The organism is Pseudomonas sp. QS1027 (assembly GCF_002814235.1).
GTDB lineage: Bacteria > Pseudomonadota > Gammaproteobacteria > Pseudomonadales > Pseudomonadaceae > Aquipseudomonas.
The window spans coordinates 1-56858 of sequence record NZ_PHSU01000042.1 but is presented as its reverse complement, the minus strand read 5'-3'; the positions used below and the strand labels follow the sequence as shown (position 1 = coordinate 56858).

Annotated in this window: 52 protein-coding genes (1 of these 52 running past the window's edge); 16 read left to right on the top strand and 36 right to left on the bottom strand. The window is 63.1% G+C overall.

Annotated elements, in window-relative coordinates; all coding sequences use genetic code 11:
- From CWE01_RS31520 to CWE01_RS31510, 3 genes are all read right to left on the bottom strand, one after another.
- Positions 1 to 384 carry the start of an ABC transporter ATP-binding protein gene (locus CWE01_RS31520; RefSeq protein ID WP_100944461.1) on the bottom strand. 396 nt of this gene lie to the left of the window's left edge, so 384 of the gene's 780 nt are visible here — the first part of the coding sequence; it begins with the start codon at positions 382 to 384; the stop codon falls past the left edge of the window.
- The gene (locus tag CWE01_RS31515; RefSeq protein ID WP_177143383.1) at positions 381 to 1454 is read right to left on the bottom strand and encodes an iron ABC transporter permease; all 1074 of its coding nucleotides are present in this window, start codon (positions 1452 to 1454) and stop codon (positions 381 to 383) included. Before CWE01_RS31515 ends, CWE01_RS31520 begins: the two co-directional genes overlap by 4 nt.
- 155 nt (positions 1455 to 1609) lie before the next feature.
- Complete coding sequence (locus CWE01_RS31510; RefSeq protein ID WP_100944459.1) at positions 1610 to 2728, bottom strand: ABC transporter substrate-binding protein; 1119 nt, start codon at positions 2726 to 2728, stop codon at positions 1610 to 1612.
- A gap of 236 nt (positions 2729 to 2964) precedes the next feature.
- Here CWE01_RS31510 and CWE01_RS31505 point away from each other — a divergent pair, with 236 nt between their 5' ends.
- The gene (locus tag CWE01_RS31505) at positions 2965 to 3675 is read left to right on the top strand and encodes a response regulator (RefSeq protein ID WP_100944458.1); all 711 of its coding nucleotides are present in this window, start codon (positions 2965 to 2967) and stop codon (positions 3673 to 3675) included.
- Positions 3672 to 5060, top strand: coding sequence for an ATP-binding protein (locus tag CWE01_RS31500; RefSeq protein ID WP_100944457.1), 1389 nt, complete (start codon positions 3672 to 3674; stop codon positions 5058 to 5060). The genes CWE01_RS31505 and CWE01_RS31500 overlap by 4 nt, the downstream gene beginning before the upstream one ends.
- 170 nt (positions 5061 to 5230) lie before the next feature.
- On the opposite strand, the gene CWE01_RS31490 is transcribed toward CWE01_RS31500, so the two are convergent.
- The 8 genes from CWE01_RS31490 to CWE01_RS31455 all read right to left on the bottom strand — a co-directional run bounded on the left by CWE01_RS31490 (position 5231) and on the right by CWE01_RS31455 (position 14640).
- Positions 5231 to 6328, bottom strand: a complete 1098-nt coding sequence (locus CWE01_RS31490) for a DUF1513 domain-containing protein (protein ID WP_100944561.1) — start codon at positions 6326 to 6328, stop codon at positions 5231 to 5233.
- 2 nt (positions 6329 to 6330) lie between these two features.
- A complete protein-coding gene (locus CWE01_RS31485) occupies positions 6331 to 7395 on the bottom strand; it encodes an imelysin family protein (protein WP_100944456.1) in 1065 nt (354 codons plus the stop codon).
- Between the two features lie 12 nt (positions 7396 to 7407).
- Positions 7408 to 8829, bottom strand: a complete 1422-nt coding sequence (locus CWE01_RS31480; protein WP_100944455.1) for a di-heme oxidoredictase family protein — start codon at positions 8827 to 8829, stop codon at positions 7408 to 7410.
- 173 nt (positions 8830 to 9002) lie between these two features.
- Positions 9003 to 10343 (bottom strand): imelysin family protein, encoded by a 1341-nt coding sequence (locus CWE01_RS31475; protein WP_100944454.1) that lies wholly within the window; start codon positions 10341 to 10343, stop codon positions 9003 to 9005.
- Positions 10344 to 10515: 172 nt separating this feature from the next.
- Positions 10516 to 12567, bottom strand: coding sequence for a bifunctional diguanylate cyclase/phosphodiesterase (locus tag CWE01_RS31470; RefSeq protein WP_100944453.1), 2052 nt, complete (start codon positions 12565 to 12567; stop codon positions 10516 to 10518).
- Between the two features lie 287 nt (positions 12568 to 12854).
- The gene (locus CWE01_RS31465) at positions 12855 to 13451 is read right to left on the bottom strand and encodes a superoxide dismutase (protein WP_100944452.1); all 597 of its coding nucleotides are present in this window, start codon (positions 13449 to 13451) and stop codon (positions 12855 to 12857) included.
- Positions 13452 to 13630: 179 nt separating this feature from the next.
- Positions 13631 to 14233 carry a LysE/ArgO family amino acid transporter gene (locus CWE01_RS31460; RefSeq protein WP_100944451.1) on the bottom strand — a complete coding sequence of 201 codons (603 nt, stop codon included), beginning with the start codon at positions 14231 to 14233 and terminating at the stop codon, positions 13631 to 13633.
- A 5-nt stretch (positions 14234 to 14238) separates the two neighbouring features.
- The gene (locus CWE01_RS31455) at positions 14239 to 14640 is read right to left on the bottom strand and encodes an ACT domain-containing protein (RefSeq protein WP_100944560.1); all 402 of its coding nucleotides are present in this window, start codon (positions 14638 to 14640) and stop codon (positions 14239 to 14241) included.
- A gap of 95 nt (positions 14641 to 14735) precedes the next feature.
- On the opposite strand from CWE01_RS31455, the gene CWE01_RS31450 reads away from it, so the two are divergent.
- The 4 genes from CWE01_RS31450 to CWE01_RS31435 all read left to right on the top strand — a co-directional run bounded on the left by CWE01_RS31450 (position 14736) and on the right by CWE01_RS31435 (position 18054).
- A complete protein-coding gene (locus CWE01_RS31450; RefSeq protein ID WP_100944450.1) occupies positions 14736 to 15629 on the top strand; it encodes a LysR family transcriptional regulator ArgP in 894 nt (297 codons plus the stop codon).
- A 52-nt stretch (positions 15630 to 15681) separates the two neighbouring features.
- Positions 15682 to 16680 (top strand): NAD(P)-dependent oxidoreductase, encoded by a 999-nt coding sequence (locus CWE01_RS31445; protein ID WP_100944449.1) that lies wholly within the window; start codon positions 15682 to 15684, stop codon positions 16678 to 16680.
- A gap of 114 nt (positions 16681 to 16794) precedes the next feature.
- The gene (locus CWE01_RS31440; RefSeq protein ID WP_100944448.1) at positions 16795 to 17643 is read left to right on the top strand and encodes an ATPase; all 849 of its coding nucleotides are present in this window, start codon (positions 16795 to 16797) and stop codon (positions 17641 to 17643) included.
- Positions 17644 to 17793: 150 nt separating this feature from the next.
- Complete coding sequence (locus tag CWE01_RS31435) at positions 17794 to 18054, top strand: hypothetical protein (protein ID WP_100944559.1); 261 nt, start codon at positions 17794 to 17796, stop codon at positions 18052 to 18054.
- A 23-nt stretch (positions 18055 to 18077) separates the two neighbouring features.
- Here CWE01_RS31435 and CWE01_RS31430 read toward each other — a convergent pair whose 3' ends face one another.
- Positions 18078 to 19196: an enoyl-CoA hydratase/isomerase family protein gene (locus CWE01_RS31430; RefSeq protein ID WP_100944447.1), complete on the bottom strand. Its 1119-nt coding sequence runs from the start codon at positions 19194 to 19196 to the stop codon at positions 18078 to 18080.
- 130 nt (positions 19197 to 19326) lie between these two features.
- Here CWE01_RS31430 and ung point away from each other — a divergent pair, with 130 nt between their 5' ends.
- Entirely contained in the window at positions 19327 to 20019 is a 693-nt protein-coding gene (gene ung, locus CWE01_RS31425) for a uracil-DNA glycosylase (RefSeq protein ID WP_100944446.1), read from the top strand.
- A gap of 44 nt (positions 20020 to 20063) precedes the next feature.
- Here the strand turns inward: ung and CWE01_RS31420 are convergent, their stop codons facing one another.
- The 3 genes from CWE01_RS31420 to CWE01_RS31410 are packed head-to-tail and all read right to left on the bottom strand — an operon-like array spanning position 20064 to position 23073.
- Complete coding sequence (locus CWE01_RS31420) at positions 20064 to 21578, bottom strand: tripartite tricarboxylate transporter permease (protein ID WP_100944445.1); 1515 nt, start codon at positions 21576 to 21578, stop codon at positions 20064 to 20066.
- 1 nt (position 21579) lies between these two features.
- Positions 21580 to 22038, bottom strand: coding sequence for a tripartite tricarboxylate transporter TctB family protein (locus tag CWE01_RS31415; protein WP_100944444.1), 459 nt, complete (start codon positions 22036 to 22038; stop codon positions 21580 to 21582).
- Positions 22039 to 22095: 57 nt separating this feature from the next.
- Complete coding sequence (locus CWE01_RS31410; protein WP_100944443.1) at positions 22096 to 23073, bottom strand: tripartite tricarboxylate transporter substrate binding protein; 978 nt, start codon at positions 23071 to 23073, stop codon at positions 22096 to 22098.
- Positions 23074 to 23319: 246 nt separating this feature from the next.
- Here CWE01_RS31410 and CWE01_RS31405 point away from each other — a divergent pair, with 246 nt between their 5' ends.
- On the top strand, positions 23320 to 23991 hold the full coding sequence (locus CWE01_RS31405; protein ID WP_100944442.1) for a response regulator: 672 nt from the start codon (positions 23320 to 23322) through the stop codon (positions 23989 to 23991).
- Positions 23984 to 25369: a sensor histidine kinase gene (locus CWE01_RS31400; protein WP_100944441.1), complete on the top strand. Its 1386-nt coding sequence runs from the start codon at positions 23984 to 23986 to the stop codon at positions 25367 to 25369. Before CWE01_RS31405 ends, CWE01_RS31400 begins: the two co-directional genes overlap by 8 nt.
- Before the next feature lie 3 nt (positions 25370 to 25372).
- On the opposite strand, the gene CWE01_RS31395 is transcribed toward CWE01_RS31400, so the two are convergent.
- A complete protein-coding gene (locus CWE01_RS31395; RefSeq protein WP_100944440.1) occupies positions 25373 to 26194 on the bottom strand; it encodes an HDOD domain-containing protein in 822 nt (273 codons plus the stop codon).
- A gap of 23 nt (positions 26195 to 26217) precedes the next feature.
- Entirely contained in the window at positions 26218 to 27159 is a 942-nt protein-coding gene (locus CWE01_RS31390; protein WP_100944439.1) for a folate-binding protein YgfZ, read from the bottom strand.
- A gap of 150 nt (positions 27160 to 27309) precedes the next feature.
- On the opposite strand from CWE01_RS31390, the gene CWE01_RS31385 reads away from it, so the two are divergent.
- Both CWE01_RS31385 and CWE01_RS31380 read left to right on the top strand, forming a co-directional pair.
- Positions 27310 to 27564 carry a succinate dehydrogenase assembly factor 2 gene (locus CWE01_RS31385; RefSeq protein WP_100944438.1) on the top strand — a complete coding sequence of 85 codons (255 nt, stop codon included), beginning with the start codon at positions 27310 to 27312 and terminating at the stop codon, positions 27562 to 27564.
- Positions 27548 to 28000, top strand: coding sequence for a protein YgfX (locus CWE01_RS31380; protein WP_100944437.1), 453 nt, complete (start codon positions 27548 to 27550; stop codon positions 27998 to 28000). Before CWE01_RS31385 ends, CWE01_RS31380 begins: the two co-directional genes overlap by 17 nt.
- On the opposite strand, the gene nadB is transcribed toward CWE01_RS31380, so the two are convergent.
- Complete coding sequence (gene nadB, locus CWE01_RS31375) at positions 27969 to 29585, bottom strand: L-aspartate oxidase (protein ID WP_100944436.1); 1617 nt, start codon at positions 29583 to 29585, stop codon at positions 27969 to 27971. The two genes, CWE01_RS31380 and nadB, sit on opposite strands and share 32 nt — an antisense overlap.
- A gap of 542 nt (positions 29586 to 30127) precedes the next feature.
- Here nadB and rpoE point away from each other — a divergent pair.
- The 4 genes from rpoE (at position 30128) to CWE01_RS31355 (ending at position 33960) form a co-directional block, all read left to right on the top strand.
- Positions 30128 to 30709, top strand: a complete 582-nt coding sequence (gene rpoE, locus CWE01_RS31370; protein WP_017127586.1) for an RNA polymerase sigma factor RpoE — start codon at positions 30128 to 30130, stop codon at positions 30707 to 30709.
- 31 nt (positions 30710 to 30740) lie between these two features.
- Entirely contained in the window at positions 30741 to 31334 is a 594-nt protein-coding gene (locus CWE01_RS31365; protein ID WP_100944435.1) for a sigma-E factor negative regulatory protein, read from the top strand.
- A gap of 8 nt (positions 31335 to 31342) precedes the next feature.
- Positions 31343 to 32320 carry a MucB/RseB C-terminal domain-containing protein gene (locus tag CWE01_RS31360; protein WP_100944434.1) on the top strand — a complete coding sequence of 326 codons (978 nt, stop codon included), beginning with the start codon at positions 31343 to 31345 and terminating at the stop codon, positions 32318 to 32320.
- A 206-nt stretch (positions 32321 to 32526) separates the two neighbouring features.
- The gene (locus CWE01_RS31355) at positions 32527 to 33960 is read left to right on the top strand and encodes a DegQ family serine endoprotease (protein WP_100944433.1); all 1434 of its coding nucleotides are present in this window, start codon (positions 32527 to 32529) and stop codon (positions 33958 to 33960) included.
- A 63-nt stretch (positions 33961 to 34023) separates the two neighbouring features.
- Here CWE01_RS31355 and CWE01_RS31350 read toward each other — a convergent pair whose 3' ends face one another.
- From CWE01_RS31350 to CWE01_RS31265, 18 genes are all read right to left on the bottom strand, one after another.
- Positions 34024 to 34509 (bottom strand): RDD family protein, encoded by a 486-nt coding sequence (locus CWE01_RS31350; protein WP_100944432.1) that lies wholly within the window; start codon positions 34507 to 34509, stop codon positions 34024 to 34026.
- 114 nt (positions 34510 to 34623) lie between these two features.
- Complete coding sequence (locus tag CWE01_RS31345; protein ID WP_003175786.1) at positions 34624 to 34836, bottom strand: cold-shock protein; 213 nt, start codon at positions 34834 to 34836, stop codon at positions 34624 to 34626.
- 424 nt (positions 34837 to 35260) lie between these two features.
- A complete protein-coding gene (gene gcvT / locus CWE01_RS31340) occupies positions 35261 to 36385 on the bottom strand; it encodes a glycine cleavage system aminomethyltransferase GcvT (protein ID WP_100944431.1) in 1125 nt (374 codons plus the stop codon).
- A 57-nt stretch (positions 36386 to 36442) separates the two neighbouring features.
- On the bottom strand, positions 36443 to 37819 hold the full coding sequence (locus tag CWE01_RS31335) for an L-serine ammonia-lyase (protein ID WP_100944430.1): 1377 nt from the start codon (positions 37817 to 37819) through the stop codon (positions 36443 to 36445).
- Positions 37820 to 37985: 166 nt separating this feature from the next.
- Positions 37986 to 40835 carry an aminomethyl-transferring glycine dehydrogenase gene (gene gcvP, locus CWE01_RS31330; protein WP_100944429.1) on the bottom strand — a complete coding sequence of 950 codons (2850 nt, stop codon included), beginning with the start codon at positions 40833 to 40835 and terminating at the stop codon, positions 37986 to 37988.
- A gap of 9 nt (positions 40836 to 40844) precedes the next feature.
- Entirely contained in the window at positions 40845 to 41222 is a 378-nt protein-coding gene (gene gcvH / locus CWE01_RS31325; protein WP_100944428.1) for a glycine cleavage system protein GcvH, read from the bottom strand.
- A gap of 310 nt (positions 41223 to 41532) precedes the next feature.
- Complete coding sequence (locus CWE01_RS31320) at positions 41533 to 43041, bottom strand: sigma-54-dependent transcriptional regulator (RefSeq protein ID WP_100944427.1); 1509 nt, start codon at positions 43039 to 43041, stop codon at positions 41533 to 41535.
- Between the two features lie 55 nt (positions 43042 to 43096).
- Positions 43097 to 43456 carry a DUF5064 family protein gene (locus CWE01_RS31315; RefSeq protein WP_100944426.1) on the bottom strand — a complete coding sequence of 120 codons (360 nt, stop codon included), beginning with the start codon at positions 43454 to 43456 and terminating at the stop codon, positions 43097 to 43099.
- 55 nt (positions 43457 to 43511) lie between these two features.
- Positions 43512 to 44441 carry a carbamate kinase gene (arcC, locus tag CWE01_RS31310; protein WP_100944425.1) on the bottom strand — a complete coding sequence of 310 codons (930 nt, stop codon included), beginning with the start codon at positions 44439 to 44441 and terminating at the stop codon, positions 43512 to 43514.
- Between the two features lie 67 nt (positions 44442 to 44508).
- Positions 44509 to 45519: an ornithine carbamoyltransferase gene (locus CWE01_RS31305; RefSeq protein ID WP_100944424.1), complete on the bottom strand. Its 1011-nt coding sequence runs from the start codon at positions 45517 to 45519 to the stop codon at positions 44509 to 44511.
- A gap of 74 nt (positions 45520 to 45593) precedes the next feature.
- Positions 45594 to 46850, bottom strand: a complete 1257-nt coding sequence (gene arcA, locus CWE01_RS31300; RefSeq protein WP_100944423.1) for an arginine deiminase — start codon at positions 46848 to 46850, stop codon at positions 45594 to 45596.
- Between the two features lie 34 nt (positions 46851 to 46884).
- Positions 46885 to 48312 (bottom strand): arginine-ornithine antiporter, encoded by a 1428-nt coding sequence (arcD, locus tag CWE01_RS31295; protein WP_100944422.1) that lies wholly within the window; start codon positions 48310 to 48312, stop codon positions 46885 to 46887.
- Positions 48313 to 48977: 665 nt separating this feature from the next.
- Positions 48978 to 50330, bottom strand: a complete 1353-nt coding sequence (locus tag CWE01_RS31290) for a CoA transferase (protein ID WP_100944421.1) — start codon at positions 50328 to 50330, stop codon at positions 48978 to 48980.
- 268 nt (positions 50331 to 50598) lie between these two features.
- The gene (locus tag CWE01_RS31285; RefSeq protein WP_100944420.1) at positions 50599 to 51006 is read right to left on the bottom strand and encodes a YbaN family protein; all 408 of its coding nucleotides are present in this window, start codon (positions 51004 to 51006) and stop codon (positions 50599 to 50601) included.
- A gap of 71 nt (positions 51007 to 51077) precedes the next feature.
- A complete protein-coding gene (locus CWE01_RS31280) occupies positions 51078 to 51686 on the bottom strand; it encodes a biliverdin-producing heme oxygenase (RefSeq protein WP_100944419.1) in 609 nt (202 codons plus the stop codon).
- A 115-nt stretch (positions 51687 to 51801) separates the two neighbouring features.
- Positions 51802 to 54387 carry a TonB-dependent receptor gene (locus CWE01_RS31275; protein ID WP_100944418.1) on the bottom strand — a complete coding sequence of 862 codons (2586 nt, stop codon included), beginning with the start codon at positions 54385 to 54387 and terminating at the stop codon, positions 51802 to 51804.
- A gap of 118 nt (positions 54388 to 54505) precedes the next feature.
- Positions 54506 to 55465: a FecR domain-containing protein gene (locus CWE01_RS31270; protein WP_371917168.1), complete on the bottom strand. Its 960-nt coding sequence runs from the start codon at positions 55463 to 55465 to the stop codon at positions 54506 to 54508.
- Between the two features lie 110 nt (positions 55466 to 55575).
- Positions 55576 to 56094 carry an RNA polymerase sigma factor gene (locus tag CWE01_RS31265; RefSeq protein WP_100944416.1) on the bottom strand — a complete coding sequence of 173 codons (519 nt, stop codon included), beginning with the start codon at positions 56092 to 56094 and terminating at the stop codon, positions 55576 to 55578.
- Positions 56095 to 56465: 371 nt separating this feature from the next.
- Here CWE01_RS31265 and CWE01_RS31260 point away from each other — a divergent pair.
- Positions 56466 to 56858, top strand: a 393-nt coding sequence (locus tag CWE01_RS31260) for a contractile injection system protein, VgrG/Pvc8 family (protein ID WP_256579438.1), incomplete at its 3' end; no start/stop codon positions are given.

Here is a 56858-nt window from a genome sequence, read left to right as displayed (position 1 = left end):
GCCGATCCGTTGCAGGGCCTTGAACGCTTCCTCCAGGCACTGCGCATTGGACAGTTGCCCGACCCGCAATGCCGCGACCACGCTTTCCATCACGCTCAGGCTCAGGCCCGGCGGCAGGTTCTGCGGCATATAGGTCACCCGGCGCGCCCGTTCGGCCACCGACAACTTCGCCAGATCGTCGCCGGCCAGGTGCACCGCCCCGTGCATGTTCTCCAGCCCGGCCACGCCACGCAGCAAGGTCGATTTGCCGGCTCCATTGGGGCCGATCAATGCCGTCAGCGTGCCGGGTTGCAGCGCGGGCAGCGTCACATCGCGAACCACCTCCCGTCGTCCATAGCCGATCACCGCGTGTTCGATTCGCAAGCCATCGTACGGAGCCGTCATAGCTGCCTCCCGCGTTTGAATACCAGCAAGACGAAGATCGGTACCCCCACCAGGGCAGTGACGATGCCCACCGGCACGATCACTCCGGGCAGGATCAGCTTGCTGGCAATCGACGACAGCGACAGCAGCAACGCCCCCACCAACGCACTGGCCGGCAGCAGGAAACGCTGGTCCTCGCCTACCAGGATCCGGGCGATATGCGGCCCGACCAGGCCGATAAAGCCGATGGTGCCGACAAAGGCCACCGCCGTGGCCGACAACAGGCTGATGCGCAGCAACGAGGCAAAACGCAAACGGCGGACGTCGACGCCAAAACTCTTGGCGCGGTCTTCGCCCATGCGCAGCAAGGTCAGGCGCGGCGCGGCGGCGAGGGAAAACGGCAGCACCAGCACGATCACCAGGGCAAGAATGCCGAGCTTGTCCCAGTTGGCCCGGGTCACGCTGCCCAAGGTCCAGAACACCAGTTGTTGCAGCACGTCCTCGGTGGCCGCCAGTTGCAGCAGGGCGACCACCGCGTTGCAACTGAACACCAGGGCGATGCCGAACAGCACCAGGCTTTCCACCCCGGCGCCACGCAGTCGCGACATGGCTTGCAGCAGGAACACCGAGGCGGCGGCGAAGATGAATGCCGAGAGCGAGATGGCGCTGTTGTTCGACAGCCAGGCGCTGGAGATCGGGAAGACGATCACCAGGGAGGCGCCCAGCGCCGCCGCCGATGAGACGCCAAGGGTGAAGGGACTGGCCAACGGGTTATTGAGGATCGCCTGCATTTCCGCGCCGGCCAGGGACAGCGCGCAACCCACCAGCACCGCCATCAGCGCGTAGGGCAGGCGCACGTTCCAGATGATCACCTGGTCGGTGAGGCTCAGGTGGGCCGGATGCAGCAGGCCGTCGAGCAAGGCTGGCAGGCCCATGCCGGACGGGCCGCTGGCGAGGTCGACGAGAATCGCGCAAAGCAAGGCGCCGCCCAGCAGAAGCAGCAGCCACAAGCGGCGCAGCAGCAGGCGGCGATAGCCCTGGCTGGCTTCGGCCAGGTCCAGGGCTGGAGAAGAACTTATGGATGTGTTCATCGTCATGCAGGCTTACCGCAGCCCTTGCAGGCGCCGGATATCCCTGTAGGAGCCGGCTTGCTGGCGATTCGATCTCAGGGTCGACATCTATGTCGCCTGATACACCGCAATCGCCAGCAAGCCGGCTCCTACAAGGGGGCGTTCGCCTTGGGTCCTCAGTTGTGAGTGGCAGCATCGATCCAGTACGCGCCCTTGAGCGGCGTACCGAGGAACTGCTGGTTGATCTCATCCATCGTCTTCTGAGGATCGATCCCGGCGAACAATTCCGGATGTACCCACTTGGCCAGGGCCTCGATGGCCAACAGGTTGTACGGCGAGTTGTAGAAGTCATGCCACAGGCCGTGGGCATTACCGCCACGGATGGCCCGCAGGTTCTTGAATTCGGGACGCGCAAGCACCGTATTGAAGGCCTCTTGAGCTTCAGCCGGACTCACCTCTGCACCGAGGATCAAACCCGGCTTGTGGTTGCCGGTGGCGATATACACATCCGGGTCAGCCTTGAGGGCGAACTCGACGCTGATATCCCCCAGTGCGCCAGGCACTACGCCTTCGGCGATATTCACCCCGCCGACGGTACGAATCACTTCACCCATGCCGCCCTTGCCGGTGGTATGCCCCGGTGCCTGCCAGGCTCCGGCCAGCAGTTCGAGGAAGACCTTCGGCCGCTGGTTAGCCGCCAGGCCCGCGACCTTGTCGGTGATGGCTTTCACATGCTGGTCATAGAAGTCGAGGTAGGCCTGGGCCTCCTTTTCCCGGCCGAGGGCCTGGCCCAGGGCATCGAGACTCACATGAGTACCCTTGATCGGATTGATCCGGAAGTCGACGAACAACACCGCGATCCCGGCCTTGGCCAGCACATCGGCCACCGGGCTGTGTTCGGTCGGGCCGTGGCCGGAGATGCTGAACACCGCCAGGTCCGGCTTGAGGCTGAGGATCTCCTCGGCACTGACGCTCTGCTCCGAGGCCTGGCCGATCAGCGGGATGTCCTTCACCGTCGGGAACTTCGCCGCATAGGCGGCATAGGTGTGCGGGTCGAGCAGGCGCAGGTCGTTCTGCCAGCCGACGATGCGCTGGAACGGCGCGTCGCGGTCGAGCAGGGCGAAGGCCGAGATCAACCGGCCTTCACCCAGCACCACACGCTGGACATGGTCCGGCACCTCGACCTTGCGACCGAGCACATCGGTGACTTCATGGGCCGCCGCGGCGGCGACATGGCCGAACAGCAGGGCACCGAACAGGGCACTCAGGCGCAGGAGCGCGCGGGGTTTGATCATCGGGGAGCTCCGGGAAGACAGGCTACGCATCAGAAGTGACTCGATGTGGAGCGTTATAAATTACAATCAATCTTATTTCGATTTCCCAGTCTAAAGAGCCGGTTGCCCGTGGCGGAGGTCGCTTTGTATCGGAACTGCACGCAAGCGCGCTTCAAAATATTCCATTACATTTCCCTGCAACGTGCCGTGTGCTTTCGGCTATCTCCTAGATTTTTTTCGGACGCTGACTTTCTGCCATGCCCAAGCCAGATCACCTGCTGATCGTCGATGACGATCCGGAAATCCGTCAGTTGCTCTCCGAGTACCTGACGAATGCCGGCTACCAGACGTCCACCGCCTGTGACGGCAAGGAAATGCGCCGTCGCCTTGAATTGAATGTGATCGACCTGATCGTCCTCGACCTGATGTTGCCGGGGGAGGATGGCCTGAGCCTGTGCCGTGAGCTGCGGGTGACGTCGAACACCCCGGTGATCATGCTGACCGCCCGTGGCACCCTGGTGGACCGCATCCTCGGCCTGGAACTGGGCGCCGACGATTACCTGCCCAAACCCTTCGACCCGCGCGAGCTGCTGGTGCGGATCAAGGTGGTGTTGCGTCGGGCCCAGAGCTTTCCCGAACGGGCGCGGATCGACGAGGTGCCGACCCTGCGTTTCGACGGTTGGCAACTGGATACCCGGGCCCGCCAGGTGTTGTCGCCGGCGGGCCTGGTGATCAGCCTGGGCAACACCGATTACCGGGTGTTGCGCCTGTTGCTGCAACACCCGAACCGGCCGTTGAGCCGGGACTTCCTGCTCAACCACGTGTTCGAGAAGGACAGCACGCCTTTCGACCGCTCCATCGACGTCTGCATCAGCCGCCTGCGCCAGCAACTGGAACCGGGGCTGATCAAGACCGTGCGCAACGAAGGCTATATGTTGACCGCCGTCGTTGTGGACCAGCCGGAGTGAAGTTACTGCCGCGTTCGCTGTTCGGGCGGGTGGTGATCATCCTCGTGGCCGGCATGCTCGCGGCCCAGGTTCTGACCAGCAGCATCTGGTATGACGTGCGTCACAGCCAGGTGCTGGAGATTCCGACTCGGCTGATTGCCACGCGACTGGCGGATATCGTGCGCCTGTCCCATGGTGACGCGCGCCAGGCCGATGGGTTGATCGCGTTGCTCGACACCCCGCGTTTCCACCTGACCTTGAGCGACCAGGCCAGTGACCAGGCCGATACCCTGGACGATTCGGACCGGGGCACCGAACGGCTGCTCAACAAGGTGCTGTCGGAGAAATCCGGGTACGCCGAGACCTTGCGCCTGCTGCAACTGTCCGTGGTGAATGATCAGGAGCAGGACCTCGGTTGGCTGGCCTTGTTCGGCAGCCGCCCGGCCATCGGCCATTTTCTGATCGACCTGCGCCTGCCCGACGGTCGCTGGCTGCGGGTGGATGCCCGCGAAGAGCAGGGCTGGACCAGCAATGCGCCGCTGGATGTGCTGTTCGACTATGTGATGCGCATTTATCTGCTGCGTATCGCGGTGCTGGTGGTCATCGCCTTGCTCGCCGTGCGCCTGGCGATCCGTCCGTTGAACGCCCTGGCCAAGGCGGCCGAAGCCCTGGGCCGGGATATTCGCCGCGAACCCTTGTCACTGGACGGCCCCACTGAAGTGCGACGGGCGGCCCAGGCATTCAATGTCATGCAGCAGCGCTTGATCGCCAGCATTGCCGAGCGCACGCGGTTCCTCGCGGCGATTTCCCATGATCTGCGTTCGCCCATCACCCGCTTGCGATTGCGCACCGAACTGCTGGAAGACACGCCGATCAAGGAACGTTTTCGCCACGACCTGGAAGACATGGAACACATGGTTTCCAGCACCCTGGATTTCGTCAGCAGCGGCGAGGTCAGCGAGGCGCGGCAGAGCATCGACATCAATGCCTTGCTGAGCAGCCTGCAAGCCGATTTGCAGGATATCGGTGAATCGGTGGCCATCGAGGGCCGGGCGTTGCGGCCGTTGCCGGGGTATGCCCGCAGCCTCAAGCGCTGTGTGCAGAATGTGCTGGAAAATGCCGTGCGTTATGGTTGCGAGGTGGTGATCCGGGTCGATGACCAACCGCTGCAATTGCGCATCCTGATCAGCGACCGTGGACCGGGAATTCCCCAGGCGTTGCTGGACCAGGTGGTGGAGCCGTTCTATCGGGTGGAGTCGTCGCGCAATGCCGGGACCGGCGGCTACGGCTTGGGCCTGAGCATCGCCCAGACCATTGCCGCGGCCCATGACGGTAGCCTGATGTTGCGCAATCGTGAAGGCGGCGGGTTGGAAGTGACGTTGACGTTCGAGCGCCAGCCCGACTAAGCACGGCAAACGTGCAAACACCGCGAACCTGTAGGAGCCGGCTTGCTGGCGATGGGGCCCGTGAGCCTTGCATTGCCCTGTCGGCCGCCATCGCCAGCAAGCCGGCTCCTACAGGTGGTGCGGTGGCTGTGGATATTGAGTACGGCCGTAAGACAGCCGGCGTGGCGGACTCAGACCAGATGCAGATGGTTGTCCCACAGCCCGGCCGGTAGCTCCAGCGGCTGGGCTGTCAATTCCTTCTGGCGGCAGTCATAGAAGCGGCAGCGACCCTGTCCGGAAGTAACGACAAAGCCGTCCGCCACCGCGCCGACGCCCGCACAGTCCGGTAACGGTGCATCCAGGCGCACGGCGCCGCTGTCCAGATCCCAGATAAAGAAGCGATTGCCCCGTGGCGCGGTCAACGCCACCAGGCGCAATTCGCTGTGCACCGCAACACTGGCGGTGTAATGCCCCATGGCCTGCAACTGTTGCTCGGCCACCGGGAAAGCGACAAAGGGCTGGCCGGGACGCTTGATCGCCAGCAACTCGGACGACTCGTGGGACGGGCCCATGAACTGCTGGCCGGCGACGATGGTGCCGTCGCTGGCCACGCTCAGGTGGCGCACGCTATTCATCTGCTGGGGCAGGGTTTCCTTGCTCAGCAGGGTGCCATCGCGCCGCATCAGCACCAGGCTCGGCTCCATGGCATCAAGGTTCATCTCCACCCGGCTTTCAGCCTCGGTGCGAATCCCGCCGTTGGCGACGATCAGGGTTTCGCCATCGGGCATCCATGACACCTGGTGCGGGCCGATACCGTGGGTCGAAATCTCGCCGTCATGCACTAGGCGCTCGCCTTCGAAACGGTACACCCCGAGCAGGCCCCGGCCCGGATCGGTGGTGTCATTCTCGGTGGCGTACAGCCAGTCGCCGCTCTTGTGGATCACCGCATGGCCATAGAAATGCCGGTTCGGCTGCGAGGTGATGGTCTGCAGCAGGCGACCGTCACGCAGGTCGACCAGGTAACTCTCGGTGCCGGGACGTCGCGCGACGAACAGCGCCAGGGGCTGGGTCGGGTGGTTGATGATGTCGTGGCAACGCTGGCCGACCTGGGTGGCGAAGACCTGTGTACCGTCCAGCCGATAGCCCACGGCATAGTGCCTGCCGTCGCTGTCGTCACGGGCGGAGAGCAGCAGCGGGCTTTTGCCTTTTTGCCGGAACAGGCTCCAGCCGCCCAGCGTCAATGCGCTGAGCAGCAGGCTGCCGAGGGTCAGGGCCTGGCGTCGCAACATCATCAGTCCCCGTCGTTGGCGTTGAAGCCCAGTTGGATGCCCAGCGCCTTGGCCAGCTCGCCTTCGTGCAGGCGATGGACGACGTTGAGGCTGTCATAGAGGTCGTTGAGCTGCTGGCGCCCGGCGTCGTCGCCGAGCAGGTCGGTCAGCGAACGCTGGGTGCTGTCGAACAGTTTCAGGGACGCGGCATAGGCGGCGTCGATCTTGTCTGCCAACGGCTTCTGTTCCGCCGGTAGCAGGTTGCGCAGGCCCTTGTTGTCGACACCGACCCAGACGGTCCGGGCGGCGGCCAGGCTGGCGCGCATGCCTTGCAGCGACGACTGGCTGCGCCAGGCATCGGCCTGGAAGGGTTGCGGGATGCCCTTGGTCTGGCGGCCCATGGGCGTGCCGAGTTTTTTCTTCAGGGTGTCGAGGGCGGTGACCTGGACCCGCAGCAGATCGGCGATGGCTTCGTGGGAGTCGGCGTAGCGCTGGTTGGGGAACTTGCTCATCTGCGCGAGCATGCCGTCGCTGGTTTCCCAGCGCGAGAGGATCTCTTCGGCGAGGATTTTCTGGCGCTTGCCGATGGCCGTCAGCAGTGGGCAGTAGCGGGCTTTCTGGGCGCTGTCGGCGAGGTCGATCTTGCTGTCGTAGAGGATGTATTCGTAGGCCGAGAGCCCCTGGACCACAACGCTGGATTTGGCCAGGGCGTCAGCATCGATCTGCGGCTGGGCCGTGACCAGTTGCTCGACCTGGCGACCCACCAGGTTTTTCTTGTCCGGCCAGAACTGCACCTGCCAGGAACGATTGCCTTCGGCCAATGGCCCGATCAGCAGCGGCTGCAACTCGGCCCAGGCTTTTTGCGCGTGGAGGAAGTCGGCGCGGGCGGTTTCCAGGCTTTCCTTGCCTTCGCAGAAGGCCAGGGCGCTGATCGCCAGCTGGCGGTCGGCGTCGACCCAGCGGCTGTAGGTCGGCAGGATCACCTGCTTGGCGATCGCGGCCGAGGTCACCGCCTGCGGGTCCTGGGGCGAGCAGGCGCCGAGGGCGAGCGCGGCCAGGCTGGTGAACAACAGTTTGGGGCGGAACATTTCCGTGTCCTTTTATAAAGAATTCAGGAACGCGAGCAACGCGGCGCGTTGTTCGGCATTGAAAGACAGCACCTGTTGTTGTGCCGGCAAGGCCTCGCCGCCATGCCAGAGCACGGCTTCGAGCAGGTTGCGGGCACGGCCGTCATGCAGCAGTTGGGTGTGGCCGCTGACGGTTTGCGTCAGGCCGATGCCCCACAGCGGCGGGGTGCGCCAGTCATTGCCGTCGGCGAGGAACTCGCTGCGCTGGTCGGCGAGGCCTGGGCCCATGTCATGCAACAGCAGGTCGCTGTAGGGGCGGATCAGCTGGTTGGCCAGCTCGGGTTCGGCGGCCGTGGCCGAGGTGGTGAACTGCGGGGTATGACAGGCCTGGCAACCGACCTGGTAGAACAGGTTCTTGCCGGCCAGCACCTGCGCCGCGCCGACGTCACGTCGGGACGGTACCGCGAGGTTGCGGGTATAGAAGGTCACCAGGCGCAGGATGTTGTCGCTGACTTCCGGCTCGCCATCCGGACCGCCGCCGTGGGGCGCTTGCAGGCAGTCGGTCTGGGTCGGGGTGCAGTCGTCGAAGGGGCGCAGGCTGGTGGTCAGGCCCATGTCGCTGGAAAACGCGTGGACGTTCTGCTGATTGATATTCGGTTGCCCGGCCTTCCAGCCGAAGCGGCCGAGGACGGTCTTGCGCTGGGCATCGTCCCAGACCCGGTTCGGGCGGCCGTTGACCCCCAGGCGTTGCTGCTGTCGGGCGTTGGCCAGGATGGCTTCCTCGGGAATCGCCTCGAGCAGGCCGAGGCCGATCATCGGCGGGGCGATACGCGCGGAAAACAAGGTCTGCGGGTGCATCGGGCCGTAGCCCAGTTGGGTGATGCGCAGCGTTGGGCGGCGCAGTTCGACGGTGGTGCCGTCCTTGAAACGTACCGGCATGTTTTCGTAGTCGACCCGCACTTTGCCTTCCGGGGCGACGCCGGGGATGGCCATGTCCTGCAATTGCCCGCCATAAACCGGTTCCGGGACCACGCCCTGGCGTTCGATCAGATTGGCGTACATCGGGCTGTTGGGAATCGACAGGCGCACCAGCATCGACACCGCGTTATCCGCGCCGGGTGCCGGTGGATGGCCGCGGCCGTCCTTGATATGGCAGTTCTGGCAGGCGTTGGTATTGAACAACGGGCCGAGGCCGTCGCGGGCAGTGGTGGTCGATGGGGCGATGACCCAGGGGCTGCGGAAGAAACTGTTGCCGACGCTGAAGTCCAGGCGCCGCTCCAGGGAGAGGTTGGCCGAGGGTTGCGAGAAGGCGTTGCGATCCTCTTTGCCCACCGTGGCAGTACCGCCGGATCGAGCTTCGCCGGGTTCGGGCTTGGTAAAGCGCGGGGCGTCGTCGCAGGCGGCCAGGCCAAGGGCCAGGAGCAGCGTCGACAGGCGAAGGGGCAGCGAGGGCATCGGTGTCCAGGGGGTGAGAGGGATCGGGCGCGAGTTTATCAGTCTCGATACATTTGAATAAGAGGGATTAGCATTTACTTGATTTATGACACTGCGCGGCTTTGTGGGGGCTGGCTTGCCCTCATGTAGGAGCGAGCAAGCTCGCTCCTACATGAGGGGGGGACAAGGGCCGATCAGAAATCGTGATCGGCGTTATCCGGGTTCAGGTCGCTGATGCCCAGTTTGGCCGCCGCCTGCTCGATGGAACCGGTCTGCTTGACCAGCGCCGAGATGGCGTCACGCACGATCTTGTTACCGGGTTCGTTGCCGGCCGCGATCAACTGGTCGTAATGCTCACCCTTGTTGGCGTGGTCGACCATGATCTGGATCTTCGCTTCGGTGGCTTGCAGGTCGTTCTTCAGCGCTTCGTCGGTCGCCGGGTCGGCCTTGGCCACCAGGGAGGACAGGCTCGGGCCGGTCAGCTTGGTGCCGTCGACACGGGTGTATTCACCCAAATAGACGTTGCGGATGCCCTTGGCATCGTAGAAGTGCGAGTTGTGGGTGTTGTCGCTGAAGCAGTCCTGCTCGTCTTCCGGCGAGTTGGCTTCCAGCGAAACCTTCATGCGCTCGCCCGCCAGTTCACCGAGGGACAGGCTGCCCATGCCGAAGAGTATCTTGCGCAGGCCACTTTCTGCCGGTTCGGCTTCCAGGCTGGCGCGATAGTTGTCGGCCACATCCGGTTTCCAGTTGCCGACCATTTCTTCCAGGTCGTTGACCAGCAGTTGGGTCACGGCCTTGAGGTAGGCACGCCGACGGTCGTTGTGACCACCGGTGGCGCCAGCGCCTTCCAGGTAGTCCGAGGCCGGACGGTTGCCGGCGCCAGGGCCGGTGCCGTTCAGGTCCTGGCCCCAGAGCAGGAATTCGATGGCGTGGTAGCCGGTGGCAACGTTGGCTTCGGAACCGCCCAGTTCGTTCAGGCTGGCGAGTTTTTCCGGGGTGATCTCGCTGACATCGACCTTGTCTTCGCCGACCTGGATCTGCGGGTTGGCGATGATATTGGCGGTCGCGGCCGGGTTGCCCAGGGCGTGCTCGTAAGAGCTGTCGACGTAGTCGATCAGGCCTTCATCCAGCGGCCAGGCGTTCACCTGACCTTCCCAGTCGTCGATGATGGTGTTGCCGAAGCGGAACACTTCGCTTTGCAGGTAGGGCACGCGGGCGGCGATCCAGGCGGTGCGGGCGGCCTTGAGGGTCTCTTCGTTCGGCTTGGCGAGGAAGGCGTCGATGGCGGCCTGCAGGTCCTTCGCGGTGGATTCGGCATCGCTGAACACCGCGAAGACGATCTCGGTGTAGTGGGCGACCACGGCCTTGGCGGCGGCTTCATCGACCTTGGCGGCGGCATCGTCAGCGGGCGCCTGGGCCGCTGCGGCAGGGGCCTGGGTAGCCGCTGTGGAGTTTTCCTTGTCCTTGTCGCCACAACCGGCGAGGGCGATGGCGATGGCCAACAGACTGGCGGTGGCCAGAGGCATGCGAATCATGGCGAACATCCTGCTTCGAGAGGGGGGATGGGGGCGCACGGCCCCGCAAAACCGGCACATGATGCGAAGGATTTGCATTCTGTGTAAAGGGCTTAGTGATTGAAATATTTGGTATTAAAACCCGGGTTGATCCCGGCGAATTTTGCAGGGGCGAGCTTGTTGGCCCTGGGCCTTACAAGATCGCCGCATTGCTGCGCTGTGCCTGCTTGAGATACGCCGCCAACTCACGGGCCGGCAACGGCTTGCTGTAGTGGTAGCCCTGGCCTTCGTGGCAACCTTCGGAAATGATGTAGGCCTCCTGCTCGACGGTCTCCACGCCTTCGGCGATGACCTGCATGCCGAGGCTCTTGCCCAGCTGGATGATCGCCCGGACGATGGTTGCATCGTCGTCGTCATCGAGCAGGTCCTGGACGAAGCTCTTGTCGATCTTGATCTTGTCCAGCGGCAGGCTCTTGAGATAGCTCAGCGACGAGTAGCCGGTGCCGAAGTCATCGATGGCGATCAGCGCGCCGGAGCGGCGCAGGCTCAGCAGGTGCTGGGCGGCGGTGCTGATGTCTTCCATCAGGCCGGTCTCGGTGACTTCCAGCTCCAGGCTGCGCGGCGGCAGGCGGTACATCTGCAGGAGGTTGTTGACCACCCGCGGCAGTTCGGCGTGGTGCAGTTGCACGGTGGACAGGTTGACCGCCATGCGCAGGTCGCTGAAGCCCTGGTCGTGCCATTCGCGCAACTGGCGGCAGGCCTGGTCCAGCACCCATTCGCCGATGGCGATGATGGTGCCGTTCTGTTCGGCCAGGGGGATGAACAGGTCCGGCGGCACCAGGCCGTGTTCCGGGTGCTGCCAGCGGATCAGCGCCTCGACGCCCACCACCCGATGGTCGCGGTAGCTGATCTGCGGCTGGTAGACCAGGTAGAACTGATTGCGGTTGAGGGCTTCGCGCAGGTCCTTTTCCAGCTCGCGGCGGCGGCGCATTTCGCTGTCGACGCTGGCGATATAGAACTGGTAGCGGTTGCGTGAGCGGGTCTTGGCCAGGGTCATGGTCTGTTCGGCTTTCTGCAACAGCTTCTCGGTGCTGTCGCCGTCTTCCGGGAACAAGGTGATGCCAATGGTGGCGCGTAGGCGGATTTCCTGGTGATCGAGGGCAAACGCCGCTTCCAGATCGTCGAGGATGCTCTGGGCCAACTCGGCCGCCTCATAGGGTTGTTCGATATCGGCCTGGACCAGGGCGAACTGGTCGCCACCCAGCCGGGCCAAGGCGCCGAGGCGGCCGCTGTGGGCGCGCAGGCGGTCGGCCAGGGCCAGCAGCAACTGGTCGCCGACCTGGTAGCTGAATTGTTCGTTGATGCCCTTGAAGTCGTCCAGGCCCACGCAAAGTACCGCGACCCGGCGTTGCAGGCGCCCGGCGTCGACCAGGATCTTGTCCAGTTGCTGCTGCAACTGCTGGCGATTGGGCAGACCGGTGAGGAAGTCGTACTGGGCCATGCGCAGCAGGCTGTTTTCCGCTTCGTGGCGCAGGTGGGTATTACGCTCGATGGAGGCCAGCAACTGGTTGGCGGTGTTGACCCAGATGCCCAACTCGTTCTTTTCATGACCCTTGAGTTGCGGCAACAGGTGTTCGCTGGGGCGGTCCGGGTTGACGGTGCTCAGATGCTCGATGATCCGCGACAGCGGTTTGGTCAGCAGCCAGTGATAGACCAGATACAGCACCAGGCCGAGGAACAGCGCCCGCAGCACGCCGGAGATAAAGATGATCACCGAGTTGACCAGGAACCCCTGGCCGTAGGTGGCCGTGTCGAGGGTGATGCTCAGGTCGCCGTAATACTCGCTGTAGGGGCCGCGACCGACCAGTTGCGTGCTGAAGGTGCTTTCCTGGCCGAGGATCGGGTCGGTCAGCCAGCGGCTGGAGGTTTTTTGCAGGTCGCGGGATTTTTCCGCGAGCATGGCCTCGTTGGGATGGCCGATGGAAGCCATCCGCACGGCGTCATCCTGGAACAGCCCCTCGATCACTTGCATGCCCATCTCGCGGTCGAGGCTGTAGACGGCCTGGGTCGAGGGGTCGCGGAACATGTCGAGAATGCGCTGGGCATCGCCGGCCACGGCTTGTCGAGTCTTGTAAGCATCAAAAACGATCTGCGCACAGCTCAGTACAGCGCCGACAATCAGCGCCGATAGCAGCACGACCCGGAGCAACTTCACCGACAAGCTGTTCTTGAATTCCAGCTTCAAAGGGCTATTCCTTGTTCCGTGCGGATGGCATCAAGTTGCCATGAGTATTGGCAATCCGGCCCGGTCAGTCAAAGGGACAATGCAAGCGCCGAGAACCCGTGCTCATGCTGGGTCGATCAGGCGCTTCCCGGACCCTTCAGGCCATGGAGACTGTGTCGGTCGCTCAAGCCGTCTACTTGAGGGCGTAGCGCGTGATTTTCCCGGATTATTCAGGTTAGTTCCTGGCGGCGCGACAGGCATAAAAAAACCCGGCGAGGCCGGGCTTTTTTTGCGAAGCGGGTTCAGTCTCAAGCGGTGAAGGCTTTGCCTTCGAACTGCTCGGCGACGAATTTCCAGTTCACCAGGTTCCAGAACGCCTCGACATACTTCGGACGGACGTTGCGGTAGTCGATGTAGTAGGCGTGTTCCCAGACGTCGCAGGTCAGCAGCGGGGTGTCGCCGCTGGTCAGCGGGTTGCCGGCGCCGATGGTGCTGGCCAGGGCCAGGGAACCGTCAGCCTTTTTCACCAGCCAGCCCCAACCGGAACCGAAGGTGCCGACGGAAGTCTTGGTGAACTCTTCCTTGAACTTGTCGAAGGAACCGAACGCGGCGTTGATGGCTTCAGCCAGCTTGCCGGTAGGTTGACCGCCGGCGTTTGGCGCCAGGCAGTTCCAGTAGAAAGTGTGGTTCCAGACTTGAGCGGCGTTGTTGAAGATGCCGCCGGAGGAAGACTTGACGATTTCTTCCAGGGTCTTGCCTTCGAACTCGGTGCCTGGCACCAGGTTGTTCAGGTTCACGACATAGGTGTTGTGGTGCTTGTCGTGGTGGAACTCCAGGGTTTCCTTGGAGATGTGCGGCTGCAGGGCATCATGTGCATAAGGCAGCGGAGGCAATTCGAAAGCCATGGTGATTCTCCTAATCAGGTCAGTTGCGGTGAGCGCAAGGCCGATCACGGCGGCCATACAGGCGTGCGCCGAGGAGTTTGTACTCTTTGCGGCGCAAGACTCGGATCATAGCACCGGGGTGACGGCTTAACCACGCAACAACTGTGTGGGATAGAGGTTCCAGAGCCTTTTGGAATAAGTCAGCGCGCGCCGATCAACTGGGCGGCGACGCTGAACATCATCACCGCCACCAGCAGGTCGAGCAGGCGCCAGGTGGCCGGGCGCGCCAGCCACGGGGCCAGCCACGCCGCGCCCAGGGCCAGGCTGAAGAACCACAGCAGCGAGGCACTGGCGGCGCCCATCACGTAGGCGCCGGGCTCGGTCTGCTGGGCACCGAGGGAGCCGATCAGCAACACGGTGTCGAGGTAGACGTGGGGGTTGAGCAGGGTCACCGCCAGGGCACTGAGCAGCACGGCGCGCAGTGAACGCACGGTCTGGCCATCGCCTTGTTGCAGGCTCTGACGGGAAAAAGCCCGGCGCAGCGCCAGGCTGCCGTACCAGAGCAGGAAGGCCGCGCCACCCCAGCGGGCGAACGCCAGCAGCGTCGGGTTGTGCGCCAGGACGGTGGCCAGGCCGAAGACCCCCGCGGCCACCAGGATTGCATCGCAGAGCACGCACAAGGCCGCCACCGGCAAGTGATGTTCGCGGCGCAGGCTCTGGGCCAGGACAAAGGCGTTCTGTGTGCCGATCGCCATGATCAGGCCGGCGGCCACCAGCATGCCGTTCAGATAGCTCTGCCACATGACGACTACTCCCCGTGTTCGGCCAGTTGCCGCAAGACCTGCAGGGCGTGCTCGGCGTCGTCGCGACCGACGAACAGGTGGTCGTGGTAATAACCGGCGATCACGTTGCAACTGATGCCGGCCTTGCCCAGGGCGCCGGCAAACGCGGCGGTGAGGCCGACTGCTTCCAGGGCCGAGTGCACGTTGAGGGTGATCCAGGCCGCCAGGTAGTCGAACGACAGGCCGAGGGCCTGGGCGTCTTCGCGGCGCAGGATGACGGTCAGGCCTTCGCGTTCGCGAAAGCTGCCGATGGGTTCGCGGTCGTCGAGCAGGCTGGCGTCGGCCAGGGTGCAGAAAACGTAGTCGCCCTCGTTGAGTTCGGGGCTCATGCTGCGCAGCAGTATGCTCAGGGAAGTTTCGCCGGCCATGTCGGTGTCCTCGGATAAACAGTGGATGCGGGCATTCTGCGGGGCGATGTTGTATAAGAAAAACCAATAGTGCTGATCGCCCATTAGGAAAACTGATGTTCGACTATAAGTTGCTCTCCGCCCTGGCGGCCGTGGTCGAACAGGCCGGGTTCGAACGGGCGGCCCAGGTCCTGGGGTTGTCGCAGTCGGCGATTTCCCAACGGATCAAGTTGCTCGAAGCCCGGGTCGGCCAGCCGGTGCTGGTACGGGCCACGCCACCGAGCCCGACCGAGATCGGCCGGCGCCTGCTCAACCATGTGCAGCAGGTGCGCCTGCTTGAGCGTGACTTGCAGAGCCAGGTGCCGGCGCTGGATGAGGAGGGCTTGCCGGAACGCCTGCGTATTGCCCTGAATGCCGACAGCCTGGCGACCTGGTGGGGCGAGGCGGTGGGGGATTTCTGTGCCCGTCAGCACCTGCTGCTGGACCTGGTGGTGGAGGACCAGACCGTGGGCCTCAAGCGCATGCGCGCCGGTGAGGTCGCCGCCTGTGTCTGCGCCAGCGAGCGCCCGGTGGCCGGCGCCCGCAGCGTATTGCTGGGGGCGATGCGTTATCGCGCGCTGGCCAGTCCGGCGTTTATCGCCCGGCACTTTCCCCGGGGCATCGATGCGCAGACGCTGGCCCGCACGCCGGCGCTGGTGTTCGGCCCGGACGACTTCCTGCAACACCGTTACCTGGCGGCGCTGGGCGTGGAAGGCGGTTTCGAACATCATCTGTGTCCGTCATCGGAAGGCTTCATCCGCCTGACCGAGGCCGGCCTGGGCTGGGGGCTGGTGCCGGAATTGCAGGTGCGCGGGCAGTTGGCCCGGGGCACCCTGGTGGAATTGATCGCGGATAAAACCATCGATGTGCCGTTGTACTGGCATCATTGGCGCAATGGCGGGCAATTGCTCGGGCAGTTGACCGAGCACCTGGCGCGTTCGGCGGCGCAGTGGCTGGTGCCTCTGGCGTGATCGGCGGCGTCCAGGTAGCAGGCAGGACGAATGAAGGTATGTGGAGCAATCGATGAAAATTCTGGTTACCGGCGCAAGCGGCTTTATTGGCGGGCGCTTTGCGCGTTGCGCCCTGGAGCAGGGCCATGAGGTGCGGGTCAATGGCCGCCGGGCCGAGAGCGTCGAGCATCTGGTGCGGCGTGGCGCCGAGTTCATCCAGGGCGACCTGACGGACCCGCAACTGGTCCGCGAGCTGTGCCAGGATGTCGAGGCCGTGGTGCATTGTGCCGGCGCGGTGGGCCTGTGGGGCCGTTATCAGGACTTCCACCAGGGCAATGTGCTGGTCACCGAGAACGTCGTCGAGGCCTGTCTCAAGCAGCAGGTCCGGCGCTTGGTGCATCTGTCGTCGCCCTCGATCTATTTCGACGGTCGCTCGCACCTGGGCTTGACCGAGGAGCAGGTGCCCAAGCGTTTCAAGCACCCTTACGCGGCGACCAAGTACCTGGCCGAACAGAAGGTCTTCGGTGCCCAGGAGTTCGGCCTCGAAGTCCTGGCGCTACGCCCGCGTTTCGTGACTGGCGCTGGCGACATGAGCATCTTCCCGCGCCTGCTGAAGATGCAGCGCAAGGGGCGGCTGTCGATTGTCGGCAATGGCCTGAACAAGGTCGATTTCACCAGCGTGCACAACCTCAATGAAGCTTTGCTGAGCAGCCTGCAGGTCGGCGGGTCGGCCCTGGGCAAGGCCTACAACATCAGCAATGGCACCCCGATTCCGTTGTGGGATGTGGTGAACTACGTGATGCGCCAGATGCAGGTGCCGCAGGTGACCCGCTATCGCTCCTTCGGCCTGGCCTACAGCGTCGCGGCCTTGAATGAAAGTGCCTGCGCCCTCTGGCCGGGGCGCCCGGAACCGACCTTGTCGCGCCTGGGCATGCAAGTGATGAACAAGGATTTCACCCTGGACATCAGCCGCGCCAGGCATTATCTCGGTTACGACCCCAAGGTCAGCCTGTGGGCGGCCCTCGACGAGTTTTGCGCCTGGTGGAAAGCCCAGGAACCGGCGGCCGTTTAAATATTCGGTTACCACAACTGAACCCGGTTCCGGGTTCAGGGTCGATCAGAGCGGTGGGTTGGGGGGTTATACTCGCCGTATTTCGCTATCACTGCGGTTCAGAAAGGTTCCTTCATGCGTAACGATGCCAACGACGATTTCGATGATGTGCCCAGCCTGCGTGCCGATGCGGACGACCATGAGGAACACGTGGGCACCGCGCCCGTGCGTGAGCGCACACGGTCCCAGGTGGCCGCGACGCCACGGGTCAAGGTCAAGGTGCCGAGCACCGGGCCGCTGTGGGCGCTGGTCGGGGCCTTGTTCATTGCCTTCGCAGGGCTTGCCTGGTGGAGTTTCCAGCAGATCAGCCTGATGGAGCAGCAACTGGTGGCGACCCAGGAAAGCTTCGCGCGTATCAGCGAGGAAGCGGCGGGGCGCTTGCAGGCGATTTCCGGCAAGGTGGTTGCCAGCGAGTCGAGCGTCAGCAGCGACAGCGAAGCGCTGAAGTTGCAGATCCGCCAGCTTGAAGGCAAGTTGCTCGAGCAGGGCCGCCAGCAACAGGGCGTTGCCGGGCAGGCCACTGGTCTTGAGCAGCGGCTGCAACAGATGAGCGCGCTGACGGCGGACCAGCAGACCGCCAACACCCAGTTGCAGGCCCAGGTCAAAAGCCTGACGGCGGAACTGGCCAACCTCAAAGCCGGCCAGGGCGATGCCGGCAAGCTCGACGCGCAAGTGAAGAGCAACGCCGCCGAGATTGCCGCCTTGAAAAAACAGGGCAATAGCAGCGCGGCGGTCGAGCGTATCGAACAGGAGCTGATCGTGCTCAAGAGCGAGCAGGACAACCGTCAGGCCGCGGGTGGGGCGGCGGGTGGCAGCACGGCGGAGTTCGATGCCTTCCGTGGGCAGGTCACGCGTAATATCACCACCCTGCAGAACCAGATCCAGAACCTGCAGGAGCAGATCAGCGCGAAGCCCGGAGCATAGCGCCTGGCGCTTGCCCCGGTTGGGTGGGAATTTTTGGCTTCAGGGCACTCACCGAGGGTTTTGCGGTCTGAATGGGTATAGGTGGGCATCAGCCCGCCTGCGCTGGCCAGCCTCGCTGCCCAGCGTCATTTCGCGGTCCAGGAGGCCGCCATGTACCCACGAATCCTTATCGCTGCAAGCCTGTTCCTGGCTCTGACCGCGTGTGCGCCCTACTACGATGGCGGTCCCGCCTACTACCGTTCCGATGTCTACGCTGTACCGGCCTATTACTATGGTTACGGTTATTACGGCTATGGCGGCGGCCCCTACTACCGGGGCTACTACGCACCCGGTCCGGGCTACCACTATTATCCAGGCCATCGCTGGGCCCGCTGGCACGGTAACGGTCGCCCTGGTCACGGCCCCCACTAGCCAGTGGCCAGGCGATACACGGCTCAGTAGTCCGACAGGTCCGCCAGTGGGTGGCGTCCCTCCCACGCCTTGTGGAAATGCGCCTCGACCACCGCTTCCGGCACGGCGGCGATATCCGGCCAATGCCAGCGCGGCTCGCCGTCCTTGTCGATCAGCCGCGCCCGCACGCCTTCGCTGAACTCCGGGTGACGGCAGCAGTTGAGGCTCAGGGTGTATTCCATCTGGAACACCTGCGCCAGCGACAGGTGCCGGGCCCGGGCGATCTGTTCCCAGACCAGGTGCGCGGTCAGCGGGCAACCTTCCTTGAGCTGCCTGGCCGCCCGGGCCAGACGTTTGTCGGCGTCTTCGGCCAACTGCGCAATGGCCTTCCAGGCGCAGTGCACATCGCTGACATCCAGCAGTTCATCGATACGCTCGCGCAGCGGCAGCCATTGCGATTGCGGCTGCGCTTGCTGCTCGCGGGCCTGACGCTCCAGTGCCTTGAGCAGGCTGTTGAGCTGCATCGCCGTCTGTTCCTGCCAATTGAGCCGCAACAGTCCTTCGATCAGCTCTTCCTGCTGGTCGTCGCCCAGGAGCCGGTCTGCCAGGCCCAGGTCGATGGCGTCGCGAGCGTTCATCTGCGCACCGGTCAGGCCGAGGAACAACCCCAGCTTGCCCGGCAGTCGCGACAGGAACCAACTGGCGCCGACATCCGGGTACAAACCGATGCCGATCTCCGGCATCGCCAGGCGGCTGCTCGGGGTGACGATACGAATGGACGCGCCTTGCAGCAGGCCCATGCCGCCGCCGAGGACGTAGCCATGGGCCCAGCACAGCACCGGCTTGGGGTAGGTGTGCAGGCGATAGTCGAGGCGGTATTCCGCGGCAAAGAACACGCTGGCCAGCGGTGGCACGGCGCCGGGGTGCGCCTGGCAGGCCTGGGCCAGGCTGCGTACCTCGCCGCCGGAGCAGAACGCCCGGGTGCCGTTGCCGCGCAACAGCACACAGACAATGTTCGGATCCCGCGCCCAGGTCTCCAGGCGTTCGTCCAGGTCCTGGATCATCGGCAGTGAAAGCGCGTTGAGGGTGTGTTCGGCATCCAGCGTGGCGATGCCCAGGCGGGCACCGTTGATACCGGTGAGTTCTTCGAAATGCAGGTTCATCGTGACCTCGCTACTCGTTGAGTACACAGTATGATCCTTGTGTGGGAAAGTGCCGGTTCTGTCGCGGATCAATTGACAAGCGTGATGGGCTTTCCTAGTGTCCGCCCCATTGTTATTTCCGGACACGATCATGACCGACGACGACCGCATCAAACTCGAGCCCAGCTGGAAGCAGGCGCTCCGTGAAGAGTTCGACAAGCCCTACATGGGCGAGTTGCGAGAATTTCTGCGCCAGGAGCGTGCGGCCGGCAAGGAAATCTATCCGCCGGGCCCGCTGATCTTCAATGCCATGAACACCACGCCGCTGGATCAGGTGAAGGTGGTGATCATCGGCCAGGACCCCTACCACGGCCCGGGCCAGGCCCATGGTTTATGTTTTTCGGTGCAACCGGGGGTTCCGGCGCCACCGTCGCTGGTCAATATCTACAAAGAATTGCAGCGCGACCTGAATATCGACATCCCCAGGCACGGCTACCTGCAAAGCTGGGCCGAGCAGGGCGTGTTGCTGCTCAACACCACCATGACCGTGGAACGCGGCATTGCCGCCTCCCACGCCAATCGTGGCTGGCAGTTCTTTACCGATCGGATTATCGAGGTGGTCAGCGAGCGCCAGGACAAACTGGTGTTCCTGCTGTGGGGCGCCCATGCCCAGGGCAAGCAGAAGCTGATCGATGCGACCAAGCACCTGGTGCTGAAGTCTGTGCATCCGTCGCCGTTGTCGGCTTATCGCGGTTTTATCGGTTGCGGGCATTTCAGCCGGACCAACAAGTTCCTCGAACAGAATGGCCTGGCGCCGATTCAGTGGGCATTGCCGCCGCTCTGACGGCCTTGTGGGAACCGGCAAGCCGGTTCCCAACCTTTCCTTTATCAGGCATCCGCCAGCGCACGACGCTGGAGTGAACGCTTGCGCCAGATCCGCAGCAGCGGCATCAGCAGCATGATCGCCGTCAGTACCCAGACCCCCGCCGTGATCGGACTCGACCAGAGAATCTCCAGCGCACCGTTGGAAATCGACAGCGCCCGGCGCAGGTTCGACTCCATCAGCCCGCCGAGGATAAAGCCGAGCAATACCGGCGACAGCGGGAAATCCAGTTTGCGCAGGATATAGCCGAAGATGCCGATACCGACCATCAGGAACAGGTCGAAGGTGGTGGCGTGGACGGCGTAGACCCCGATCGCGGTGATGATGGCGATCACCGGCACCAGCGCCCAGTTCGGCACGGCAAGGATGCGGGTGAAGATACGGATCATCGGGATATTGAGGATCACCAGCATGATATTGGCGATAAACAACGACGCGATCAGGCCCCAGACGATGTCCGGTTGCTGCTGGAACAACAGCGGGCCGGGAGTGATGTTGTACAGCGACAGGGCGCCGATCATCACCGCCGTGGTCCCTGAACCGGGGACACCGAGGGTCAGCATCGGCACCAGGGCACCGCAGGCCGAGGCACCAATGGCGGTTTCCGGTGCGGCGAGGCCACGCTTGTCACCTTGGCCGAACGTGCCGCTGGCACCCGCCAGGCGTTTTTCGGTCATATAGGCCACGGCACTGGCCAGTGTGGCGCCAGCACCCGGCAGCACGCCCATGATAAAACCCAACAGGCCGCAGCGGATGTTCACCACGAACACCGAGGCCGCTTCCTTGAAGTTGAACATCATCCGCCCGGTGGCCTTCGCCGCTTCCTGGCCGCGATGGGTCTTTTCCAGCAGCAGGAGGATTTCGCTGATGGAGAACAGGCCCAGCACCAGCACCACGAACTGGATGCCGTCGGTGAGGTGGATATTGTCGCCGGTAAAACGATAGACACCGCTGTTGGCATCGATCCCGACACTCGACAGGAACAGGCCGATCAGCGCCGCGATAAAAGTCTTCAGCGGTCGGTCGCCGGCCATGCCACCGAGACAGACAATGGCGAAGACCATCAGCACGAAGTATTCCGCCGGACCGAAGGCAATCGCCCATTTCGCCAGCAGCGGGGCGAACAGCACCATGCCACAGGTAGCGATAAAGGCGCCGATGAACGAACTCCAGGCCGACAGCGACAGGGCCACGCCGGCCAGGCCCTGGCGGGCCATGGGGTAGCCGTCGAGGGTGGTCATCACGGTGGAGGCTTCGCCAGGGATGTTGAGCAGGATCGAACTGATCCGCCCACCGTACTCGCAACCCAGGTACACCGCCGCCAGCAGGATCAGCGCCGACTCCGGCGGCAGGCCGAGGGCGAAGGCAATCGGGATCAGCAGCGCCACGCCGTTGATCGGGCCCAGGCCAGGGAGCAGGCCGACGACGGTGCCGATCAGGGTGCCGCACAGGGCGGTCACCAGGTTGTAGGGGCTCAGGGCGACGCCGAAGCCCTGGCCCAGATAGCCGAAAGTATCCATGTCAGTTCTCCAGTACGTCGAGCAGTCCGAGGGGCAGCGGCACGTCCATGGCTTTATCGAACAGCAGATAAAGTCCGACGCTCATCAGGCTGATGATCAGCGCACTGGGCAACCAGCGGCCGCCGTACAGGCGCGCCATGGGGATGCCCACCAGGACACTGCTGAGGATGAAACCCAGGGATTCGAAGGTGCCGGCGAACACCAGCAACAGCACCACGCAAATGCCGATCTTGTGCAGGGTGGCGCGGTCCAGCGGTGGCTCTTCTTCGCTGTGGACGATGGGAGTGGGACGAAACAGCAGGTACAGCAGGCCGAGGCCCATCAGGCCGAGCATCAGCAGCGGGTAGGCGCGCGGGCCGACCGGTTCGTAGGAAAAGGCTGCCTGATAGGGCCAGGCCATCAGTGCCAGGCCGGCGCAGGCCAGCAGTAACACGACGGCGAACAGTCGTTGTAAAAGCATGGGGCGAACTCCTGTGGCGCGCCCCTTTGCAGGGGCACGAACGCTAGGCGGAGGTGATCACTGGATCAGGCCGAATTCCTTGGCCAGCACCTTGTAGTCGGCGACCTGTTTCTTCACATAGGTGTCGAGCTCGGGGCCGGTCATGGCGAAGGGGAACAGCTCGCGCTGGTCGCGCAGCTTGGCAAACTCTTCCGAGGCCAGGAGTTTGTCGAAGGCGGCTTTCCACCAGGCGTAGTCTTCGTCGCTGACCTTTGGCCCCAGGTAGAAACCGCGGACCACCGGCCAGACAATGTCGTAGCCCTGTTCCTTGGCGGTAGGGATGTTCTTCATCTCCTCTTCGTCCAGGCGCTGTTCGGCGAATACCGCCAGCAGGCGCATGTCGCCGCTCTGGATGTGCGGCATGGAGTCGGAGATGTCGGTGCTGCCGACCTGGATGTGCCCGCCCATCAGCGCGGTGACGATTTCGCCGCCACCCTCGAGCGCCACGTAACGCAGGTCGCGCGGGTTGATCCCGGCGGCCTTGGCGATCAGCGCGGTCTGCATCCAGTCCTGGCTGCCGACGGTGCCGCCGGAGCCGATGACCACCTTGCTCGGGTCGGCCTTCAGCGCCTTGACCAGATCGTCGAGGGTTTTGTACGGCGAGTCGCTTTTCACCGCGATGGCCCCGTAGCTGGTGCCGACGGCCGCCAGCCAGCGCACCGCACCTTCATCGAAACGGCCGAACTTGCCTTGCGCCAGGTTCAGCAGCGAACCGCTGGACCAGGCCACCAGGGTGCCGGCATCGGCCGGGCGTTGGGCGACCACGGCGTTGTAGGCCACGGCACCCACGCCACCGGGCATGTAGGTGACGCGCATGGGTTTACTGAGGATCTTTTCGTTGACCAGGGCGCTTTGCGCCAGCTTGCAGGTCAGGTCGAAACCACCGCCGGGGGAGGCCGGGGCAATGCATTCGGGGCGCTTGGGTTCGGCGGCGCAGAGGTGTCCGGCAAACAGCAGGCAGCCGGCGGCGAGGGCGAAGGTGCGCAATGGCAACATCGTGGGTTACTCCATTATTGTTCTTGTTCGAACGAAAGCGCATCGAGGCGTTTTCGGGTTTCAGGGACCTGCGCCGACGGTGGTCGTCACTGTCCGTGAAGGGACTCTAATGGGTCAACCTTTCACCAGGCTTTCAATGCAAAAGGTCCCGTGGACCGGGGCAGCGATGGCTAGCGGCGGGTTGTTTATCCGGTAGACTCCCGGCCAAAAGGGCGTTTAGGTCAGCCCGGTCGAGGTAGGAAATCCATGCGCGTGCTTCTGGTCGAAGACCATCTCCAGTTGGCTGAAAGTGTTGCCCAGGCGCTCAAGAGCGCGGGGTTGACCGTGGATGTGCTGCACGATGGGGTGGCCGCCGACCTGGCCTTGAGCAGCGAGGAATACGCCGTGGCGATCCTCGACGTGGGTTTGCCGCGTATGGACGGTTTTGACGTTCTGGCCCGTCTGCGCGCCCGTGGCAAGAACCTGCCGGTACTGATGCTGACCGCCCGCAGCGATGTGAAGGACCGCGTCCATGGCCTGAACCTGGGGGCCGACGATTATCTGGCCAAGCCGTTCGAACTCACCGAGCTTGAAGCGCGGGTCAAGGCGTTGTTGCGTCGCAGCGTGCTCGGCGGCGAGCGTCAGCAGCGCTGCGGGCCGCTGGTCTACGACCTGGACACCCGGCGTTTCAGCCTCGGCGACGAACTGTTGACCCTGACCTCCCGTGAACAGGCGGTGCTCGAAGCGCTGATTGCCCGGCCCGGTCGGGTGATGAGCAAGGAACAGTTGGCTGCGCAGGTCTTCGGCCTGGACGAGGAAGCCAGCGCCGATGCTATCGAGATCTACGTGCACCGCCTGCGCAAGAAACTCGACGGCCAGGCGGTGGTCATCGTCACCTTCCGTGGCCTCGGCTATCTGCTGGAGCACCGCGATGCATAAGGCCGGCAGCCTGCGTTGGCGGCTGCTGTGGAACCTCGCGCTGTTGCTGGTGGCGCTGATGCTCGCCAGCGGCTGGAGCGCTTATTACAACGGTCGCGAAGCGGCGGACACAGCCTATGACCGTACCTTGCTGGCCTCGGCGCGAACCATTGCCGCCGGCCTCTCGCAACGCGACGGCAGCCTGAGCGCGAACGTGCCCTACGTGGCCCTGGACACCTTCGCCTATGACAGCGCGGGGCGGATCTACTATCAGGTCAACGACATCCACCAGCAGTTGATTTCCGGTTACGAAAACCTCCCCGCACCACCGCCCGGTACGCCGCGCACCGATGACTATCCGGCGCTGGCGCGCTTCTACGACGGCCAATACCGTGGGCAGAACGTGCGGGTGGTGAGCCTGCTCAAGGCGGTCAGCGAACCGAACATGAACGGCATGGCGGAAATCCGCGTGGCCGAAACCGATGAGGCGCGGGTGAATATGGCCCGTAGCCTGATGGCCGACACCCTGCTGCGCCTGGGCATGCTCGCGCTGGGTGCGCTGATGCTGGTGGGCTTTGCCGTGAGTGCGGCCTTGCGTCCGCTGGAGCGTCTGCGCGCGGCGGTGGAGGAGCGCCAGCCGGACGATCTGCGGCCCTTGCCGCTGGTGGAGGTGCAGCATGAACTCTGGCCGCTGGTGCGCTCGCTCAATCACTTCACCGAGCGCCTGCGCCGGCAGTTCGAGCGCCAGGGACAGTTTATCGCCGATGCCGCCCATGAACTGCGCACGCCGCTGGCGGCGCTCAAGGCGCGTCTTGAGCTGGGCTTGCGGGCGAACGAGCCGGCGATCTGGCGCGAGACCCTGGAGACCGCGGCCCAGGGCACCGATCGCCTGACCCACCTGGCCAACCAGTTGCTGTCGCTGGCACGGATCGAAAATGGCGCGCGGGCGATTGCCGAAGGCGGTGCGCAGTTGCTCGATCTCAGCCAGTTGGCGCGGGAGCTGGGCATGGCGATGGCACCGCTGGCCCATGCACGGGGCGTGGCCTTGGCGCTGGAAGCCGATGAACCGGTGTGGTTACGGGGCGAGCCGACCTTGCTCAACGAGTTGTTGAGCAACCTGGTGGACAACGCCCTGGCCCATACACCGTCCGGTGGCAATGTGATCCTGCGGGTCGGCTTGCCGGCGGTGCTGGAGGTTGAAGACGACGGACCGGGGATTCCGCAGGAGGAGCGGGGGCGGGTCTTCGAGCGTTTTTACCGGCGCCATCAGCAGGGCATTGGTGCCGGATTGGGATTGGCGATTGTCGGCGAAATCTGCCGGGCGCATCTGGCGCAGATCAGCCTGCATGATGCTCACCCACACGGTTTGAAGGTCCGTGTGAGTTTTATCGCCGGGTAAGTCCTAGCGGAACATCTCCCGCGCTTCGTTGAGCTGATCAGTGAGGGTGCTGCTCTCCGCGTCCAGCCCCAGCTTGATAAAGGCTTTCAAGTCGCCCAGGGCTATTTGCCCGAAAGGGTGCGCGGTGCCCTGATAGCAAAACACACTGGCGATCTGCACCAGGCCGATATAGTCGATGCCCTTGCTGTCACGTTCCAGGTTCAGGTATTGCCCGGGCAGCTTGGCGAGCATCTCCGGAAACTCCCAGACCTTCAGCAACTCGTCGCCGAGCAATGGGTGAATGCTGTCGATCACGTGATCCAGGCTCAGCGGATCGGCGAGCAACTCGTAGTGGTCCTCGGCATAGGTCAGGATCGGCAGGACGCCGATCTGGTGCACCAGCCCACCCAGCGCCGCCTGGTCCGGCTTGAGCAGGGTGAAGTTGCGGCACAGCACGTAGCAGACCCCGGCGATCTCCAGGCTTTTGCGCCAGACATCGCGCATCTTCTGTTCCACCACCTCGGAACGGGCATGGAAAATCTGCTCCATGACCAGGCCGATGGCCAGGTTGCTGCTGTAGTTGACGCCCAGCCGGGTGATGGCGGTGTGCAAGTCGGTGACTTCGTGGCTGGCCCGCAGCAACGGGCTGTTGACCACCTTGATCAGGCGCGCCGACAACGCGGTGTCGCCCCCGATCACTTTGCTCAAGGTGCTGACGCTGATCTCCGGATCTTCCGCCGCCTTGCGAATCTTCAGGGCCACTTCCGGGAGGGTCGGCAGAACCAGGTCATCGTTGTCGATGGCCTTGACCAAATCCCGTTGGACCTTTTCCGCCAGCTTGTTCATTTCAATTCTCTAGGGCGGTGCAGTTAACGCTGGATTTCGCTGTCGCGGTCCAGTTGGTAGGGCAGGTCCAGCAATGTCAGGGCCGGACCTTGCAAATCGCCCAGATGGACATGACCTGCTTCTGCAGCTTCGGCTTGCAGCACGGCCAGTAGTTCAATGCCATTTTCCGCCCGGGCGGCGATCACCACTTCACCGATGGCACTGCCATGGGAGGGAGCGAACAGCGCGCTACCCGGTTCCGGCAGTTGGTCGGCGACCAGTGCCAGACGATAAAGGCGACGCTTGAGCTTGCCCAGGTACTGCATGCGGGCGACGATTTCCTGCCCTGTATAGCAGCCTTTCTTGAAGCTTACGCCACCGACCGCCTGCAAATTGAGCATTTGTGGAATAAACAGTTCGCGGGTCTGTGGCATGACCTGGCCGATACCGGCGCGTACCTGGCCCAGCAGCCAGGTGTTCAGATCGGCCTCGCGCAACGCGCTCGCCAGATGCTCGCGTACCCGGGCGGCCTGATCCGCCGGAACCCAGAGTTCGCTGCGCCCCGGGGAAACCCGCAGGGCGATCAAGCCGTCCGCGCGGACCACGGCGTCGGTCTCGCCCGGCAGCTCAAGGCCCAGGCCACGCAAGGCGGCGTCGCCGTCGCCGAGGCCGAAGCGGACCCAGCCGGCGCTTTCGTCGGTGAGCTTGGATTTGGAGAACACCGCGTATTTTTTCAGGTCCGCCAGTTGCGGCTCCAGCAACTCGCTGGCCATCGCCAGCAGTACGCCGTCACCTTCGAGCAGGATGCGGAAGCTCGACTGCATGCGGCCTTTTTGTGTGCAGCGGGCGCCGAGGCTGGCCCGCACGTCACTCAGGTAGTTGAGGTTGCAGGTCAGTTGGCCCTGGAGAAACTTGGCGGCGTCGGTGCCGCGGACGGCAAGAACGCCTTCGTGGGTCAGCGTGCAGAAAAAAGCGGAATCGGCCATGGGTCATCGCAGCGGAAAAGGGATGGGAGACATCATAGAGGGGCGCCTGGCAAATGGGTAGTTCACAACACCGCCGGCGTCCCCGACCAAAGCCGACTGTCGGCACGCGCGCAGGGCTGTATACTTGCGCTCAAATTTGAGGAGCGCTCCATGGTCGAAGATGTAGAACTCAATCGCCTCTATTGGCACAGCCGTCGCGGCATGCTGGAGCTGGACGTGTTGCTGGTACCGTTCGTCAGGGAGGTGTACCCGCATCTGAGCCAGGCCGACCGTGACTGCTATCGCAACCTGCTCGAATGCGAAGACCAGGACATGTTCGGCTGGTTCATGGAGCGCTCCGAGTCGGAAGATCCGGAGTTGCAGCGGATGGTTCGCATGATCCTGGATCGTGTCCAGCCCAAGTAATCTGTTCGAATGCCGCTGGCAGGCCTCACGGCTGTTGCCGGCGGCATATCTCGGGGCCCTGGGCCTGGCGCTGGTTTCGCTTTATCTGCTGGATATTCCGCTCTGGGCCAGTCTGCCCGGGGCTTTGCTGTGCCTGCTGCACGGCGCCTGGGTGTGGCCGCGGCAGTTGCTGCTGAACCATCCGTCGGCTTTTACCGGCTTGCGCCGTGACGAGCAGGGCTGGCAGCTGTGGAATCAGGCCGCAGGCTGGCAGCCGGTGCAGTTGTGTCGCGACAGCCTGGCCTTGCCGTGGCTGGTGGTGCTGCGTTTTCGCCTGCCGGGCGAGCGCCGGGTCCGTGGGTTGTGTGTGCCCTGGGATGCGCAGGCGCCGGATGTGCACCGGCGCCTGCGCGTACGCTTGAAGTTCAGCCGACGTAGGTGGGCGGCACCAGGATAGTGTCCAGCGCCTCGGGCAGCAGGTCCGGGTAGTCGAGGGTGTAATGCAGGCCCCGGCTTTCCTTGCGTTCCATGGCCGAGCGAATCATCAGTTCGGCGACCTGGGCCAGGTTGCGCAACTCGATCAGGTCGCGGCTGACCTTGTAGTTGCTGTAGAACTCATCGATCTCGTCCAGCAGCAGGCGCACCCGATGTTGCGCCCGCTGCAGGCGCTTGTTGGTGCGCACGATGCCGACGTAGTCCCACATGAAGCGCCGCAGTTCGTCCCAGTTGTGCGCGATGATCACGTCCTCGTCGGAGTCGGTCACCTGGCTTGCATCCCAGCTCGGCAGGGCGGCGGGCACGGCGATCTGTGGCAATTGCTCGATAATGTCCGCCGCCGCCGAACGGGCGTAGACGAAACATTCGAGCAGCGAGTTGCTGGCCATGCGGTTGGCACCGTGCAGGCCGGTGAAGCTGGTCTCGCCGATGGCATACAGGCCGGGCACATCGGTGCGGCCCTGCTGGTCCACCAGCACGCCGCCACAGGTGTAGTGCGCGGCCGGGACCACCGGGATCGGGCCCTTGGTGATGTCGATGGAGAATTCCAGGCAGCGTTCGTACACCGTCGGGAAATGCGTCTTGATAAAGGCTTCGGGCTTGTGGCTGATGTCCAGATAGACGCAGTCGATACCCAGGCGCTTCATCTCATGGTCGATGGCCCGGGCCACGATGTCCCGTGGTGCCAGCTCGGCCCGTGGGTCGAAGCGCGGCATGAAGCGTTCGCCGTTGGGCAGTTTCAGGTGCGCACCTTCGCCACGCAGGGCCTCGGTGATGAGAAAACTCTTGGCCTGCGGATGATAGAGGCAGGTGGGGTGGAACTGGTTGAACTCCAGGTTCGCCACCCGGCAGCCCGAACGCCAGGCCATGGCGATGCCGTCACCGCAGGCACCGTCGGGGTTGCTGGTATAGAGGTAGACCTTGGCCGCGCCGCCCGAGGCGAGCACGGTGAAGCGCGCGCCATAGGTGTCGACTTCGCCGGTGCCGCGGTCGAGCACATAGGCCCCCAGGCAGCGGTCGCCGGCCAGGCCCAGGCGTTTTTCGGTGATCAGGTCGACGGCCACCCGTTGTTCCAGCAACTCGATATTGGGCCGCTGGCGGGCTTGTTCCAGGAGGGTCTTGAAGATCGCCGCGCCGGTGGCGTCGGCGGCATGGATGATCCGTCGATGGCTGTGGCCGCCCTCGCGGGTCAGGTGGAATTCGAAACCGCCGTCATCGGCGCTGGCCTCTTCGTCCCGGGTAAACGGCACGCCCTGGTCGATCAGCCACTGGATGGCCTCGCGGCTGTGCTCGACGGTGAAGCGCACGGCGTCTTCATGGCACAGGCCACCGCCGGCATTGAGGGTGTCCTCGACGTGGGACTGCACGGTGTCGGTGTCGTCGAGCACCGCGGCGACGCCGCCCTGGGCCCAGAACGTCGAACCGTTGGCCAGGTTGCCCTTGCTCAGGACGGCAATGCGCAGATGGCTGGGCAGGGTGAGTGCCAGGCTCAGGCCGGCGGCACCGCTGCCAATCACCAGCACATCGTGTTGAAAATGTCGGCTCATCAGAAACATCCGAAAAAAGCGCCCGGAGGGCAGTTGCCGGGCCCCGCCCGACAGCCCACTAGTATATGGCTGGGGGGAGCGGCACAATAGCCGGGCCTTTGGGGCATTGTGAAAGGGCTGTGGGCGCTGAGTGTGCGCCAGTCCATGCCGCCATGCATGTGCTTTTGCAGGGTAAGGCAATGATTTTTCAGCTATAACCAAGGCTCAGGCAGCCGTGGTCAGCATAACTATCACAATGCCATTACCCGCTGGGGGTTCCGGGAACTTTTACGGGGCTTCAGGCTCCCATGCGGGGTGCCTGAAAGAAGGGGACAGCGTCGGCTTTATGCGAGGTGCCTGAGACGGCCTTCGCAAGCAGATTCGACGACCAGATTATTCACGCAGTCGGCGCTGGCCGTGCTGCGTTTTTCGTGTGTGTCCGTTCAGCGGGCCACAGGAAACTTGCTTGAAGGGGGAGAACTTTTGCCAGAAGCCCGAGTCTATGTTTGCAAGCCTGGTCAATTCGCGATGCACGCCTCCTTCAGGTCCTATGAGGAGTGTTCATGCTAACCCAGGAAGAGGATCAGCAGCTGGTCGAGCGCGTACAACGTGGCGACAAGCGGGCATTTGATCTGCTGGTGCTGAAGTATCAGCACAAAATTCTCGGGTTGATCGTGCGATTCGTGCACGACACCCATGAAGCCCAGGATGTTGCACAGGAAGCCTTTATCAAAGCCTACCGTGCATTGGGCAATTTTCGCGGTGACAGTGCCTTTTATACCTGGCTCTACCGCATCGCCATCAACACGGCGAAGAACTACCTGGTGTCCCGCGGTCGCAGGCCACCAGACAGCGATGTGAGTTCAGAGGACGCGGAGTTCTACGACGGCGATCATGGCCTCAAGGACCTCGAGTCGCCGGAGCGTGCGTTGCTGCGGGATGAGATCGAAGGCACCGTCCATCGGACCATCCAGCAATTGCCAGAAGATTTGCGTACGGCTTTAACTTTACGTGAATTCGACGGTCTGAGTTATGAGGACATTGCAGCGGTCATGCAGTGTCCGGTGGGCACCGTGCGCTCCCGGATTTTCCGCGCTCGGGAGGCCATCGATAAAGCCCTGCAGCCGTTGTTGCAGGAAACCTGAGACAGCGGCGACAGCCAAGAGAGGAACCGCCATGAGTCGTGAAGCCCTGCAGGAATCGCTGTCCGCGGTGATGGATAACGAAGCGGACGAACTGGAATTGCGTCGGGTGCTCAATGCCCTTGACGATGCCGAGACCCGTGCCACCTGGTCTCGTTACCAAATCGCCCGGGCAGTGATGCACAAGGAACTGTTGGACCCTCGTCTGGATCTGGCCTCGGCCGTTTCCGCGGCCCTGGCTGGCGAAGAAGTTCCGGCGAAAAGCACTCGCGGCCCTTGGCGTACTATCGGTCGCCTGGCCGTTGCGGCCTCGGTCACATTGGCCGTGCTGGCCGGTGTACGCCTGTACAACCAGGATGACATTGTCGGTGCCCAACTGGCCCAGCAATCGAACCAGCCAGGCCTGGTAGCCCCTACGGCCAAAGGTCCGGCGGTGCTGGCCGGCTACACTGAAAGCAGCGACCAGTCGACCGGCCCGATGGCCAACGGCGTGTTGCAGCAAGGCCAGTCCGGCTGGCACGATCAGCGGCTGCCAGGCTACCTGCGTCAGCATGCGCAACAGGCCGCACTCAAGGGTACTGAAAGCGCTCTGCCCTACGCCCGTGCCGCCAGCCTGGAAAACCGTTAAGGAGGATCATGCGCGCGCTACCTCTTCTAACGCTGGTGCTCAGTGGCTGGTGGGTTCTTCCAGCCCAGGCCGATGAGGCCCAGGACTGGTTGAACCGTCTTGGGCAAGCCGAGCAGCAGCAAAGCTTTCAGGGCACTTTCGTCTACGAGCGCAATGGTAGTTTTTCTACCCATGGCATCTGGCACCTGGTGCGCGATGGCAAGGTTCGTGAACGTCTGATCCAGCTCGATGGCTCGGCACAAGAGGTTGTTCGCGTCGATGGTCACACCCAGTGCGTCAGTGGCGCGCTGGTAGCGGGGCTCGGCGATATGCCGGATTCCCATACCCGCTCCCTGGATCCGCAAACCCTCAAGACCTGGTACGACATCGCCGTCATCGGCAAGTCGCGGGTGGCCGGTCGTCCGGCCGTGGTGGTCTCGCTGACGCCCCGTGACCAGCATCGTTATGGTTTTGAACTGCACCTGGACCGTGAGACCGGCTTGCCCTTGAAGTCATTGTTGCTCAATGACAAGGGGCAGTTGCTCGAACGTTTCCAATTCACCGAATTGAATACGGCCAAGCCCCCCGAGGAAAGCCAGGTACAGCCGAGTGCCGAGTGCAAGCCGGTGGTGCTGTTGACCAACCAGGCCCAGCCCCAGGTGCAGGCCCTGGGCGCTGCGGTGGCCCAGTTGTGGCATTCGGATTGGCTGCCACCGGGTTTCGAACTGGTCAGCAGCACGGCGCGGGTCGACCCGGCGACCAAGGTCGAAGTCAGCAGCTTGATGTATGACGACGGCCTGTCGCGGTTTTCGGTGTTCCTCGAACCCCTCAACGGCGCTTCGGTGACGGATGCCCGGGCCCAGTTGGGGCCAACGGTCGCGGTGTCGCGGCACCTCACCACCCCGGGCGGCGACATCATGGTCACGGTGGTGGGCGAGATTCCCATCGGTACCGCCGAACGGATCGCGCTGTCCATGCGTGCCGGCAATGCGCAGGCCAAGCAGTGAGCTGCTGAATCATGAGGGCTGTGGGGGGCTGGTGCAGAAATGTTTGGTGATCAAATTCATTTGCAAATATCCCTGAGTTTTCTTATAGGTCAGAGCCTCTCGGCTCTGGCCTTGTTTGCTGTTTCCGGTCCGAAAGTCCCGGCGTTTCATACCTGGGGTTTGCAAGGGCCTATCGCTTAATCATGCTCGTTGTTCACGGGAGCCATATGTCGATACCACGCTTGAAGTCTTATCTGTCCATCGTCGCCACCGTTCTGGTGCTCGGCCAGGCGGTGACCGCCCAGGCTGCTGATTTGCCCGACTTCACCGAACTGGTGAAGCAGGCTTCGCCGGCGGTGGTCAATATCAGTACCACCCAGAAACTGCCGGATCGCAAGGTTGCCGATATGCAGGGCCTTGAAGGCCTGCCGCCGGAAATCCAGCAATTCTTCCGTGGTTTCCCGCAGCCGCGCAGTCCGAAAGGCGGTGGCAATGGCGGTGGTCGCCAGCGTGAAGCCCAGTCCCTGGGGTCGGGCTTCATCATCTCCAAGGACGGCTACATCCTGACCAACAACCACGTGGTCGCCGATGCCGACGAGATCGTGGTACGCCTGGCCGATCGCAGTGAACTCAAGGCCAAGCTGGTAGGCACCGACCCGCGTTCCGACGTAGCGTTGCTGAAGATCGACGGCAAGGACCTGCCGACCCTCACGTTGGGCGAGTCCAAGGACCTGAAGGCCGGCCAGTGGGTCGTGGCCATTGGTTCGCCGTTCGGCTTTGACCATACCGTGACCCAGGGCATCGTCAGCGCCGTGGGCCGCAGCCTGCCGAACGAGAACTATGTCCCGTTCATCCAGACCGACGTGCCGATCAACCCGGGTAACTCCGGTGGTCCGCTGTTCAACCTCAAGGGTGAAGTGGTCGGGATCAACTCGCAGATCTACACCCGTTCCGGTGGCTTCATGGGGGTTTCCTTCGCGATCCCGATCGATGTCGCCATGGATGTCTCCAATCAACTGAAGGCCGGCGGCAAAGTCAGCCGTGGCTGGTTGGGCGTGGTGATCCAGGAGGTCAACAAGGACCTGGCCGAATCGTTCGGCCTGGACAAACCGGCCGGTGCCCTGGTTGCCCAGGTGCAGGACGATGGTCCCGCGGCGAAGGGTGGCTTGCAGGTTGGTGACGTGATCCTCAGCATGAACGGCCAGCCGATCGAGCTGTCGGCCGATCTGCCGCATCTGGTCGGCGCGTTGAAGGCCGGTGAGAAGGCGTCCCTGGAAGTGATTCGTGAAGGCAAGCGCAAGACCGTGGACCTGACGGTCGGTGCGATTCCGGACGAAGGCAAGGAAATGGATCTGGCCAAGGCCAACGGCGCCGAGCGCAGCAGCAACCGCCTGGGCATTTCCGTGGTCGAGCTGAGCGATGACCAGAAGAAAGACAACGACCTCAAGGGTGGCGTGGTCATCAAGGACGTCCAGGACGGTCCTGCGGCTTTGATCGGCCTGCAACCGGGCGATGTGATCACCCACCTGAACAACCAGGCGATCACCACCGCGGCGCAGTTCACCGAGATTGCCAAGGCCCTGCCGAAGAATCGTTCGGTGTCCATGCGCGTGCTGCGTCAGGGACGTGCCAGCTTCATCACCTTCAAACTGGCTGAATAAGCCCGGCTGAAGTTGCTGCATGAAAAAGCCCGCCTCGAAACAGGCGGGCTTTTTTGTGCCTGCTTACTTGGCTGGCTTGGGCAGCCGGACCAGTTGGCTGTTGGAGTAGATGTCGTGCCAGCTGCGCTTCTGCTTGTCCAGCAGCGACCAGAGGAAACCCAGGCCAAGGATCCAGGAGGCAATCGACACGATAAAGCGCAGCAACGCCTGCCAGAGACTGATGGCGGTACCGTCGGCGTTCTGTACGCGAATGCCCCAGACCTGCATGCCCAGGGTCTGGCCCTTGTAGGTCCAGAACTTGGCGAAAAAGCCGAACAGCACGAACAGCAGGATCGTCGACAGCAGCGGGTCGCCGTCCAGTGCCCCGGCATCGGAGAGCTTGCGCAGTTGCTGCTCGCCGACGATTGCCATCTGCACCAGCTTGTAGATAAAGGCGGTGACGATCAGCAGCGCCGTGCACAACAGGAAGTCATAGAACATCGCGGCCAGGCGACGGCCCAGGCCGGCGGCGGGGAAATCACCCTGGGGGCTCAGCGCGTGTTTCGACATGGCGGCTCTCTCCGTGAGGACTGAAAAAACCATTTTACGAAATTGCGCCCATAAAAAAGCCCCGGATATCAATATCAGGGGCTTTTCATCGCAAGAAGACGGGTTCCCAGGGGATCAGGCTTCCGCTTGCACTTCATCAGCCTGCATGCCTTTCTGGCCCTGCACGGCGACGAAGGTCACTTTCTGGCCTTCTTTCAGGCTCTTGAAGCCGTTGCCCTGAATAGCGCGGAAATGGACGAACAGATCCGGACCGCTTTCTGGAGTGATAAAACCAAAACCTTTCTCGTCGTTAAACCACTTGACGGTACCGCTCTGACGTTGGGACATTTTCTTATTTCCTTGACGCTAAAATTAATGACAGTCCCTTTCATATGAAAGAGTACTGGGCTGGGTTGCAGGAAAGTAAGAGACGTCGAACGGGTTGTAGCAAACTTCAGGCTACTGCCCAGGTCACGATTCCAAGCGACCCATGCAAACACAGTAGAGAAACTCTACGCCAACTCCGGGAGAAAAAACAAGCCCTGCGAAACCCCCGGATTTATGCCTGTTTATGGGGGGTTGCATGGGCTTGCAGAGCGTCGCTGGCCATCCGCGTGGATGAGCTTATTTTCGACTGTTATAACGCAAGTTCATGGGCGCATATATGCACTGTTTTGTGGCGGTTGCGTGACAAGGTAGTGCACTGTTTCAGCGGTGGCTTAGTTGTTACTGTAAGTATCAACAGGGGGCGACCCCTGTTGAAAATGCTGTATCAGCCCCTGTAGTAACGCTGTGGTACAAACGGCATCTTGCTCACCTTGAGCGGGACGCGCTTGCCGCGCACGATGGCCCAGACTTCGCTGTCCAGAGCGGCCTGCGCGCTGTCTACATAGCCCATGGCCAGGGGGGCGCCGAGGGTCGGACCGAAGCCGCCGCTACAGACGTTGCCGATCACTGTGCCATCCTGATCGACGATTTCCGCGCCTTCGCGCACCGGTGTGCGTTCCTGCGGTAACAGGCCTACACGTTTGCGTGACACACCCTGCTGCTGCTGGGCAAAGATCGTCTCGGCACCGGGGAAACCACCGGCCCGTGCACCGTCGGCGCGGCGGACCTTGGAGATGGCCCAGAGCAGGCTGGCTTCCACCGGGGTGGTGTCGGTGTTCATGTCGTGCCCGTACAGGCACAGGCCGGCTTCCAGGCGCAGGGAGTCACGGGCACCGAGGCCGATGGCCTCGACCTCGGTTTCCGCCAGCAGGCTGCGGGCCAGGGCTTCGGCGCTGGCCGCCGGTACGGAAATCTCGAAACCGTCTTCACCGGTGTAGCCGGAGCGGCTGACGTAGCAGTCCACCCCCAGCAGGCGCAGGCTGGCGAACTGCATGAAGGTCATTTTCGTCACTTCAGGGGCCAGCCGTGCCAGGACGCTGACCGCGGCCGGGCCTTGCAGGGCGAGCAGGGCGCGTTCCTCGAACAGTGGCACCACCTCGCACAGGTGGCCCAGGTGTTTTTGCAGGTGCGCCAGGTCCTGTTCCTTGCAGGCGGCGTTGACCACCAGGAACAGTTCGTCGTTGCCCAGGTTGGCGACCATCAGGTCATCGAGGATGCCACCGGCTTCGTTGGTGAACATCGCATAACGCTGCATGCCCACCGGCAGGTCGATGATGTCCACCGGCACCAGGCCTTCCAGGGCCTTGGCGGCCGCGGCGCCGACCAGGCGGATCTGGCCCATGTGCGAGACGTCGAACAACCCGGCCTGTTCACGGGTGTGCTGGTGCTCTTTCATCACGCCCAGCGGGTATTGCACCGGCATGTCGTAGCCGGCGAACGGCACCATGCGCGCGCCGAGTTGCAGGTGCAGGGCGTGCAGTGGGGTTTGCTTCAGGGATTTGGTGGACATTGCAGCTCCTTGATAGGGTGTGGAGGGGATGGCCAAGGCCACTCCCCTTGAATGGGGTCAGCACTCGATGATGTTGACGGCCAGACCGCCGCGAGCGGTCTCCTTGTATTTGCTTTTCATGTCGGCGCCGGTCTGGCGCATGGTGCGAATCACCTTGTCGAGGGAGACAAAGTGCTGGCCGTCGCCGCGCAAGGCCATGCGCACGGCATTGATGGCTTTCACCGAACCCATGGCGTTGCGTTCGATGCACGGCACTTGCACCAGCCCGCCGATGGGGTCGCAGGTCAGGCCGAGGTTGTGCTCCATGCCGATTTCGGCGGCGTTCTCGACCTGCTGCACGGTGCCGCCAAGCACTTCGCACAAGGCCCCGGCGGCCATCGAGCAGGCCACGCCGACCTCGCCCTGGCAGCCGACTTCGGCACCGGAGATCGAGGCGTTTTCCTTGTAGAGAATACCGATGGCGGCGGCGGTGAGGAGGAAGCGCACCACGCCGTCCTCGTTGGCGCCGGCAATAAAGCGCATGTAGTAATGCAGCACGGCGGGGACGATCCCGGCCGCGCCGTTGGTAGGGGCGGTGACCACGCGGCCACCGTTGGCGTTTTCTTCATTGACCGCCAGGGCGTAGAGGTTGACCCAGTCCAGCACCGACAGCGCATCGCGCAGTGCCGCTTCCGGGTGCTTGCACAGCTGGCGATGGAGGGCGGCGGCGCGACGCTTGACCTTCAAGCCGCCGGGCAGGATGCCTTCATTGCGGCAACCGGCGTCGACGCAGTCCTGCATCACCTGCCAGATCTTCAGCAGGCCGGCGCGGGTTTCCGCTTCCGGGCGCCAGGCGCTTTCGTTGGTCAGCATCACCTGGCTGATGGACAGCCCGTAGGTGGTGCAATGGCCGAGCAGTTCCTTGGCGCTTTTGAACGGGAAGGTCAGCGGTGTGCTGTCCTCGACGATGCGGTCGGCGCCGGCAGCGTCTTCATCGACCACGAAACCACCGCCCACCGAGTAATACTCGCGGCTGCGGATCTGGATGCCGGCGGCGTCGAAGGCGCGGAAGATCATGCCGTTGGGGTGATAGGCCAGGGGTTTCCTGATCATCGCCAGGTGGAGCTTTTCATTGAATTCGATGGAATGTTCGCCGAGCAGATTCAGGCGTCCGTTGCTGCGAATGGTCTGCAGGCGGGCGGCGACGGTTTCTGTATCGACGGTATCCGGGTGTTCACCTTCCAGGCCCAGGAGCACGGCCTTGTCGCTGCCGTGGCCTTTGCCGGTGGCGCCGAGGGAGCCGTATAGCTCGACTTTGACGCAGGTGGTCTGTAACAGCAGTTGCTCGCGCCGCAAGCCCTCGACGAAACGCGCGGCTGCGCGCATCGGACCGACGGTGTGGGAGCTGGAGGGACCGATGCCGATCTTGAACAGGTCGAACACGCTCAGGGACATGGGATTCTCCGGGATCATTCTTATTATGGTGATGGACACGATCTCCTGGAGGAGCCGGCTTGCTGGCGATCGGGGCGACGGGGTCTTTCAGGAGGACCGCGTCATCGTTCATCGCCAGCAAGCCGGCTCCTACAGGGATTGAGCGTTCCCATACGGCGTATGGGGGTTAAGCGTAGTTCTCGATCGACGGGCAGGCGCAGACCAGGTTGCGGTCGCCGAACACGTTGTCGACACGACCCACCGGCGGCCAGTACTTGCCTTCGATCAACGACGCCACCGGGTACACCGCCTGTTCGCGGCTGTACGGGTGGAACCACTCGCCGACGATCTCCGCCGCGGTGTGCGGGGCGTTCTTCAGCGGGTTGTCGTCCTTGTCCAGGCTGCCGTTTTCCACTGCGCGGATTTCTTCGCGGATGTGGATCATGGCGTCACAGAAGCGGTCCAGTTCTTCCTTGGATTCGCTTTCGGTCGGCTCGATCATCAGCGTGCCGGCCACCGGGAACGACATGGTCGGTGCATGGAAACCGAAGTCGATCAGGCGCTTGGCAACGTCATCGACGCTGATGCCGCTGCTGTCCTTCAATGGACGCAGGTCGAGGATGCACTCGTGCGCCACCAGGCCGTTGCTGCCGCTGTAGAGCACCGGGTAGTGCTCCTCCAGTCGCCGGGCGATGTAGTTGGCATTGAGGATCGCCAGCTGCGAAGCACGCTTGAGGCCTTCACCACCCATCATGCGGATATACATCCAGGTGATCGGCAGGATGCTCGCGCTGCCGAACGGCGCCGCGCACACCGCGCCTTCCTTGCGTTCCATGGTGCCGTGACCCGGCAGGAACGGCGTCAGGTGCGACTTCACGCCGATCGGGCCGACGCCCGGGCCGCCACCGCCGTGGGGAATGCAGAAGGTCTTGTGCAGGTTCAGGTGCGACACGTCGCCGCCGAACTTGCCCGGGGCGCAGAGGCCGACCATGGCGTTCATGTTGGCGCCATCGATATACACCTGGCCGCCGTTGTCATGAATGATGCCGCAGATTTCGCGGATGCCTTCCTCGAACACGCCGTGGGTCGACGGGTAGGTGATCATCAGCGCGGCGAGGTGCTCGCGGTGCTCGATCGCCTTGGCCCGCAGGTCTTCGATATCGACGTTACCGCGGGCATCGCAGGCGGTGACGATCACGCGCATGCCGGCCATGTTCGCCGTGGCCGGGTTGGTGCCGTGGGCCGACGACGGGATCAGGCAGATATCGCGGCGCTCGTCGCCACGGCTCTGGTGGTAGGCACGGATCGCCAGCAGGCCGGCGTACTCGCCCTGGGAACCGGCGTTCGGCTGCAGGGAAATCGCGTCGTAGCCGGTGGCTGCGCAGAGCATCGCCTCCAGCTCGTCGGTCAGTTGCTGGTAGCCGGCGCTCTGCTCGGCCGGGGCGAACGGGTGCAGGGCACCGAATTCGGCCCAGGTCACCGGGATCATTTCGCTGGCGGCATTGAGCTTCATGGTGCAGGAACCCAGCGGGATCATGGTGCGATCCAGGGCCAGGTCCTTGTCGGCGAGCTTGCGCAGGTAGCGCATCAGCTCGGTTTCCGAGTGATAACGGTTGAACACCGGGTGGCTGAGGATGGCCGACTGACGCGCCAGGGCTGCCGGGATACGGCTTTCGACCGAGGCGGCGAGGGCGTTGAAGTCCGGTACGGCTTTGCCGTCGGACAGCAGTTTCCACAGGTTTTCGATGTCGGCCTGGCTGGTGGTTTCGTCCAGGGACAGGCCCAGGCGCTGGGCATCCACGACGCGCAGGTTGATGCGCTGGGCGCGGGCCTGTTCGTGCAGGGCCGCGGTCTGTGCGCCGGTGTTGAGGGTCAGGGTGTCGAAGAAGCTGTCCTGCTCGACCGCCAGGCCCAGGGCACTCAGGCCCTTGGCGAGGATCGCGGTGAGGCTGTGGATGCGCTGGGCAATCTGGGTCAGGCCTTTTGGACCGTGATACACCGCGTACATGCTGGCGATGTTGGCCAGCAGGACCTGGGCGGTGCAGATGTTGCTGGTGGCTTTCTCGCGGCGGATATGTTGCTCGCGGGTCTGCATGGCCAGGCGCAGGGCCGGCTTGCCGAAACGGTCCACCGAGACGCCGACCAGACGGCCAGGCATGTCGCGCTTGTACGCATCGCGGGTGGAGAAGTAGGCCGCGTGCGGGCCACCGAAGCCCAGCGGGACACCGAAGCGCTGGGCGCTGCCGATGGCCACGTCGGCGTCGAACTCGCCCGGCGGGGTCAGCAGGGTCAGGGCCAGCAGGTCGGCGGCGACCGCCACCAGGGCGTTGGCGGCGTGGAAACGCTCGGTCAGGGCACGGTAGTCGAACAGATCACCGTTGCTCGCCGGGTATTGCAGCAGGGCGCCGAAGAACGGGCTGACGTCGGTCAGTTGGCGTTCATCGCCCACCACCACGTTGATGCCCAGGGGCTCGGCGCGGGTGCGCAAGACGTCGAGGGTCTGCGGATGGCAGTGCACGGAGGCGAAGAAGGCGTTGCTGCCCTTGTTCTTGCTCAGGCGCTTGCAGAAGGTCATGGCTTCGGCGGCGGCGGTGGCTTCGTCGAGCAGCGAGGCGTTGGCGATCGGCAGGCCGGTGAGGTCGCTGATCAGGGTCTGGAAATTCAGCAGCGATTCCAGGCGACCCTGGGAGATTTCCGGCTGGTACGGGGTGTAGGCGGTGTACCAGGCCGGGTTTTCCAGGAGGTTGCGCAGGATCGGCGACGGCGTATGGCAGTTGTAGTAGCCCTGGCCGATGTAGGTCTTGAACAGCTGGTTTTTCCCGGCGATGGCCTTGATCGACGCCAGGGCGTCGGCTTCGCTTTGCCCGGCCCCGAGGTCAAGGACGCTGGTGCCCTTGATGCTGTCGGGAATCACGCTGGCGCTGAGGGCTTGCAGGGAATCGAAACCCAGGGTTTCGAGCATGGCCTGTTCGTCTGCCTGGCGCGGGCCGATATGACGGGCGATAAATTCGTTGGCGGTGCTGAGATTGACAGTCATGACGGTTCCTCAGGCGTTGGCTTTGATCAGTTGGTCGTAAGCATCCTGATCCAGCAGTCTAGCGACTGCCGAGGCATCGGTTGGCCGGAAGCGGAAAAACCAGCCGGTGCCCAGCGGGTCTTCGTTGACCAGCTCGGGGCTGTTTTCCAGCTCTGGGTTGAGTTCGAGCACTTCACCGTCCAGGGGCATGTACACGCCGCTGGCGGCCTTGACCGATTCCACGGTGGCGGCTTCGGCGCCTTTGTCGTAGTGCTGCAGTTCCGGCAGTTGCACAAACACCACGTCGCCCAGGGCGTTTTGCGCGAAAGCCGTGATGCCGACCGTGACACTGCCATCGGCTTCGGTGCGCAGCCATTCGTGGTCTTCAGTAAAACGCAACTCGCTCATGGAAACTCCTAAGGGGGCCAGACTCGTGGTCAGGTGGACGCAGGGGATGCGGGATCGACGTCCCGCTGAATGGGAGTTCCCATAGCAAGTTTGTGGCCAATACTGCGCGAGGCTTGTAAATCAAGGGTTTGCGGGTTTCTTGCGCGGGTTGGGCGACGGCCGCTGTAGCGAAATCGCTACAGCTGGAGAGCAGAAAAAAAGCCTAACAGGATCAAAGCCTTGTGCGGTGGGGATTGGCCTCGGGTGTAGCGAAATCGTTCCGCTGTAGCGCTTTCAGTACAGATGGAGGTCGCTTTTTGCGCGCCCTGCCTCAGGACTTGCCGGGAATGCCGTATTTGCGCAGCCGATGGGCAATGGCCGTATGGGAAGTCTGCAAGCGACTGGCCAGTTGCCGGGTCGAGGGATACTGCACGTAGAGCTTTTCCAGCAGGGTCTTCTCGAAATCCTCGACCGCCTGTTCCAGGCTGTCGATCTCCGGATCGCTCTGGCGCGCCACCGAGGTCCCGGCAATATCCAGGTCGCCGATGTCCACCACGCTGCTTTCGCAGATCGCCGCCGCGCGGAAGATCACATTCTGCAACTGTCGCACATTGCCCGGCCAGCGGTTGTCCAGCAGTGCCGGATAGGTCCCGGGCGCCAGCCGGCAGACCGGGCGCTGGATCTGCGTGCAGGCCTGCTGCATGAAGTAGCGCGCCAGCAGCAGGATGTCCTGGCCGCGTTCGCGCAGCGGCGGGACTTCGACATTGAGCACGTTCAGCCGGTAGAACAGGTCTTCGCGAAAAGTGCCTTCGCTGACCATCTTCTCCAGGTTGCGGTGGGTGGCGCTGAGAATCCGCACGTTGACCTTGACCTCGCGGTCTCCGCCGACGCGACGGAAGCTGCCGTCATTGAGAAAACGCAGCAACTTGGCTTGCAGGTACGGCGACATTTCGCCGATCTCATCAAGAAACACCGTGCCCTGGTTCGCCAGTTCCATCAGCCCCGGCTTGCCGCCGCGCTGGGCGCCGGTAAAGGCCCCGGGGGCATAGCCGAACAGTTCGCTTTCGGCGAGGTTCTCCGGCAGGGCCGCGCAGTTCAGGGCCAGGAACGGTGCACTGTGGCGCGCGCTGATGGCATGGCAGGCCCGGGCCACCAGCTCCTTGCCGGTACCGGTTTCGCCCTGGATCAGCAGCGGTGCGTCGAGGGTCGCGACCCGCTGGGCGCGGGTCTTGAGGGTGCGGATCGCCGGGGACTCGCCGAGCAGCGCGTCAAACCCTTCGGCATGGTCATGGTGCAGGGCCGACAGCTGTTCACCGATGCGGTTCGGCTGATAGAGGGTCAGCAGTGCGCCGGCATCGGTGATCGGCGTGGCGTCGAGCAGCAGGGTCTGGCCGTTGACGGTGATTTCCCGCAGCGGCAGGCGAAAGCCGTTTTCCAGCAGGGTGTCCAGGAGATTGGGGTCGGCAAAGAGCTCGGCGACGCTTTCACCCGCCGGCTCGCGACCGTACAGGGCGATCAGCGCCGGGTTGGCCAGCAGCACGTTGCCGGCGCTGTCGAGGGCCAGCACCGGGTCGGTCATGGCCGCGAGCAGGGCGTCGAGTTGCAGGTGCCGGCGCTGTCCCGGCAGGATATCCACCACCGTCACCGCCTCAACGCCGCGGACGCTGAACAGTGCATCGCGCAACTCCTCCAGCACTTGCGGGCTGAGGGTCGGGGCGTCGATATAGACGTTGGGCGGAACCATCTCCACCGCATCCAGGTTGAGATTGCGTCCACCGAGCAGGGCCAGGACTTCCTGGGTGATGCCGACGCGGTCGATGAAACTGACGTGGATACGCATGGGGCGATTCGGTGTTCCGGGCGCGAGGGCGGCAATTATGCCTTGGCGCGGGGTGTTACTCCAAATGCTCGGGTTTCACCGGGTCGCCGGATTTGGCATGGAGTTGCTCGCGCACGTCCTCGAACATCCGGTCATAGTGACCATGCATGGTGCGCAGGTCGACGTTTTTCGGCATGCCGTGCTTCACCGCGATATGGAAGGCCTCGCTGGCGAAGTTGAACGCCAGGTCCTTGGGCAGCGTGAATGTTTCCTTGAGGGTTTTGCCATTGATGTCGCCGTGCATCGTGAACTGCATGGACGTGCCTTCCTTCGGGTCCTTTACCACCTCGTAGTCGATCTTGAGGTCGTAGCTGAAATCCCCGGGTTGTAAGGCGGCACGCTGGATATGCAGGTGTCCGGACTCGAACGTGGCCATGGTGTTCTCCTTCAAGGCATGGAGTAGGGCAGACCACTGGCCTGCCCGATGGTTCTCATGAATAAGTGATGCCGGGTTTCGCCGTACTGATCCGCGTACCTGCCTTACCTTGGACTATCGCTTCGATATCCGCCAGTGAACCGATCACCGCGGTCTTGCCGGTGTGCCGGGCGAACTCGCAGGCGGCCTGGACTTTCGGGCCCATGGAGCCGGCGGCGAAACCGAGTTTTTCGAGATCGTCGGGGTGGGCCTGGAGGATAGCCTTCTGGGACGGTTGGCCCCAGTCGACAAAAGCGGCATTGACGTCGGTGGCGATCACCAATAGATCGCTTTCAAGCTGTTCGGCCAGCAGCGCCGAGCACAGGTCCTTGTCGATCACCGCTTCGATGCCCTTGAGCTTGCCGTCCTCGCCGTACATGGTCGGGATGCCGCCACCGCCGGCACAGATCACGATGCTGCCCTTGTCCAGCAGCCATTTGATCGGGCGGATTTCGAAGATGCGCTTGGGTTTCGGGCTGGCGACCACGCGGCGGTACTTGTCGCCGTCAGGGGCGATGCTCCAGCCTTTTTCGGCGGCCAGTTGTTCGGCCTCGGCCTTGGCATACACCGGGCCGATGGGTTTGCTCGGGTGCTGGAAGGCCGGGTCCCTGGGATCGACTTCGACCTGGGTGAGCAGGGTGGCGAAGGGCACCTCGAAGTCCAGCAGGTTGCCCAGTTCCTGTTCGATGATGTAGCCGATCATGCCTTCGGTTTCAGCACCGAGCACATCCAGCGGGTAGGGCGAGACCTGGGTGTAGGCGGCCGCCTGCAACGACAGCAGGCCGACCTGCGGACCATTGCCGTGGGCGATGACCAACTGGTTGCCGGGATAGATCTTGGCAATCTGTTCGGTGGCGATACGGATATTGGCGCGTTGATTGTCCGCGGTCATGGGTTCACCACGACGCAGGAGGGCGTTACCGCCCAGAGCTACGACGATACGCATGGTTGAGTCCTTACAGGGCGAAGAAAAGTGATCGTTCCCACGCGGTGCGCGGGAACGCTCGGTCGAATCAGATATCCGCCAACGCCGAGACCAGGATCGCCTTGATCGTGTGCATGCGGTTTTCCGCTTGCTCGAAGGCGATATTGGCTGGCGACTCGAACACTTCCTCGGTCACTTCAACCCCATTGGCCAGGTGCGGATAACGCGCCGCAATGTCCTTGCCGACCGTGGTTTCGCTGTTGTGGAACGCCGGCAGGCAGTGCATGAATTTGACCCGGGGATTGCCCGAGGCCTTCATCATTTTTGCATTGACCTGATAGGGCATCAGTTGCTCGATACGCTCGTCCCAGGCTTCCACCGGTTCACCCATGGACACCCAGATATCGGTGTGGATGAAGTCCACGCCCTTGACCGCTTCCTTCGGGTCTTCGGTGATGGTGATGCGTGCGCCGCTTTCCTCGGCAAAGGCCTTGCACTGGGCGATGAAATCTTCATGGGGCCACAGGGCCTTTGGCGCGCCGATGCGCACGTCCATGCCGAGCTTGGCACCGATCATCAGCAGCGAGTTGCCCATGTTGTAGCGCGCATCGCCGAGGTAGGCGTAGCTGATGTCATGCAGCGGCTTGTCGCTGTGCTCGCGCATGGTCAGGGTGTCGGCGATCATCTGTGTCGGGTGGAATTCGGCGGTCAGGCCGTTGAACACCGGCACGCCGGCGAACTTGGCCAGCTCCTCGACGATTTCCTGTTCGAAGCCACGGTACTCGATGGCGTCGAACATCCGCCCCAGTACGCGGGCGGTGTCCTTCATGCTTTCCTTGTGGCCGATCTGCGACGACACCGGGTCGATATAGGTGACGTGGGCGCCCTGGTCATGGGCCGCGACTTCGAAGGCGCAACGGGTGCGGGTCGAGGTCTTTTCGAAGATCAGCGCGATGTTCTTGCCCTTGAGGTGCGGCTGCTCGGTGCCGGTGTACTTGGCGCGCTTGAGGTCGCGGGACAGGTCGAGCAGGTAGTGCAGCTCGCGATTGGTGTGGTGCATCAAGCTCAGCAGGCTGCGGTTACGCATGTTAAAAGCCATTTTGGATCTCCTCGGGTATGGGTTATCCGCCTGCCGTGGCCCTTCGTGGGGGCAAGGGCAGGTTTGAATATCGGTCAGTAATCGATCGGGTCGCGAATGATCGGGCAGGTCATGCAGTGGCCACCGCCGCGGCCGCGGCCCAGTTCGCCGGCGCTGATGGTGATGACTTCCACGCCGGCCTTGCGCAGCAGGGTGTTGGTATAGGTGTTGCGGTCGTAGCCGATCACCACGCCGGGTTCCACGGCCACCACGTTGTTGCCGTCGTCCCACTGCTCGCGTTCGGCGGCGAAGCTGTTGCCGCCGGTTTCCACCACTCGCAGGGCCTTGAGGTTGAGGGCCTTGGCGACGGTGTCGAGGAAGTTGCTTTCCTCGCGGCGGACATCGATGCCGCCGGGCTTGCTTTCGTCAGGGCGCAGGCTGAAGGCGACGATCTGGTTCACCACTTCCGGGAAGATGGTCACCAGGTCTCGGTCGCAGAAGCTGAACACGGTGTCCAGGTGCATGGCCGCGCGGGACTTCGGCAGGCCGGCAACGATGACCCGCTCCACCGCGTTGTGCTTGAACAGATTCAGCGCCAACTGGCCGATGGCCTGGCGCGAGGAGCGCTCGCCCATGCCGATCAGGACCACGCCGTTGCCGAGGGGCATCACATCGCCGCCTTCGAGGGTGGCGTTGCCGTGTTCCTGGTCCGGGTCGCCGTACCAGACCTGGAAGTCGGCGTTGACGAATTCCGGGTGGAATTTGTAGATGGCGCTGGCCAGCAGGGTTTCCTGGCGCCGCGCCGGCCAGTACATCGGGTTGAGGGTCACGCCGCCAAAGATCCAGCAGGTGGTGTCGCGGGTGAACTGGGTGTTGGGCAGCGGCGGCAGGATAAAGCTGGAATGGCCAAGGAAATCGCGGAACATCTCGATGGTCTTGCCACCGAAGCTGCTCGGCAGGTCATCGGCCGAGACGCCGCCGATCAGGAACTCGGCGATCTTGCGCGGCTCCAGGCTCCTGAGCCACGAGCTGACTTCGTTGACCAGGCCGAGGCCGACCTGGTTGGCAGTGATCTTGCGCTCCAGGATCCAGTCCAGGGCTTCCTTCTGGCCGACGATATCGGTCAGCAGGTTGTGCATTTCCAGCACGTCGATATCGCGTTCGCGCATCTTGGTGACGAAGTCGAAGTGATCGCGCTTGGCCTGGGCCACCCAGAGCACATCGTCGAACAGCAGCTCGTCGCAGTTGTTCGGGGTCAGCCGCTGGTGCGCCAGGCCCGGTGAGCAGACCAGCACCTTGCGCAGCTTGCCGGCTTCGGAATGAACGCCGTATTTCACTTTTTCCGTGGTCATTGCAGATCCTCCAGGGAACGAAACAAACAGGGGGTCAAAGGGTCAGGAAGCCGTCGTAGAGACCATAGGCCGCCACCAGGGCGCCTATGACCACCGCGGCAAAAATCAGCTTCTCGACAGTGGTGAAAATCGGTTTGCCCAGCTCGTGCTTGGCCTTGGCGAACAGGATCACCCCGGGGGCGTAGAGCAGGGCGGAGAGCAACAGGTACTTGGTGCCACCGGCGTAGAGCAACCAGATCGCGTAGATCAGGGCGATGGCGCCGATGACCAGGTCCTTGCGGCGTTCGCCCGGGGCCTGTTCATAACTTTCGCCGCGCACCGCCAGCAGCACGGCATAGGCCGCCGACCAGAGGTAGGGCACCAGGATCATCGAGGTGGCGAGGTAGATCAGCGACAGGTAGGTACTGGCCGAAAACAGCGTGATGATCAGGAAGATCTGCACCATGGCGTTGGTCAGCCAGAGGGCGTTGGCCGGCACATGGTTGGCGTTTTCGCGGCGCAGGAACGCCGGCATGGTGTGGTCCTTGGCGGCGGCGAACATGATCTCCGCGCACAGCAGCACCCAGGACAGCAGGGCGCCGAGCAGCGAGATGATCAGGCCGACGCTGATCAGCACCGCGCCCCAGTGACCGACCACGTGTTCGAGCACGGCGGCCATGGACGGGTTCTGCAGTTTCGCCAGTTCCGGCTGGGTCATGATCCCCAGGGACAGGACGTTGACCAGCACCAGGAACAGCAGCACGGTGATAAAACCGATGACCGTGGCCTTGCCTACGTCCGAGCGTTTTTCCGCGCGGGCGGAGAAGATGCTCGCGCCCTCGATGCCGATAAACACCCAGACGGTGACCAGCATCATGTTGCGCACCTGGTTCATCACACTGCCCAGATCCGGGTTCTTCACGCCCCAGATGTCGGCAGTGAAGATATCCAGCTTGAAGGCGAACAGTGCGATCAGCACGAACAGCACCAGCGGCACGACCTTGGCGACGGTGGTGACCAGGTTGATGAACGCCGCCTCCTTGATGCCGCGCAGTACCAGCCAGTGCACGGCCCATAGCAGCACCGAGGCGCCGATCACCGCGGCCGCGGTATTGCCCTGGCCGAACACCGGGAAGAAGTAGCCCAGGGTGCTGAACAGCAGGACGAAGTAACCGACGTTGCCCAGCCAGGCACTGATCCAGTAACCCCAGGCGGACGAGAAACCCATGTAGTCGCCGAAACCGGCCTTGGCGTAGGCGTAGACCCCACCGTCCAGGTTCGGTTTGCGATTGGCCAGGGTCTGGAATACGAAGGCCAGGGTCAACATGCCCACGGCGGTAATGGCCCAGCCAATCAATACAGCGCCGACATCGGCACTGGCGGCCATGTTTTGTGGCAGCGAAAAGATCCCGCCGCCGATCATTGAACCCACCACCAGAGCGACGAGCGCGCCTAATCGCAGTTTTCCGGGAGATTCAGACATTGCATGACTCCAATCCGTGGGAATTGAGGCTATAGGGTAGGGCAGGGGTAAAATTGAAAAATGACATAGATCAGTTCATGGGCACATTCCATTGTTTATGAACGACTTGGGTGTGTCGCGCGGGCACGCCGACCTGCGTCTGAAGACAGCTGTCCCAGAGCGGTTGAGTGGGCGTTAAAAAGAATGTTTCGTATTGCTGTGGGAATTTAAACTAGCCAATCCTGTGGATTGTGCAAATTTCTGACAGCACTTTTTTAAACGCGTTCGATTTATTGGAAACAGCCCACAGAATCATCGAGTCGAATGGGTTTCATAGGCGTTATTGGTCTTAAGCGACTACCGTTGTCATCCCTATCGAATAAACGTAGTGGCACATTGGATAATTAATCGAGTGAGCTTTTTTGTTTTGTTAAACATTGAAACAATTAAGTAATTAAGATGACTCATATGTCAGGGCCGACCTGAGCACTGCGCCTAGGCGTGGTGATGGGGTTTACGAGGGAGGAGCATTGATGCTGAATCCCCGGGGGACCCTTGAGGTGGTTGATGATCCGGAGGGCCTCTTCGCGGGCAAGCCCTGCTCCTACAGTTTTGCGTGAAACCGAAATGTCATGTACGACGCCAAACTGTAGGAGCGTGGCTTGCCCGCGAAGGCGATCTTGAGCTCACCACCACTGTGGCGGATGAGCCCCCAGCTTTGTAGCGGCAAAGGCCCACTGCAACGGCACCGCCCCGACCTTCAGCGGCGACAGCAAACGTTGCGCCGGGCCCCAGGACGTCTGTTCCAGCAGCGGATTCCAGTCTTGCGCTCCAGCGGGCAACAGCGCTTCGGTCCCATTGACCGCCCCCTGTTCCACCAGCAGCTTCGCGGTACGGGCCAGCGATAAACGCGCCGACCCTCCCAGCCCGCTGTGCAAGCGTTCGGTCAGCGCACGGATCGCCGCGGCCGCCATCAGGTAGCCGGTGGCATGGTCCAGCGCCTGCACCGGCAGCGGGACGGGCTTGTCCGCCTGTTTCCACAACATGCCGGCCTGGGCGATACCGCTGCTCATCTGCACCAGGCTGTCGAAGCCCCGGCGATTGCGCCACGGGCCGCTCCAGCCGTAGGCGTTCAGGCTCACATCGATCAGCCCGGGGGCCAGGCGCTGGCGACGCCGGGCATCGTAGCCGAGCCCGTCCAGTGCATCGGCGCGGTAGCCGTGCAGGAGGATATCGGCCCCGCCGAGCAAGCCTTCGAAGATCTCGCGGTCAGCGGCGTCATGCAGGTTCAGGCGGGCACAGTGCTTGCCCAGGGTCACGTCCGGGACCAGGGCCGGTTCGTCCCAGGTTGGCGGGTCGATGCGCAGCACTTCGGCGCCCAGACCTGCCAGCAGGCGGCTGGCCACGGGGCCGGCGAGTACGCGGGTCAGGTCGAGCACCTTGATGCCTGCCAATGGCCGTGCCTGCGAGCCGAGCCAGGTCCGTGAACCGTGACTGTCGTGGGTGGCGCGCTGGACCAGGGCTTCGGCATTGACCGCCAGCCCTTGGGGATGTTCTTTCCAGGCGGCCCATGAGCGCATTTGCGCGGCGCAGCCACCGGCCTCGACTACCGCCTGTTCCAGTTTGTCGGCGGACCATTGGGCAACCTTTTCGGCCATGGCGCTGCGGTCCGCGGCCAGTCCCAGAACGCGCTCGGCGGCGCGGCGATGGTGCGGGGCGTTGGTGTGCAGGCGGATCCAGCCGTCGGCGCTGGCGTAGTCGCCGGCAATCGGGTCCCAGGGTGGCGGGATTTCCCAGCCTACCGGCTGCACGGCGCTGGCGAACCACAAGGAGGCCAGGCGTCGGTCGACTTCGACGGTGGGGCGCTGTCCGCTCTGCTGCAGCAGCAGTTCGGCCACGGCCTGGCCGGCGGCGGCGAGAGTGGCGCCAGCCAGTTCGGTAACGGCGAAAGTCGAGGGCAGAGCACCGCTGCCGGTGAAGCGCGGCGGCGAGAGGGGCAGGTCGAGTGCGGCTTGAATGGACGTCAATAGATCGGTCATCGAAGGCTCTCCGTGAGAAGGGCCATTGCACCTGAAATACGGGTGCTTGTCGATGTCAGGTGCACCTTCCGGAGCGTCAATACGTTCTTGACCCTTACCCCGCCATTGCGCCCCACGCGGTCTGTGTAGGAGCCGGCTTGCTGGCGATCCAGGCGACGCGGTTTGGCAGGACACCGCGTCGCTGCCATCGCCAGCAAGCCGGCTCCTACAAATCGGGGCTTGCCGAAAAATATCGCAGGATCGGGCCTCCGCAGGAAATGAAGGGGGCTCAGGAGGCGTCGGGCACCGCAAGCCGCTCCGGACGCGACCAGATCCACAGGTTGCCCAGGCTCATCCCGGTGATGGCCAGGTAGATCGGCCAGCCGTGTTCGAGCATCACCAGCATCAGCGTCGCGCAAAGCAACATGCTTACGGTGGCACTGACCTTGGCCCGGCGGGCGATGATCTTGCCGTTGCGCCAGTTGCTCAGGATCGGGCCGAACAGCCGGTGGTTTTCCAGCCAGGCACTCAGGCGCGGCGAACTCTTGGTGGCGGCCCAGGCGGCCAGCAGGATGAACTCGGTGGTCGGCAGGCCGGGAATGACAATGGCGACCAGACCGATGCCCAGGCTGACATAGGCGAGCAGGCCGAAGAGCACGCGGGCGAGTCTGGAGGAGGAGGGTTTTGGCTGGGTCATGGCGTCAATTGTGCGGCGATGAAGAGAACGGCTCAAGCCCCCCGGCACCTGCAAAGGGCCGGGGGGGCTGATCAGGCCAGTTCCGGCGCGGTGGCGTAAGCCTGTTCCAGCAACACGGTAAAGCGCACGAACGCGTCAATCGCACCTTTCTCCGCCGCTGCTTCTTCTTCTGCACTCAGTTCCAGCCCGTCGAGGGTCCGGGTAAAGCTTTTCCAGCCCTCGGCACGACCGCCGGCCGGCTCACCCAGGTGCCGGGCGCCGAAGGTTTCGCTGAGGCCCAGGCCCACGGCGCGCTTGATCAGGAACGCGGCGCCGAGCTTGGAACCTTCGGACACGAAGATCCAGCCCAGGGCTTCGGCCTTGCTCGGGTTCTTCACGGCACCGGCCACCGGTGCAGGTACTTCGGTGTCCAGATCCGCCAGGTCGGCCTTGGCGGCTTCAGCGCGGCAACGCTCGGCCAGATCCGGGACGATGGCGATCAATTCGGGATCGTTGTACAGCGACACCAGCTCCGACTGGAACAGGTACTGGGCCACCACGAAACGGGCGAAATTCGCCTGGGTTTCGAAGGGCGCATGGGCTTTGACCAACTGGTCGAGCTTGGCATGCGGCTCATGGGTGATCTGGTTCAGGCGTTGCGAGCGCAGGTTCGGGCGCTGGACGTTGTCCGGGGTGGTCATGAGCATGTCCTTGAGAATGAGAGGCACTGTCTGACTAGACGAATCAGAAGACGCGCGACAGTAAAAAAACCTCACCCTGGCCCTACGACATTCGGCCGGGTGAGGTGCGGTTTGGTCAGATATCCCAGACCAGGTTGACCGAGAAGTTGCGTCCCGGCGCGGTCAGGCGCTCGAGGTTGGCCGGGTTCAGCACACCGGCTTCGCCGACGCTGTCGTAGCCGCGGACGTCATCCCAGTTCCAGTACTTCTTGTCGGCCAGGTTGTAGAGCCCGGCATTGACGGTGATGTCATGCGTGACCTTGTAGTAGCCGGTCAGGTCCAGCAGGCCGTAGCCCGGGGTCTTGAACTGCTCGCCCTTGCCGTCCGGGGAGAAGAAGTTGCTGCTGTCGACCCTGTTCTTGCGTTGCACCAGCGTCCAGCTCAACAGGCCGCCGTAGTTGTCCTGGTCGTAGCCCAGGCCCATGACCGCGGTGAGTGGGTTGACGCTGTTGAGCGGTTGCCCGGTGTCGTTGTTGCGGCCGTAGGCATAGGCCACGGAACCCTTGCTGTAGAGACCCTGCGGCGCACCAAAGGCGTCCAGGTTGAGGCGACCCTTGAGTTCGGCACCCTTGATGGTGGCGTGCTTGATATTGTTGGTCTGGAAGGTCAGCTCGCTGTAACCGGGGGCAATGGCGTCTTCGTTGATGAAGTCGCGGTACTGGTTGTAGAACACCGCCAGGTCAAACGAGCCGGCGTCGAACTTGCCGCGCAGGCCGGTCTCGTAGCTCTTGCTCTTTTCCGGTTGCAGGTTCGGGTTCGGTGCGACCTGATAGCCGGTGCTCAGGTTCTGGAAGCGACCGTACAAGGCCTTGGCCGACGGGGTGCGGAAACCTTCGGCGTACTGGCCGTACCAGGTGTACTGGTCGTTCAGGGCGTAGGTCAGGCCGAACTTGGGCGAGACGCGATGCCAGGTCTTGTTGGAACCGTCGACGGCGCCGCCGCCCGCCGCGGCGATGGTGTTGAGGAATTCCTGGGTGATATGCGGCTTGAGCTGGGTGTAGTCATAGCGCAGGCCCGGCAGGAAGGTCCACTTGTTCCAGTTGATCTGGTCCTGGGCGAACAGGCTGTAGCTGTCGATGGTCGGGTCCGGGAAGTCGCTGGACTTGACCAGGCGATCGGATGGGCTGTCGGCACCCACGGCGGTGCAGCCCCGGCCCACGGCCAGGCAGACCCCGGAACCGCTACGGGAACCCGTGACCTCCTGTTGCTTGAGGGTGGTGCCGTAGGTCAACAGGTGATCGGTCGCGCCGATATTGAAGGCCTTGTCGGCCTGGGCATCGAAGACCCACTGTTTCTCTTCGTAGACCGTATCGCGGCTGCGCAGGACGTTACGGGTGAACGGGAAGTAGTTTTCCAGGGTGCTCTGGTCGGTCTTCGCGATCTGGTAGTTCAGGCTCAGCTTGACGTGATCGGCCACGGCGCTGTCCAGGCCGAAGCTGTTCTCGATGCCGAAACGTTCGCGACTGATGGTGTCGTTGCCGGTGCGCGAGCGGTACATGCCCAGCGGCTGGCCGACGTTGAACGGACCGCCGACGGCGCTGCGCTGGTTGGTATCGACGGAGTCCTTGTAGCGCTCGTAGGTCAGGCCCAGGCGCGAGTCGTCGTTGTAGTTCCAGCCGAGCTTGGCCAGCACGTTGGTGGCACGGGCTTTCTCCGGGTTCGCCGCAGTGCGGTTCAGGCCGTCGCCGCCGGTATCGCCATAGGACTCGGTCTGGCGTCCGTTGCGCTGGCTCAGGTGCAGCAAACCGTCGAAATCGCCGCTGCGTCCGGCGACGGTGCCGGAGGTCAGCCAGCTGTCATCGGCCGAGCTGTAGCCGCTTTTCAGGCGGGCGCCGACGTCCTGGCCCGGCTTGATGATGTCGTCCGGGTCGAGGGTGTAGTAGCTCACGGCGCCGCCGATGGCGTTGCTGCCGTAGAGCACCGAGGCCGGGCCGCGGAGGATCTCCACGCGCTTGATGATTTCCGGGTCGACGTAATTGCGCTGGGTGTTGGCGTAGGGGCCGTTGAAGAAACTGTCGGGAATTTCGACGCCGTCGACCTGGGTCAGGATCCGGTCGCCGTCGATGCCGCGAATGTTGTAGTTGCTGATGCCACCGCCACGCTGGCCGGTACCACCGACCGAGACGCCGGGTTCGTCATGCACCAGTTGCTTGATGGTGTTGACGTTCTGGCGGTCGAGTTGCTGGCGGTCCTTCACCGTCACGGTGTTGGGCACCGAGTTGACGTCCTGTTCCTGGCGGGTGGCGCTGATGGTCACCTGCTCCAGGTTCAGGGTACTGCCGCTGGCACGCTTTTCCAGGACGATGCTGTTGTCGCCGACCTTGCGGTAGCTCAGGTTGGTGCCGACCAGCAGGCGCTCGAGGGCCTTTTCCGGCGGCAGTGCGCCGCGTACGCCTGGCGAAGCCACGCCCTGGCCGAGTTCGGCGGGCAAGCCGACCTGCCAGCCGGTGATCGAGGTGAAGGCATTGAGCGCCGAGACCAGGGGTTGTTGCGCGATCGAGAAACTGTAGTTGCCCAGGCTCCTGGCCGGTTGTTCGGCGCTACCGGCGGCCAGCACTGGCGTTGCTTGTGCACCGGCCAGCAGGATGGCCGCGGTCAGCAAGGACAGGGTGCATTGGTGCAGGCCGCTGGTGCGGGTCTTGGAGGTAAAACGAGTGGGCATCGATAGCGCTCCCGGGTGGACGAATCGTTATAGGTGTTGCGTGACTCAAAATGCGAATCACTTGCATTGGCTATAACGAGACGAATCATCGGGGGCTATCGAGTAAAAATAATTGTTCTCAGTTGAGAATCACCAGCGCCGGGTACTCCGAAACCTTGGCGGAGGTGATCTGGGCCAGGGAGCGGACCACGTCCAGGGGCTTGTCCAGACGGTAGTTGCCGGTGACGGCGACATGGGCCAGGTGTTCGTTGTTGTTGACGATCCAGCCGGGGTAATAGCGCCGCAGCTCGGCCAGGACCTGGCTCATCGGGCAATTTTCGAACACCAGGCGGCCCTGGACCCAGGCCAGGTCCTTCTGCGCATCGAGTTTTTCCGGGCGGCCGAAGCCATGGGGCCCGACCTTTACGCTGTTGCCGGCGGAGAGTCGCAGGCGCGCGCTGTCGTCGAGGGTGCGCAGGTCGACATCGCCGCGCTGGACCTGCACCTGCGCCTCGCCATCGAGGTAGCGCACGGCGAAGCTGGTATCGCTGACACTGGCGCGCACCGGTCCGGCATCGATTTCCAGAGGATGTTCGCGCTCGGCGGCGACCTCGAAGAACGCCTCGCCCTTGTACAGCCGGGCCTTGTGTTGGCGACCGCTGAAGTTGCTGGAGAACGCCGAATTGGTATTGAGCAGGACTTTCGAGCCGTCCTCGAGTTGCAGGTGCTGGCGCTCGCCGGCCACGGTCAGGTGATCGGCTTGCAGGCGCAGGGGCAGATTGCTGTAGGTGCCGATGGCGATCAGCAGTATGGCGGCGGTGGCCAGGGGTTTCCAGTGTGGACGCAGACGTCGCAGCAGTGACGGGCGCCGCCCTTGTTGCAGGACCTGGGCGGCGGCAAACACCGGCGGTGCGTTCCAGGCGCCGCTGGCGCGCGCATAGGCCTGGGCATGACGCGGGTCGGCGGCCAGCCAGGTGTCGAAGGCGGACTGCTGTTCGGCGCTCGGGCACTCCATCACGATCAGCCAGTCCAGTGCCTGATCCATGGCTGCGTCATGGGGCACCGGCCCGGAGGGGCGCAGGTCTTGACTGTCTGTCACGGGTGTTCCTCGGCAACGTTTGCCACGGTTTGGTTCAACGATCTTATGATTTTGCACGATAGAGCTGTAGGACGTTTGAGCGGATTATCCACGCTATCGGGCAGCAGAGCTTAAGGGCGATCCAGGCGTTCGGCCACACCGACACAGATCGCCATGATCAGCTTGAGCTCTTTTTGCACGGTGCTCAGGGACACATCGAGCTCGTCGGCGATCTCCTGGTAGCTGCAGCCGTGGAGGCGGCTGAGGATGAAAATCTGCTGCTGGCGGGCACTCAACTGGCCGAGGCTGACGCTCAGGCGCTTGAGCATCTGCTCGGCGTGGATGGCGTCTTCCGCCGTGCTCAGGGGCGCGGCGACATTCTGCATGACGTCCAGCGGCACATCGTCCATCAGGGTGCGAGACTGGATACGCAGCGCGCGAAGATGATCCAGCGCCAGGTTGCGGGCGGTCTGGAAGACAAAGGGCTCGAGGTGATCCACCGGGCGTTCGTTCAGGGCGCGGGTGACCCGCAGGTAGGTTTCCTGCAGCAGGTCCTCGGCGGTGCTGGGGTTGTTGACCATGCGCTGCAAGGTCCGCAGCAGCGTGACACGCTGGGCGAGGAAGACAGTATTGAAGTGGGACTGACTCACGGAAGCACCGGACCGATTGCAAGCGAATGATAATGCTTATCATCTACCTTGTAGGTCAAGTCCTAATGTGTTCCTTTTTCCTGCTGTGCTTGGAGTATCCAGCGGGCATGAACCTACTTGTTGTAGATACGGTTTTCACCGCCATCATGTAAGAACCTTCCCGGAGTTATGGGATTTGCCCGAAAAACTCGGGTGGTTTGTAGATCTCCCTTACGAGCGAAACCGGTGCCATCTACATCGAAGAAAACGTAAATACATCATGGATTTAGCTTCGTCAAACGTAGGATCATTCTGTTTTGTGTAGCCACTATTCATCTCAATCAAAGCCGCAAGCAGAATCATCCGCCCCCTTTTGGTAAAAGGAACAGCGGATGTTCAGCGCGACGAATCAACAGCGCTTCAAACTGACCCTCGATGCGTGCGAGCACGACCTGCACGTACTCGGTTTCAAGGGCCACGAAGGCCTCAACCAGCCCTACCGCATCGATATCGAACTGGTCAGCGCAAGTGTCGACCTTGACTTGGAAAGCCTGCTCCACCAGCCCGCCTTTCTATCGTTCGGGGCCGAGAACATTGGCCTGCATGGCCATATCCATAGTGCCGGCCAGGGCGAGTCCACCCAGCGCCTGACGCGCTATCAACTGACACTGGTCCCGCGCCTGGCGTATCTGGAACACAGCACCCAACAGCGGATCTTCCAGAACCAGAGCGTACCGGACATCATCGCCCAGGTTCTCAAGGAGCACGGCATCCTCGCCGACGCT

Coding starts and splice junctions, on each gene's coding strand:
- CWE01_RS31515 (WP_177143383.1), bottom strand. CDS start 1,454: ATGAACACATCCATAAGTTCTTCTCCAGCCCTGGACCTGGCCGAAGCC.
- CWE01_RS31510 (WP_100944459.1), bottom strand. CDS start 2,728: ATGATCAAACCCCGCGCGCTCCTGCGCCTGAGTGCCCTGTTCGGTGCC.
- CWE01_RS31505 (WP_100944458.1), top strand. CDS start 2,965: ATGCCCAAGCCAGATCACCTGCTGATCGTCGATGACGATCCGGAAATC.
- CWE01_RS31490 (WP_100944561.1), bottom strand. CDS start 6,328: ATGTTGCGACGCCAGGCCCTGACCCTCGGCAGCCTGCTGCTCAGCGCA.
- CWE01_RS31485 (WP_100944456.1), bottom strand. CDS start 7,395: ATGTTCCGCCCCAAACTGTTGTTCACCAGCCTGGCCGCGCTCGCCCTC.
- CWE01_RS31480 (WP_100944455.1), bottom strand. CDS start 8,829: ATGCCCTCGCTGCCCCTTCGCCTGTCGACGCTGCTCCTGGCCCTTGGC.
- CWE01_RS31475 (WP_100944454.1), bottom strand. CDS start 10,343: ATGATTCGCATGCCTCTGGCCACCGCCAGTCTGTTGGCCATCGCCATC.
- CWE01_RS31465 (WP_100944452.1), bottom strand. CDS start 13,451: ATGGCTTTCGAATTGCCTCCGCTGCCTTATGCACATGATGCCCTGCAG.
- CWE01_RS31460 (WP_100944451.1), bottom strand. CDS start 14,233: ATGTGGCAGAGCTATCTGAACGGCATGCTGGTGGCCGCCGGCCTGATC.
- CWE01_RS31455 (WP_100944560.1), bottom strand. CDS start 14,640: ATGGCCGGCGAAACTTCCCTGAGCATACTGCTGCGCAGCATGAGCCCC.
- CWE01_RS31450 (WP_100944450.1), top strand. CDS start 14,736: ATGTTCGACTATAAGTTGCTCTCCGCCCTGGCGGCCGTGGTCGAACAG.
- CWE01_RS31445 (WP_100944449.1), top strand. CDS start 15,682: ATGAAAATTCTGGTTACCGGCGCAAGCGGCTTTATTGGCGGGCGCTTT.
- CWE01_RS31440 (WP_100944448.1), top strand. CDS start 16,795: ATGCGTAACGATGCCAACGACGATTTCGATGATGTGCCCAGCCTGCGT.
- CWE01_RS31435 (WP_100944559.1), top strand. CDS start 17,794: ATGTACCCACGAATCCTTATCGCTGCAAGCCTGTTCCTGGCTCTGACC.
- CWE01_RS31430 (WP_100944447.1), bottom strand. CDS start 19,196: ATGAACCTGCATTTCGAAGAACTCACCGGTATCAACGGTGCCCGCCTG.
- ung (WP_100944446.1), top strand. CDS start 19,327: ATGACCGACGACGACCGCATCAAACTCGAGCCCAGCTGGAAGCAGGCG.
- CWE01_RS31420 (WP_100944445.1), bottom strand. CDS start 21,578: ATGGATACTTTCGGCTATCTGGGCCAGGGCTTCGGCGTCGCCCTGAGC.
- CWE01_RS31415 (WP_100944444.1), bottom strand. CDS start 22,038: ATGCTTTTACAACGACTGTTCGCCGTCGTGTTACTGCTGGCCTGCGCC.
- CWE01_RS31410 (WP_100944443.1), bottom strand. CDS start 23,073: ATGTTGCCATTGCGCACCTTCGCCCTCGCCGCCGGCTGCCTGCTGTTT.
- CWE01_RS31405 (WP_100944442.1), top strand. CDS start 23,320: ATGCGCGTGCTTCTGGTCGAAGACCATCTCCAGTTGGCTGAAAGTGTT.
- CWE01_RS31400 (WP_100944441.1), top strand. CDS start 23,984: ATGCATAAGGCCGGCAGCCTGCGTTGGCGGCTGCTGTGGAACCTCGCG.
- CWE01_RS31395 (WP_100944440.1), bottom strand. CDS start 26,194: ATGAACAAGCTGGCGGAAAAGGTCCAACGGGATTTGGTCAAGGCCATC.
- CWE01_RS31390 (WP_100944439.1), bottom strand. CDS start 27,159: ATGGCCGATTCCGCTTTTTTCTGCACGCTGACCCACGAAGGCGTTCTT.
- CWE01_RS31385 (WP_100944438.1), top strand. CDS start 27,310: ATGGTCGAAGATGTAGAACTCAATCGCCTCTATTGGCACAGCCGTCGC.
- nadB (WP_100944436.1), bottom strand. CDS start 29,585: ATGAGCCGACATTTTCAACACGATGTGCTGGTGATTGGCAGCGGTGCC.
- rpoE (WP_017127586.1), top strand. CDS start 30,128: ATGCTAACCCAGGAAGAGGATCAGCAGCTGGTCGAGCGCGTACAACGT.
- CWE01_RS31365 (WP_100944435.1), top strand. CDS start 30,741: ATGAGTCGTGAAGCCCTGCAGGAATCGCTGTCCGCGGTGATGGATAAC.
- CWE01_RS31360 (WP_100944434.1), top strand. CDS start 31,343: ATGCGCGCGCTACCTCTTCTAACGCTGGTGCTCAGTGGCTGGTGGGTT.
- CWE01_RS31355 (WP_100944433.1), top strand. CDS start 32,527: ATGTCGATACCACGCTTGAAGTCTTATCTGTCCATCGTCGCCACCGTT.
- CWE01_RS31350 (WP_100944432.1), bottom strand. CDS start 34,509: ATGTCGAAACACGCGCTGAGCCCCCAGGGTGATTTCCCCGCCGCCGGC.
- CWE01_RS31345 (WP_003175786.1), bottom strand. CDS start 34,836: ATGTCCCAACGTCAGAGCGGTACCGTCAAGTGGTTTAACGACGAGAAA.
- gcvT (WP_100944431.1), bottom strand. CDS start 36,385: ATGTCCACCAAATCCCTGAAGCAAACCCCACTGCACGCCCTGCACCTG.
- CWE01_RS31335 (WP_100944430.1), bottom strand. CDS start 37,819: ATGTCCCTGAGCGTGTTCGACCTGTTCAAGATCGGCATCGGTCCCTCC.
- gcvP (WP_100944429.1), bottom strand. CDS start 40,835: ATGACTGTCAATCTCAGCACCGCCAACGAATTTATCGCCCGTCATATC.
- gcvH (WP_100944428.1), bottom strand. CDS start 41,222: ATGAGCGAGTTGCGTTTTACTGAAGACCACGAATGGCTGCGCACCGAA.
- CWE01_RS31320 (WP_100944427.1), bottom strand. CDS start 43,041: ATGCGTATCCACGTCAGTTTCATCGACCGCGTCGGCATCACCCAGGAA.
- CWE01_RS31315 (WP_100944426.1), bottom strand. CDS start 43,456: ATGGCCACGTTCGAGTCCGGACACCTGCATATCCAGCGTGCCGCCTTA.
- arcC (WP_100944425.1), bottom strand. CDS start 44,441: ATGCGTATCGTCGTAGCTCTGGGCGGTAACGCCCTCCTGCGTCGTGGT.
- CWE01_RS31305 (WP_100944424.1), bottom strand. CDS start 45,519: ATGGCTTTTAACATGCGTAACCGCAGCCTGCTGAGCTTGATGCACCAC.
- arcA (WP_100944423.1), bottom strand. CDS start 46,850: ATGACCACGGAAAAAGTGAAATACGGCGTTCATTCCGAAGCCGGCAAG.
- arcD (WP_100944422.1), bottom strand. CDS start 48,312: ATGTCTGAATCTCCCGGAAAACTGCGATTAGGCGCGCTCGTCGCTCTG.
- CWE01_RS31290 (WP_100944421.1), bottom strand. CDS start 50,330: ATGACCGATCTATTGACGTCCATTCAAGCCGCACTCGACCTGCCCCTC.
- CWE01_RS31285 (WP_100944420.1), bottom strand. CDS start 51,006: ATGACCCAGCCAAAACCCTCCTCCTCCAGACTCGCCCGCGTGCTCTTC.
- CWE01_RS31280 (WP_100944419.1), bottom strand. CDS start 51,686: ATGACCACCCCGGACAACGTCCAGCGCCCGAACCTGCGCTCGCAACGC.
- CWE01_RS31275 (WP_100944418.1), bottom strand. CDS start 54,387: ATGCCCACTCGTTTTACCTCCAAGACCCGCACCAGCGGCCTGCACCAA.